Source organism: Mesonia sediminis (assembly GCF_042684705.1).
GTDB classification, from domain to species: Bacteria; Bacteroidota; Bacteroidia; order Flavobacteriales; family Flavobacteriaceae; genus Mesonia; species Mesonia sediminis.
The window spans coordinates 57,672-115,342 of the sequence record NZ_JBHULZ010000004.1; the positions used below are offsets into that span (position 1 = coordinate 57,672).

Annotated in this window: 53 protein-coding genes and 2 tRNA genes (2 of these 55 cut by a window edge); 18 read left to right on the forward strand and 37 right to left on the reverse strand. The window is 36.3% G+C overall.

The features are described 5' to 3' along the window. Both fabD and ACFSQ0_RS00655 read left to right on the forward strand, forming a co-directional pair. Positions 1 to 663 carry the 3' portion of an ACP S-malonyltransferase gene (fabD, locus tag ACFSQ0_RS00650; protein WP_379042680.1) on the forward strand. It extends 219 nt beyond the left edge of the window, so only the last 663 of its 882 coding nucleotides appear in the window; its start codon lies off the left edge, out of view; its stop codon occupies positions 661 to 663. Positions 664 to 713: 50 nt separating this feature from the next. Continuing rightward, positions 714 to 3,110, forward strand: a complete 2,397-nt coding sequence (locus ACFSQ0_RS00655) for a hypothetical protein (RefSeq protein ID WP_379042683.1) — start codon at positions 714 to 716, stop codon at positions 3,108 to 3,110. A 41-nt stretch (positions 3,111 to 3,151) separates the two neighbouring features. On the opposite strand, the gene ACFSQ0_RS00660 is transcribed toward ACFSQ0_RS00655, so the two are convergent. Next, a complete protein-coding gene (locus ACFSQ0_RS00660) occupies positions 3,152 to 4,282 on the reverse strand; it encodes a DegT/DnrJ/EryC1/StrS family aminotransferase (RefSeq protein WP_379042686.1) in 1,131 nt (376 codons plus the stop codon). Positions 4,283 to 4,377: 95 nt separating this feature from the next. Between ACFSQ0_RS00660 and ACFSQ0_RS00665 the strand changes: the two genes are divergently transcribed. Beyond that, on the forward strand, positions 4,378 to 5,625 hold the full coding sequence (locus ACFSQ0_RS00665) for a 3-deoxy-D-manno-octulosonic acid transferase (protein ID WP_379042689.1): 1,248 nt from the start codon (positions 4,378 to 4,380) through the stop codon (positions 5,623 to 5,625). A gap of 144 nt (positions 5,626 to 5,769) precedes the next feature. Next, on the forward strand, positions 5,770 to 6,093 hold the full coding sequence (locus ACFSQ0_RS00670; protein WP_379042692.1) for a hypothetical protein: 324 nt from the start codon (positions 5,770 to 5,772) through the stop codon (positions 6,091 to 6,093). 179 nt (positions 6,094 to 6,272) lie between these two features. Here the strand turns inward: ACFSQ0_RS00670 and ACFSQ0_RS00675 are convergent. From ACFSQ0_RS00675 to mutS, 3 genes are all read right to left on the reverse strand, one after another. Further along, positions 6,273 to 6,356: transfer RNA gene (locus tag ACFSQ0_RS00675), tRNA-Leu, on the reverse strand. A 36-nt stretch (positions 6,357 to 6,392) separates the two neighbouring features. Further along, positions 6,393 to 6,465: transfer RNA gene (locus ACFSQ0_RS00680), tRNA-Gly, on the reverse strand. Between the two features lie 177 nt (positions 6,466 to 6,642). Next, positions 6,643 to 9,222: a DNA mismatch repair protein MutS gene (gene mutS / locus ACFSQ0_RS00685; RefSeq protein WP_379042886.1), complete on the reverse strand. Its 2,580-nt coding sequence runs from the start codon at positions 9,220 to 9,222 to the stop codon at positions 6,643 to 6,645. A gap of 203 nt (positions 9,223 to 9,425) precedes the next feature. Here mutS and ACFSQ0_RS00690 point away from each other — a divergent pair, with 203 nt between their 5' ends. Next, positions 9,426 to 9,962, forward strand: coding sequence for a TrmH family RNA methyltransferase (locus tag ACFSQ0_RS00690; protein WP_379042695.1), 537 nt, complete (start codon positions 9,426 to 9,428; stop codon positions 9,960 to 9,962). A gap of 10 nt (positions 9,963 to 9,972) precedes the next feature. On the opposite strand, the gene folK is transcribed toward ACFSQ0_RS00690, so the two are convergent. After that, entirely contained in the window at positions 9,973 to 11,091 is a 1,119-nt protein-coding gene (gene folK, locus ACFSQ0_RS00695; RefSeq protein ID WP_379042698.1) for a 2-amino-4-hydroxy-6-hydroxymethyldihydropteridine diphosphokinase, read from the reverse strand. Between the two features lie 101 nt (positions 11,092 to 11,192). Between folK and ACFSQ0_RS00700 the strand changes: the two genes are divergently transcribed. The 4 genes from ACFSQ0_RS00700 to rpsU all read left to right on the forward strand — a co-directional run bounded on the left by ACFSQ0_RS00700 (position 11,193) and on the right by rpsU (position 15,857). Further along, positions 11,193 to 11,888 carry a queuosine precursor transporter gene (locus ACFSQ0_RS00700; RefSeq protein ID WP_379042701.1) on the forward strand — a complete coding sequence of 232 codons (696 nt, stop codon included), beginning with the start codon at positions 11,193 to 11,195 and terminating at the stop codon, positions 11,886 to 11,888. Next, positions 11,885 to 14,524, forward strand: coding sequence for an AsmA family protein (locus tag ACFSQ0_RS00705; protein WP_379042704.1), 2,640 nt, complete (start codon positions 11,885 to 11,887; stop codon positions 14,522 to 14,524). The genes ACFSQ0_RS00700 and ACFSQ0_RS00705 overlap by 4 nt, the downstream gene beginning before the upstream one ends. A 40-nt stretch (positions 14,525 to 14,564) precedes the next feature. Beyond that, on the forward strand, positions 14,565 to 15,428 hold the full coding sequence (locus ACFSQ0_RS00710; RefSeq protein ID WP_379042707.1) for a sigma-70 family RNA polymerase sigma factor: 864 nt from the start codon (positions 14,565 to 14,567) through the stop codon (positions 15,426 to 15,428). A gap of 234 nt (positions 15,429 to 15,662) precedes the next feature. Beyond that, positions 15,663 to 15,857 (forward strand): 30S ribosomal protein S21, encoded by a 195-nt coding sequence (gene rpsU / locus ACFSQ0_RS00715; protein WP_147861194.1) that lies wholly within the window; start codon positions 15,663 to 15,665, stop codon positions 15,855 to 15,857. 77 nt (positions 15,858 to 15,934) lie between these two features. Here rpsU and ACFSQ0_RS00720 read toward each other — a convergent pair whose 3' ends face one another. Further along, the gene (locus ACFSQ0_RS00720; protein WP_379042710.1) at positions 15,935 to 16,729 is read right to left on the reverse strand and encodes a DUF2797 domain-containing protein; all 795 of its coding nucleotides are present in this window, start codon (positions 16,727 to 16,729) and stop codon (positions 15,935 to 15,937) included. 74 nt (positions 16,730 to 16,803) lie between these two features. Here ACFSQ0_RS00720 and ACFSQ0_RS00725 point away from each other — a divergent pair, with 74 nt between their 5' ends. After that, entirely contained in the window at positions 16,804 to 18,324 is a 1,521-nt protein-coding gene (locus tag ACFSQ0_RS00725; RefSeq protein ID WP_379042713.1) for a GH3 auxin-responsive promoter family protein, read from the forward strand. Between the two features lie 180 nt (positions 18,325 to 18,504). Here ACFSQ0_RS00725 and hemL read toward each other — a convergent pair whose 3' ends face one another. The 3 genes from hemL to ACFSQ0_RS00740 are packed head-to-tail and all read right to left on the reverse strand — an operon-like array spanning position 18,505 to position 21,580. Next, entirely contained in the window at positions 18,505 to 19,788 is a 1,284-nt protein-coding gene (gene hemL / locus ACFSQ0_RS00730) for a glutamate-1-semialdehyde 2,1-aminomutase (RefSeq protein ID WP_379042716.1), read from the reverse strand. A 14-nt stretch (positions 19,789 to 19,802) separates the two neighbouring features. Then, positions 19,803 to 20,657 (reverse strand): glucosaminidase domain-containing protein, encoded by an 855-nt coding sequence (locus ACFSQ0_RS00735; protein WP_379042719.1) that lies wholly within the window; start codon positions 20,655 to 20,657, stop codon positions 19,803 to 19,805. Further along, entirely contained in the window at positions 20,654 to 21,580 is a 927-nt protein-coding gene (locus tag ACFSQ0_RS00740) for a 1-aminocyclopropane-1-carboxylate deaminase/D-cysteine desulfhydrase (RefSeq protein WP_379042722.1), read from the reverse strand. The genes ACFSQ0_RS00735 and ACFSQ0_RS00740 overlap by 4 nt, the downstream gene beginning before the upstream one ends. A gap of 219 nt (positions 21,581 to 21,799) precedes the next feature. Here ACFSQ0_RS00740 and ACFSQ0_RS00745 point away from each other — a divergent pair, with 219 nt between their 5' ends. The 3 genes from ACFSQ0_RS00745 to ACFSQ0_RS00755 are packed head-to-tail and all read left to right on the forward strand — an operon-like array spanning position 21,800 to position 24,504. After that, complete coding sequence (locus ACFSQ0_RS00745; RefSeq protein ID WP_187240747.1) at positions 21,800 to 21,958, forward strand: DUF5522 domain-containing protein; 159 nt, start codon at positions 21,800 to 21,802, stop codon at positions 21,956 to 21,958. Positions 21,959 to 21,979: 21 nt separating this feature from the next. Then, complete coding sequence (locus ACFSQ0_RS00750) at positions 21,980 to 23,965, forward strand: urocanate hydratase (RefSeq protein WP_379042727.1); 1,986 nt, start codon at positions 21,980 to 21,982, stop codon at positions 23,963 to 23,965. Between the two features lie 11 nt (positions 23,966 to 23,976). After that, positions 23,977 to 24,504, forward strand: coding sequence for a DUF4136 domain-containing protein (locus ACFSQ0_RS00755; RefSeq protein ID WP_379042730.1), 528 nt, complete (start codon positions 23,977 to 23,979; stop codon positions 24,502 to 24,504). Positions 24,505 to 24,686: 182 nt separating this feature from the next. Here ACFSQ0_RS00755 and ACFSQ0_RS00760 read toward each other — a convergent pair whose 3' ends face one another. From ACFSQ0_RS00760 to ACFSQ0_RS00795, 8 genes are all read right to left on the reverse strand, one after another. Continuing rightward, positions 24,687 to 25,907: a hypothetical protein gene (locus tag ACFSQ0_RS00760; RefSeq protein WP_379042733.1), complete on the reverse strand. Its 1,221-nt coding sequence runs from the start codon at positions 25,905 to 25,907 to the stop codon at positions 24,687 to 24,689. Between the two features lie 10 nt (positions 25,908 to 25,917). Continuing rightward, positions 25,918 to 26,700: an ABC transporter permease gene (locus ACFSQ0_RS00765; RefSeq protein ID WP_379042736.1), complete on the reverse strand. Its 783-nt coding sequence runs from the start codon at positions 26,698 to 26,700 to the stop codon at positions 25,918 to 25,920. After that, on the reverse strand, positions 26,693 to 27,400 hold the full coding sequence (locus ACFSQ0_RS00770) for an ABC transporter ATP-binding protein (protein WP_379042739.1): 708 nt from the start codon (positions 27,398 to 27,400) through the stop codon (positions 26,693 to 26,695). Before ACFSQ0_RS00770 ends, ACFSQ0_RS00765 begins: the two co-directional genes overlap by 8 nt. After that, positions 27,400 to 28,641, reverse strand: a complete 1,242-nt coding sequence (locus ACFSQ0_RS00775; protein WP_379042742.1) for a nitrous oxide reductase family maturation protein NosD — start codon at positions 28,639 to 28,641, stop codon at positions 27,400 to 27,402. The genes ACFSQ0_RS00770 and ACFSQ0_RS00775 overlap by 1 nt, the downstream gene beginning before the upstream one ends. 19 nt (positions 28,642 to 28,660) lie before the next feature. Next, positions 28,661 to 29,089, reverse strand: coding sequence for a nitrous oxide reductase accessory protein NosL (locus ACFSQ0_RS00780; RefSeq protein ID WP_379042745.1), 429 nt, complete (start codon positions 29,087 to 29,089; stop codon positions 28,661 to 28,663). Continuing rightward, positions 29,086 to 29,694, reverse strand: a complete 609-nt coding sequence (locus ACFSQ0_RS00785; RefSeq protein ID WP_379042748.1) for a hypothetical protein — start codon at positions 29,692 to 29,694, stop codon at positions 29,086 to 29,088. The genes ACFSQ0_RS00780 and ACFSQ0_RS00785 overlap by 4 nt, the downstream gene beginning before the upstream one ends. Positions 29,695 to 29,777: 83 nt before the next feature. Further along, complete coding sequence (nosZ, locus tag ACFSQ0_RS00790) at positions 29,778 to 31,700, reverse strand: Sec-dependent nitrous-oxide reductase (RefSeq protein WP_379042889.1); 1,923 nt, start codon at positions 31,698 to 31,700, stop codon at positions 29,778 to 29,780. Between the two features lie 62 nt (positions 31,701 to 31,762). Then, the gene (locus tag ACFSQ0_RS00795; RefSeq protein ID WP_379042751.1) at positions 31,763 to 32,269 is read right to left on the reverse strand and encodes a c-type cytochrome; all 507 of its coding nucleotides are present in this window, start codon (positions 32,267 to 32,269) and stop codon (positions 31,763 to 31,765) included. A gap of 120 nt (positions 32,270 to 32,389) precedes the next feature. Between ACFSQ0_RS00795 and ACFSQ0_RS00800 the strand changes: the two genes are divergently transcribed. Beyond that, complete coding sequence (locus ACFSQ0_RS00800; RefSeq protein WP_379042754.1) at positions 32,390 to 32,842, forward strand: RrF2 family transcriptional regulator; 453 nt, start codon at positions 32,390 to 32,392, stop codon at positions 32,840 to 32,842. Between the two features lie 45 nt (positions 32,843 to 32,887). Further along, positions 32,888 to 33,619, forward strand: a complete 732-nt coding sequence (gene ric / locus ACFSQ0_RS00805; protein ID WP_379042757.1) for an iron-sulfur cluster repair di-iron protein — start codon at positions 32,888 to 32,890, stop codon at positions 33,617 to 33,619. A 67-nt stretch (positions 33,620 to 33,686) separates the two neighbouring features. Here the strand turns inward: ric and ACFSQ0_RS00810 are convergent, their stop codons facing one another. The 5 genes from ACFSQ0_RS00810 to ACFSQ0_RS00830 form a co-directional block, all read right to left on the reverse strand. After that, complete coding sequence (locus tag ACFSQ0_RS00810; protein ID WP_379042760.1) at positions 33,687 to 34,133, reverse strand: ferritin-like domain-containing protein; 447 nt, start codon at positions 34,131 to 34,133, stop codon at positions 33,687 to 33,689. 170 nt (positions 34,134 to 34,303) lie between these two features. After that, positions 34,304 to 34,768, reverse strand: coding sequence for a hypothetical protein (locus tag ACFSQ0_RS00815; RefSeq protein WP_379042763.1), 465 nt, complete (start codon positions 34,766 to 34,768; stop codon positions 34,304 to 34,306). Positions 34,769 to 34,834: 66 nt separating this feature from the next. Beyond that, a complete protein-coding gene (locus ACFSQ0_RS00820) occupies positions 34,835 to 36,937 on the reverse strand; it encodes an alpha-ketoacid dehydrogenase subunit alpha/beta (RefSeq protein WP_379042766.1) in 2,103 nt (700 codons plus the stop codon). 50 nt (positions 36,938 to 36,987) lie between these two features. Beyond that, positions 36,988 to 37,353 (reverse strand): four helix bundle protein, encoded by a 366-nt coding sequence (locus tag ACFSQ0_RS00825; RefSeq protein ID WP_379042769.1) that lies wholly within the window; start codon positions 37,351 to 37,353, stop codon positions 36,988 to 36,990. A gap of 36 nt (positions 37,354 to 37,389) precedes the next feature. Then, on the reverse strand, positions 37,390 to 38,694 hold the full coding sequence (locus ACFSQ0_RS00830) for a dihydrolipoamide acetyltransferase family protein (protein ID WP_379042771.1): 1,305 nt from the start codon (positions 38,692 to 38,694) through the stop codon (positions 37,390 to 37,392). 271 nt (positions 38,695 to 38,965) lie between these two features. On the opposite strand from ACFSQ0_RS00830, the gene ACFSQ0_RS00835 reads away from it, so the two are divergent. Then, positions 38,966 to 41,167 (forward strand): S46 family peptidase, encoded by a 2,202-nt coding sequence (locus ACFSQ0_RS00835; protein WP_379042774.1) that lies wholly within the window; start codon positions 38,966 to 38,968, stop codon positions 41,165 to 41,167. 80 nt (positions 41,168 to 41,247) lie between these two features. On the opposite strand, the gene ACFSQ0_RS00840 is transcribed toward ACFSQ0_RS00835, so the two are convergent. Continuing rightward, positions 41,248 to 42,411 carry a dicarboxylate/amino acid:cation symporter gene (locus tag ACFSQ0_RS00840; protein ID WP_379042777.1) on the reverse strand — a complete coding sequence of 388 codons (1,164 nt, stop codon included), beginning with the start codon at positions 42,409 to 42,411 and terminating at the stop codon, positions 41,248 to 41,250. Positions 42,412 to 42,491: 80 nt separating this feature from the next. Between ACFSQ0_RS00840 and ACFSQ0_RS00845 the strand changes: the two genes are divergently transcribed. Next, complete coding sequence (locus tag ACFSQ0_RS00845; protein ID WP_379042780.1) at positions 42,492 to 43,058, forward strand: GNAT family N-acetyltransferase; 567 nt, start codon at positions 42,492 to 42,494, stop codon at positions 43,056 to 43,058. Here the strand turns inward: ACFSQ0_RS00845 and ACFSQ0_RS00850 are convergent. Genes ACFSQ0_RS00850 through ACFSQ0_RS00860 form a run of 3 tightly spaced genes read right to left on the reverse strand, consistent with a single transcriptional unit; the run spans position 43,055 to position 44,865 of the window. Next, a complete protein-coding gene (locus ACFSQ0_RS00850) occupies positions 43,055 to 43,654 on the reverse strand; it encodes an acyltransferase (RefSeq protein ID WP_379042784.1) in 600 nt (199 codons plus the stop codon). The two genes, ACFSQ0_RS00845 and ACFSQ0_RS00850, sit on opposite strands and share 4 nt — an antisense overlap. 40 nt (positions 43,655 to 43,694) lie before the next feature. Then, the gene (locus tag ACFSQ0_RS00855; protein ID WP_379042787.1) at positions 43,695 to 44,063 is read right to left on the reverse strand and encodes a four helix bundle protein; all 369 of its coding nucleotides are present in this window, start codon (positions 44,061 to 44,063) and stop codon (positions 43,695 to 43,697) included. A 52-nt stretch (positions 44,064 to 44,115) separates the two neighbouring features. Further along, on the reverse strand, positions 44,116 to 44,865 hold the full coding sequence (locus ACFSQ0_RS00860) for an enoyl-CoA hydratase/isomerase family protein (protein ID WP_379042790.1): 750 nt from the start codon (positions 44,863 to 44,865) through the stop codon (positions 44,116 to 44,118). 190 nt (positions 44,866 to 45,055) lie between these two features. On the opposite strand from ACFSQ0_RS00860, the gene ACFSQ0_RS00865 reads away from it, so the two are divergent. After that, positions 45,056 to 47,194 carry a S46 family peptidase gene (locus tag ACFSQ0_RS00865; RefSeq protein ID WP_379042793.1) on the forward strand — a complete coding sequence of 713 codons (2,139 nt, stop codon included), beginning with the start codon at positions 45,056 to 45,058 and terminating at the stop codon, positions 47,192 to 47,194. A 74-nt stretch (positions 47,195 to 47,268) separates the two neighbouring features. On the opposite strand, the gene paaZ is transcribed toward ACFSQ0_RS00865, so the two are convergent. From paaZ to paaA, 11 genes are all read right to left on the reverse strand, one after another. After that, positions 47,269 to 49,779 (reverse strand): phenylacetic acid degradation bifunctional protein PaaZ, encoded by a 2,511-nt coding sequence (gene paaZ, locus ACFSQ0_RS00870; protein WP_379042796.1) that lies wholly within the window; start codon positions 49,777 to 49,779, stop codon positions 47,269 to 47,271. A 122-nt stretch (positions 49,780 to 49,901) separates the two neighbouring features. After that, positions 49,902 to 51,107 (reverse strand): acetyl-CoA C-acyltransferase, encoded by a 1,206-nt coding sequence (locus ACFSQ0_RS00875; protein ID WP_379042799.1) that lies wholly within the window; start codon positions 51,105 to 51,107, stop codon positions 49,902 to 49,904. Positions 51,108 to 51,311: 204 nt separating this feature from the next. After that, complete coding sequence (gene ypfJ, locus ACFSQ0_RS00880; protein WP_379042802.1) at positions 51,312 to 52,178, reverse strand: KPN_02809 family neutral zinc metallopeptidase; 867 nt, start codon at positions 52,176 to 52,178, stop codon at positions 51,312 to 51,314. A gap of 191 nt (positions 52,179 to 52,369) precedes the next feature. Beyond that, positions 52,370 to 52,792 carry a hotdog fold thioesterase gene (locus tag ACFSQ0_RS00885; RefSeq protein WP_379042805.1) on the reverse strand — a complete coding sequence of 141 codons (423 nt, stop codon included), beginning with the start codon at positions 52,790 to 52,792 and terminating at the stop codon, positions 52,370 to 52,372. 8 nt (positions 52,793 to 52,800) lie between these two features. Next, entirely contained in the window at positions 52,801 to 53,229 is a 429-nt protein-coding gene (locus tag ACFSQ0_RS00890) for a hypothetical protein (protein ID WP_379042808.1), read from the reverse strand. Between the two features lie 12 nt (positions 53,230 to 53,241). Next, positions 53,242 to 54,414: a 3-hydroxyacyl-CoA dehydrogenase NAD-binding domain-containing protein gene (locus ACFSQ0_RS00895; RefSeq protein WP_379042810.1), complete on the reverse strand. Its 1,173-nt coding sequence runs from the start codon at positions 54,412 to 54,414 to the stop codon at positions 53,242 to 53,244. A gap of 34 nt (positions 54,415 to 54,448) precedes the next feature. Beyond that, a complete protein-coding gene (locus ACFSQ0_RS00900; protein WP_379042813.1) occupies positions 54,449 to 55,231 on the reverse strand; it encodes an enoyl-CoA hydratase-related protein in 783 nt (260 codons plus the stop codon). Between the two features lie 151 nt (positions 55,232 to 55,382). After that, on the reverse strand, positions 55,383 to 55,883 hold the full coding sequence (paaD, locus tag ACFSQ0_RS00905; RefSeq protein WP_379042816.1) for a 1,2-phenylacetyl-CoA epoxidase subunit PaaD: 501 nt from the start codon (positions 55,881 to 55,883) through the stop codon (positions 55,383 to 55,385). Positions 55,884 to 55,928: 45 nt separating this feature from the next. Then, positions 55,929 to 56,708 (reverse strand): 1,2-phenylacetyl-CoA epoxidase subunit PaaC, encoded by a 780-nt coding sequence (gene paaC, locus ACFSQ0_RS00910; protein WP_379042819.1) that lies wholly within the window; start codon positions 56,706 to 56,708, stop codon positions 55,929 to 55,931. Positions 56,709 to 56,769: 61 nt separating this feature from the next. After that, on the reverse strand, positions 56,770 to 57,072 hold the full coding sequence (paaB, locus tag ACFSQ0_RS00915) for a 1,2-phenylacetyl-CoA epoxidase subunit PaaB (protein WP_147861523.1): 303 nt from the start codon (positions 57,070 to 57,072) through the stop codon (positions 56,770 to 56,772). A 158-nt stretch (positions 57,073 to 57,230) separates the two neighbouring features. Next, positions 57,231 to 57,671 carry the final stretch of a 1,2-phenylacetyl-CoA epoxidase subunit PaaA gene (gene paaA, locus ACFSQ0_RS00920; protein WP_379042823.1) on the reverse strand. 516 nt of this gene lie beyond the right edge of the window, so the window shows 441 of its 957 coding nt (coding positions 517-957); the start codon falls outside the window, past its right edge — the gene reads right to left on this strand; the stop codon is at positions 57,231 to 57,233.

A 57,671-nucleotide genomic window follows, 5' to 3' on the forward strand; every position in this document is an offset into this window, starting at 1 on the left:
ATTTTAGGCGAAGCAGGCCAACCAGATATGGTAGCAGGTCATTCTTTAGGGGAATTTTCTGCACTTGTAGCGAACAGTACTTTGAGTTTTGAAGATGCTTTAAAGTTAGTAGCTAAGCGTGCGCAAGCAATGCAAAAAGCTTGCGAGCTACAAGACTCTACTATGGCTGCGGTGTTAGGTCTAGAAGATGAATTGGTTGAAGCCGTTTGCGCAAATATAGAAGGAACAGTAGTTGCTGCTAACTATAATTGTCCAGGACAGATAGTTATTTCTGGAGAAACAAAAGCAGTAGAAGAGGCTTGTGCTGCACTTAAAGAAAAAGGAGCTAAACGTGCACTTTTGTTACCCGTAGGAGGCGCTTTTCACTCTCCACTGATGGAGCCAGCACGCGAAGAACTAGCCCAAGCTATCGAAGAGACACAGTTTAATACACCTACTTGCCCGGTATACCAAAATGTAACCACCTTTGGAGTAACCAATCCAGATGAAATAAAGAAAAATTTGATTTTTCAGCTGACCGCACCGGTTAAATGGACGCAAAGTGTTCAACAAATGATTAATGATGGAGCGACACAATTCACCGAAGTAGGACCAGGTAAAGTCTTGCAGGGGCTTATTAAAAAAGTAGATCGAAAGATGCCAACCTTCGCCGCTGAACTATAAAATTTTATTTTAACAATTAAAAGAAGTAGCTTTGCATAAAATTAACATTTATGAAAGCTACTTTTTTCATTTTAGCCCTTTTTTGGGCCACAATAAGCTTTGCTCAATTTCAATCTCTTAAACAATTAAAAAGCGATTACCTGGCAAATGAAAAAAACGACTACGAAGTCTTGTTCGCACACTTTAATAAAACCAAGTTTCTTCCAGGTGAAGATTTATGGCTAACCGTTTACGCTAATAGCTCTCACACGGGAACCCCTAGACAGCTTACCAGTAACGCCCTTTTAAGCATATACAATGTAGACAATCAAAGTGTACTGAGCAATTATCAAATTTATATAGAAAATGGTACCGGCTCCAGTTTTGTAAAGCTAAACAAAGCTATTTTTAAACCAGGAAAATATGTAGCTGTAATTTCAACGCAATACCTTAAAAACTTCAATTCCAACTATTCTTACACCCAAGAGTTGGAAATACTTAGTAACGAAAAAATTGCTGTTGCCGAACCAACAAAGACTATTAAACCTAAAATTTTTATTCAGGATTTCCCTGAGGGAGGCCATTTGTTAAAAAACACAGCCAATGTTGTTGCTTTAAAAGCTAATTACGACAATGGTAGCCCTGTTAAAAATTATACAGCCGTCTTAGTAAATAAAAGCAAAGACACTTTGTTGCATTTTAAATCGAATCAATTGGGTACGAGTAAATTTAACTTTGTACCACAAGAAGGGCAGTATACAATACACATCAAAACAGAAAATGGGGCAAGCTATAAACATAATTTAAGCATTGTAAAAACAATTGGCATAAACCTAACTATTAATACTATGCCGCAAAATTACACGGCTATACAAGTAAACACTAACAAAACCTCGTATGATAAAATTAAAAATAAACCCTTTTATCTTTTGATTCATAAGGATGGAAAACTTTTTTCTCAAGAGTTCAGATTTGAAGATGGTAGAAATAATTTAGAAATCAGAATTCCAAAAAAGGCTCTACCATCAGGAGTAAATACGGCTACGGTTTTTAATCATCAGTTTGAACCGATTTTAGAACGTCTCTTTTACAATAGTTTTGGAGTAAATAGAATTCCGCTTCAAGCGAAAGTTAAAGAAGATTTATTAGATAGTTTAAAAGTAGAAATCACAAGTTCGAAACATATTGACACTTTAGCTCAAATGAGTATATCTGTATTACCAATCGCCAGCGAAGCTTATGAACCTGCCCACTCAATTATCTCTGCAAATGTTTTAAAACCGTATGTTCGTGGCCATTTAGACCAACCTAGTTATTATTTTAATCCTGATATTTCGAGCCGTAAAAGAGAGTATTTAATAGATTTATTGCTATGTACTCAAGGTTGGAGAAAAATAGATTGGAATCAATTGGGCGCTAAAAATTTAAAATATGCTGCAGAAAATGGATTTACTATTAAAGGAAAATTACTCAATCATAATGAACGCAGAAAAACCACTATATTTTTAAAAACACCAGGGTTTTCACAAGTTTTTGATGTAAATGCGAACGGTGAATTTATAGCTGAAAACATATATGTACAAGATAGCGCCAAAGTATCATTGGGTACTGTAAATGAAAGATCTGAGAAATTAAAAAAGCCAAAAATTACAGCAAGAATACTTCCTGTTAAGGTAAAAAATACGGCATTTAAAAATTACCAATGGAAAAGTAATGACGCCATTGACCAAGGTAGTCCTGATTTTTCTTTAAAGAATTTAAACAATTCTATTTTTAGTACAGAAGAACTCGATTCTATTGTTATTCAAGCTAAAAAAGCCAGAAGAGAGAAACCTCGTAGATTCAATGATGTAATTTACACCGAGGACATAAATCAAAATCACGTTTTGGTGACTAATTTTATACGTTCAAAGGGTTATTTGGTTAAACAAAATATTGGAAAATTGGTAATTCTCTCTAACATTAGAAAAAACATCTCTGGAAAAGGTGACCGACAAGTACTTTTAATAATTGACAATTTTCAAGTTAGGGATCCAGAAACAGCTGATCTTTACTTGAATCAGTTATTCATGGAAGATATAGAATACATTGCTTTTAACAAACAAGGTAGCAGTTTTGGAGTAACTGGTTTTAACGGAATTATAAAAATTAAAACAAAACTCGATTACCGAGAGAGAAAACGCTCTAACGATTTATTTTACGAATATGTAAGCAACAATGGATACCATCCTGCAAAAGAATTTTATCGCCCTCCCTTTAAAGATTTCCTAAACCCTCTTTTCAAAAAATATGGCGCTATTGAATGGGTAGATCAACTTATTCTAGATAAAAATAAGCAGAAAGCAAATTTTCTCATTGAAAACACCTGGAACCGAAAAGTCAATCTGTTTATAGAAGGGATATCTAGCGATGGTAAATTTATTTCAGAAATTATAGAACTCAACACCTTACCAACCAATAACGAATAAAAAAAGCAGCCCGTGGGCTGCTTTTTTTATTTACTATTACCTTATTTTATAAAATCATTTATTGTTTGTGTAATGTAGTTGATTTGATCATCTTCTAATTCTGTATGCATAGGAAGTGCAATTACCTCTTTCACCAATTGATTGGTCACCGCAAAATCTTTTTCGTGATAACGATCATCTAAATAAGCTTTTTGCTTATGTAAAGGTATTGGGTAATAAATCCCACAAGGTATATCTTGAGCTTGCAAATGCTTGATTAAAGCATCCCGCTGACCGTTCATCACACGTAAGGTATATTGATGAAAGACATGGGTGTCATCGCTTTCAATAATTTTTGGAGTAATTAAGTTTTTATTTTGACTTAACGCAGCAGAGTATTTCTTAGCTGCTGCACGGCGAGCAGCATTGTACTCATCTAAATGTGGTAGTTTAGCACGTAAAACAGCTGCTTGCAAACTATCTAATCTAGAATTAACCCCAACCACATCATGATGATAACGCTCATACATACCATGGTTTACAATCCCTCTTAGCCGATGCGCTAATTGATCATCATTAGTAAATAAAGCTCCACCATCACCGTAACAACCTAAATTTTTTGAAGGAAAAAAAGAGGTTGTTCCAACGTGACCAATGCCACCTGTTTTTGAAACCTGTCCGTCTTTAGCGTAATGGTTTGCGCCAATGGCTTGTGCATTATCTTCAATCACAAATAAGTTGTACTTTTCTGCAATTTCCAATATGGCATTCATATCGGCCGATTGCCCGAATAAATGCACAGGAACAATAGCTTTTGTTTTTGGTGTAATGGCAGCTTCAATGGCCTTAGGATTTATGTTAAAACTCTCAGCGTCTACATCTACCAACACGGGAGTTAAATTCAATAAGGCTATCACCTCTACTGTTGCGGCAAAAGTAAAATCTGTTGTTATCACCTCGTCTCCAGGCTTTAAACCCAGCCCCATCATTGCAATTTGTAAAGCATCTGTACCATTAGCACAAGGTATCACGTGTTTAACCCCTAGATAGGCTTCTAATTCGCTTTGAAAGTGATGCACCTCTGGCCCATTAATAAAAGCTGTATTTTCTAAAATTTGTTCAAAAGAGCTATTAACTTGATTTTTTATTCCTAGAAATTGACCTTTCAAGTCAACCATTTGTATTTTTTTCATAAGCTTGTTTTAACGATTACAAAAATAAGAAATAATACGCGCCTAGTCCTCAAACCTTAACACAGAATCTACTATTTTAGCAAAAAGTTTATATTTTGAAATTTCTATACGATTTATTGATTTACTTTCTGCAAGGCCTTTTACCTATTTTGGCGTGGTTCAGCCCAAAAATGAAACTATTTGTTTCAGGAAGAAAAAATCTTTTGACCAGGCTTGAAAAAAAGATTCCGCCAAAAAAGAATAAACGCGTTTGGTTGCATGCGGCCTCGCTAGGTGAATATGAACAAGCTTTACCAGTTATGCTCGCACTTAAAGTGAAAAACCCTAATCTTGAAATTATAGTTAGCTTCTTTTCTCCCTCAGGTTATGAAATCAGAAAAAATAATGAGCTAGCCCTATGCACCACCTATTTGCCGCTAGACACCCAAAAAAACGCTAGAGCTTTTCTAAAAATTGTAAATCCAGATCTTATTCTTTTTGTTAAGTATGAAATTTGGCCTAATTATTTAAAGGTAATTGCTAAAAACGATCTACCTTTTTATTTAATTTCGGCAGTTTTTCGAAAAAACCAATTTCTCTTTACAAAATTTGGGCAATTCATCCGTCAAGCCCTAAATTCATTCAATCATATTTTTGTACAAGACCAAAATTCTCTTCGTGTTTTAAATGCCAACGGTTTTCTTAATGCTAGTTGGGCAGGAGACACTCGGTATGATCGTGTTATTCAGCAATTGCAACAAGACAACCGCCTACCCATTATCAAACACTTTAAAAATAACCATAAACTTTTTGTAGCCGGTAGCACTTGGCCGGCCGACGAAAAAGTTATTCTTTCCTCTTTAGATGATTTACCTAAAGCGCTCAAAATTATTATTGCACCGCATCAAATAAATGAAAATCATATCCGTAAAATAGAGTCTACGCTAAATATTTCTTACCGGCGTTACTCTCAAATTGATTTAAAAAGCGATTTTGATTTTAAGCTTTTAATTATTGATAATATTGGCATTTTAAGCCGCATCTACGCTTACGCGGATTTGGCCTACGTTGGGGGGGCTTTAGGAGAAACCGGATTACATAATATTTTAGAACCAGCCGTTTTTGGAGCCCCCGTTTGTATTGGCCCCAATTATCATAAATACCCAGAAGCCAATTTATTTAAAGCCGCTGGTGCGCTACAAATTATAGAAAACACAAACGACTTCAAAAAAACAGTTAATCGCTTGACACAAGATGAAACTTACCACAAAGAGCTAAGTGAAAAAACTCAAAATATTGTAAACCAACAAGCTGGAGCCACTAAAAGAATGCTAAATAAAATTGCAAAGCATCTAGAAAATTGATTTATTAAAATGCAAAAATTTTCTTATTTTATTTTGCATATCTCAGGAGTTTAGTATTTTAGCCCCTTGAAACAAAGAATAAAACTAAATTAAACAGTAACACAAAAACCTAAAATTATGAAAAAAACAGTATTTACATTAGCAATGTTATTTGCCCTTTCTACTTCTTTTGTTTCTTGTAGAGAAGAAGCTAACAAAGCTGAAGACAAGATGGAACAAGCTGAAGAGAACATGGAAGATGCAGCAGATGATATGGAAGACGCTGCTGAGGACGCTGCAAACGACATGGAAGATGCAGCAGAAGATACCGAGAACTCGATAGAAAATGCCGTAAATGAAACCGGTGATGCTATCGAGAACGCTGCCAATGAAACTGGCGATGCTATCGAAAACGCTGCCAACGAAACTGGTGAAGCTGTAAATAAAGCAGCTAAAGAAGTAAAAGAAACTGTAGACGGAGATAAATAAACTGTCTAAAACTTCTAAAAAAAGCTCTTGATACAAGAGCTTTTTTTATACCTTATTATCAACAAAATTCACATAAATTATTTAGAATACTAGGTTTCAACATTAACCATACCTACAAAATTTTGTTATTAGTATAAAACAAAAAAACCCCCAAAATCGAAGGATTTTGAGGGTTAAAGTACTCGGGACGGGACTTGAACCCGTACGAACAAATGTTCATTGGATTTTAAGTCCAACGTGTCTACCAATTCCACCACCCGAGCATACTATTTTTTTACCGATAGGTATTATACATACAGAGCGAAAAACGGGATTCGAACCCGCGACCTCCACCTTGGCAAGGTGGCGCTCTACCAACTGAGCTATTTTCGCGTTTTATCGTTGACAATAAAACCAAACTAAACTTTGGGCAATTACCTAAACATTTCTAAGAAATGATTTTCTTACTAAGGCCTTATCGTGGTGTGTTTTCAAAAGAACGTGCAATCGTGATTGCGGATGCAAATTTAAATGTTTTTTTAGTTTAAACAAGTAAAATACAAAGTTTTTTTACTTTTTTTCTTGTCGCACCAAACTGCGTTTAATTTCATTTAATTTCATCAAAGCTTCAACTGGCGTTAATGTATTGATATCTAAAGCAGTAATCATTTCCTTTATCTCTTCGAGTAAAGGATCATCTAATTTAAAAAAACTAAGTTGAGGTTCTTGCTCTGTAGCATTCCTTATATTATCTCTTTGAGTTTCTTCTCCTCTAGAAGCTTCCAGCTTACCTAATATTTTACCTGCTCTATATAGAACCTGCTGAGGCATACCGGCCATTTTGGCTACATGAATTCCAAAACTATGCTCGCTACCCCCAGGCACTAGTTTCCGTAAAAATAAAACCTTATCTTTTAATTCCTTTACCGAAACATTAAAGTTCTTAATTCTAGCAAAATTTTGAGTCATTTCGTTTAATTCGTGATAATGCGTTGCAAATAAGGTTTTGGGTTGGGCAGGATGTTCGTGCAAATACTCGCTAATCGCCCAGGCTATAGAAATACCATCATAGGTACTGGTACCCCTACCTATCTCATCTAGCAAAATCAAACTGCGTGGCGATAAATTATTTAATATACTGGCGGTTTCATTCATTTCAACCATAAAGGTAGATTCTCCTAAACTGATGTTATCGCTAGCACCTACTCTTGTAAATATTTTATCAACCAAACCTATTTCTGCCGATTTTGCGGGCACAAAACTCCCCATTTGGGCCAGTAAAACAATTAAAGCCGTCTGTCTTAAAATCGCCGATTTACCACTCATATTTGGCCCCGTTATCATCATGATTTGTTGCGACTCAGAATCCAGGTACAAATCATTTGCAATATATACTTGATCGCTCCTTAGTTGTTTTTCAATAACGGGATGCCTACCCGATTCAATGTTCAACTGTAAACTATCATTAATCTTTGGTCGTACATAGGCGTTTTCTTGAGCCAATTGAGCAAATCCTTGCAAACAATCTAATTGACCAATAACCAATGCGTTTTGTTGTATTGTTTTAATGTAGTCGCTTAACCAGTTTACCAATTGCCCAAACAATTGCTGCTCTATTTGATAAATCTTTTCTTCAGCTCCTAGTATTTTGGCTTCGTATTCTTTTAGTTCTTCGGTAATATAACGCTCTGCATTAACCAAAGTTTGTTTTCGTACCCAATGTGCGGGCACTTTATCTTTATGGGTATTTCTAACTTCAAGGTAATAACCAAATACATTATTACTTGCTATTTTTAGGCTACTTATTCCCGTTTCTTGTATATGCTTTTGAAGCATTTGATCGAGATGATCTTTTCCCGTATAAGCTAAATTCCTTAAGTCATCAAGTTCTTCAGAAAAACCAGCTGCAATAGCTCCTCCTTTTTGAATAGAAACCGGGGCCTCTTCCTTTAAACAAGATTCAATTTTATTCTGTAACAAGTTACATGGCTGTAAATTTTCTGACATCTTAGCCAGTGCCTCTATTTTAGAATTTTGCAGCAGGGCTTTTATCGGTTCAATTGCAGCAATCGAGTTTTTTAGTTGTACCACTTCACGTGGATTTATTTTCTGTGTAGCTATCTTAGAAACCAATCGTTCTAAATCACCAATTTTATGCAGCTGTTGCTGAAGAGTTTCGCGAGAAGCCAAAGATTTATAAAAAAATTCAACAGCATCGTGACGAGCCATAATTCTTTCTTTGTTTTTCAAGGGCAAGGCTAACCATCGTTTTAGCATTCGCCCTCCCATAGCGCTTAAAGTTTTATCAATAACGCCCAGTAAAGTAACCGCTTGTGGTGTATTCGCCTCATAAAGCTCTAAATTCCTAATGGTAAATTTGTCCATCCAAACAAATTCTTCTGTGGCAATACGCTGTATGGCCGTGATATGTTTTAATTGCCTGTGCTGCGTCTCACTTAAATAATACAATATAGCTCCGCATGCTACAATGCCTTCTTCTAGATGTTCAATACCAAAACCTTTTAAGCTGGCTACATCAAAATGAGATTTCAATGTTTCTTTGGCATAATCACTTTGAAAAACCCAATCTTCTAAATAAAAATTATTAAGATCTCCTCCCAGCAGCTTTTCAACCTGGAATCTATGTTTTTTTGAGATAAGCACTTCACTGGGTGAAAAATTTTGCAACAACTTCTCAATGTACTCCTCATTACCCTGAGCGGTTAAAAATTCACCAGTAGAAACATCTAGAAACGCAATACCAAAATGGGTTTTGCCAACCTGAATCGCCGCTAAAAAATTATTGGTTTTCCGCTGTAAAACCTCATCATTTAGTGCTACTCCTGGCGTCACTAACTCGGTAACTCCTCGCTTTACAATTTTCTTGGTTTGTTTAGGATCTTCGAGCTGATCGCAAATAGCAACTCGTTCGCCTGCTTTAACTAATTTTGGCAAGTAGGTGTTTAAAGAATGGTGAGGAAATCCGGCCAATTCTGTTCGCTCTCCCCCATTATTCCTATTAGTAAGCACAATATCGAGTATACGAGCAGCTTTAACCGCGTCTTCACCAAAAGTTTCGTAAAAATCACCCACACGAAATAAAAGCATTGCATCGGGGTACTTAGCTTTAATCGCGTTGTATTGTTTCATCAACGGGGTTACTTTATCTTTCTTTTTTGCTGCCACGTTAATTGGTTTTTAGGTTGGTGGTAAAAATACAAGTTTTGCTTCACAAAGCCCTTTTAGCAGCATAATTTTATAAATTTGCAGCTTAAAAATCCGCCTTTAAGGCAAAATATAATTATTGCCATAAGTCGTTGTTATTTTTTTACCAAATTATTTAGCGCTCCATTATGAAAAATAGAAAATTAAAAAATATAGAATTAGCTCGTAAGTCTCCAAAAGAATTTAAGACAGCGACTAAAACACCAATAAGTATAGTTTTAGATAACATAAGAAGCCTAAATAATATAGGGTCTGTTTTTAGAACATCCGATGCTTTTTTAATTGAAAAGGTTTACCTGTGCGGCATTACGGCGCAACCGCCACATAAAGATATACGTAAAACAGCATTAGGAGCTACCGAAACAGTTGCTTGGGAGTATGTAGAAGACACGCTAAGTTTAGTTGAGCGACTAAAAACAGAAAACAAAAAAATATTGGCAGTTGAACAAGCCGAAAATTCTACAGCCTTACAAAATTATGTTCCCACAAAAAATGAGCATCTGGTTTTAATTTTTGGTAACGAGGTAAAAGGAGTACAACAAAGTGTTGTGTCGGCTAGTGATTATGTGATTGAAATTCCGCAAATAGGCAGTAAGCACTCGCTTAATATATCGGTTAGTACGGGTATTGTGGTTTGGGATTTATTCAGTAAGATAACCCATTAAGCTCATTAGCTTATGCCGATGCTATTTGTTCTAGCAACGCCAAATAATCGGCTCTATTCTGTACAAAATCATACTTAGAAATATCTATAATTTTCACATTTAGATGATGCGGATTTTTTATAAACCCTAAATATCCTTGATTAATTTTCTCTAGATAATCCTGGGGAATATTTTGTTCATAAGTTCTGCCCCGTTTTTTAATATTTTGCATTAAACGCTCGGTATTTTGGTAAAGATAAACATACAAATCTGGCTTGGCTAAATCTTTGTACATTATATTAAACAGCTTTTTATACAGAGCATACTCTTCTTCTTGGAGGGTAACTTTGGCGAATATTAGCGATTTATATACATCATAGTCGGCCACCATAAAATCAGAAAACAAATCATATTGCCCAATATCATCTAATAATTGTTGATACCGATCGGCTAAAAATGACATTTCTAGAGGGAATGCATAGCGCGCTTGATCTTTATAAAATTTGGGTAAAAAAGGGTTATCTTTAAAGCGTTCTGGAATTAATTTTGCCCCATAATCTTGTGCAATCATGGTAGCTAAACTTGTTTTTCCTGCTCCTATATTTCCTTCTATGGCTAAATAATTGCGTTTGTTAGCTGGTAATTGAGGCTGGTCTAAAACGGTATCTATTTTTTTAATGGGTAAACTCTCCAACTCGGCATACATTTGCTTTACGGATTTTTTCAGTTCAGGGTGAACAAAATCAGGCGCAATTTCGTTTAAGGGATACAGTACAAAATTGCGTTTATGCAATTGCAAATGCGGCACATTTAGATGTTTACTATGAATCACTTCATCTTCAAAAAATAAAATATCTAAATCGATAGTTCTATTTGAAAAAAAATCGCCTTCACGAACTCTACCCAGTTTTTTTTCGATTCCCAACAAGGCATCAAGTATCTCTTCTGGAGAAAGCCGTGCTTGCACCTGGATCACCAAATTTAAGAAGTCATCACCCAAAAACCCTTGTGCTTGCGTAGCATAAAGTGATGAACAGGCAGCAATGGTACCCACCTCTAGATGAATCTGATTTAGGGCAAGTTGAAGAAAATGCAATTTATCAGGGGCGTTACTACCCAGAGCGATGTAGGATGAGGCTATATTTTTCAAAAAATTAACAGGCTAAGTTCTACAATTTCACAGCAAATTAAGTAAAACAAATTTACATATAGCTACATTTGTGACGAAGAGTATTAACAATTATTATTTTATTGAAACCGAGTTTTAATCCATTAGCTTATAAAATATACCTAAGGTTGGGTGCTTTGTTTATCGCAGCATTAGTAGCAAGCAATTTAATATTTAAAAAGTTTTTTTACTGGAATTTTTTTGACTGGCATACCTTTGAAATATCAGTAGGAGTTTTGCCCTATCCGGTTACTTTTTTAATAACCGATTTAATTAGCGAAATTTACGGGAAAAAGAAAGCCAACCAAGTAGTTATTTCAGGGATGTTTGCTTCGGTATTTTCGCTTTTAATCATCTATACGGCTAGCGTCGTTCCGGCTACCCAGTGGTCGCCCATAGATGATGATTTATTTCAAAAGGTATTTGGAGCCACAACATTGGCCGTTTTTGCCTCTATGAGCGCCTATTTAATTGCCCAATTGATAGATATACAGCTATACCATTTCTGGAAAAGAAAGACGAAGGGCAAGCATCTTTGGTTAAGAAACAATTTTTCAACTTTTTTTTCTCAGTTTATTGATACTTTTACTGTTGTATTTTTACTCTGTGTGTTTAAAGAAATATCTTGGGAACTTTTTGGCGGCCTCCTTGTCAGTGGATTTTTGTTCAAAGTTCTTATAGCTGCTATTGACACCCCATTTTTATACTTTGGTGTATACCTTTTTAGAAAAAAATTTAAATTAAAACCCCAACAAGAATTAAATATAGATTATATATGAAAAAGGCATTAAAAATTTTTGCGATCACCATAGGTGTTTTACTTATTTTAATTCTGCTTGCCCCTATACTCTTTAAGGGCCCTATTGAAAAGGTAATAAAAAAATCAGTAAATAACAATTTAACTGCACAAGTTAATTGGGAAAAACTAGACCTTAGTTTATACAGAGATTTTCCTAATGCACACGTACAATTGAAAAATTTAAGTATTATTAACCAAGAACCATTTGAGGGTGATACTTTGGTTGCGGCAAAAAAAATAGGCTTAAGTATGGGTATTATGCAATTATTTGCTACAGGAGAAAACCCTATTAGCATCACCCAATTTAACGCAGACCAAGCCTTAATTAATATTAAGGTAGACAGCTTAGGACGTGCTAATTATGATATTGCTCAACCAAGCCAAACAAATTCAACGACAGACACAAATAATAATCAGGCGTTGAGTTTAGACATACAAAATTACAGTATCAACCAGTCAATCATCTCATACTTAGACGAATCTAGTAATATTTTGTTTCGCTTAGAAGAGTTTAACCATAAAGGGTCGGGAGATTTTAAAAATGAGATTACCAATTTAAATACCCAAACCAATACTTTAATTTCTTTAAAAATTGACGATGAGGAATATTTAAACAAAAACAAACTCGCGCTCGATGCCGTATTTAAATTAGATTTAGCTAACCAGCGTTATAGTTTTTTAGAAAATGAAGCTTTAATTAATCAACTGCCACTTTCATTTGACGGTTATTTTAAAGTGAACGAAAAAGATAGCGAAATAGATCTCAGCTTTAAAACGCCTACCTCAGATTTTAAAAACTTTTTAGCAGTAATTCCTGAAAGTTATGCGAAAAACCTTGATCAAGTAAAAACTACTGGAGACTTCTCTATTAACGGAAAAATTAAAGGAATAATAAACGATGAACTTATTCCTAAAATTGATATTCGCGTTTCCAGCGATAATGCATCGTTTAAATATCCTGATTTGCCAAAAGGGGTTGAAAATATAAGCATAACCGCCAATTTAAAGAATGAAACCGGTAAATTAGACGACACCTACTTGGATCTTGAAAAATTGAATTTTAGAATAGATCAAGATCAATTTGCCGCATCGGGGACATTCAGAAATATCACCAGTAATATGCTAGTGAACACACAGTTGGCAGGAAAAATAAATTTAGCCAATATCGAGAAGGCCTACCCAATAGAACTAGAACAAAAGCTTAATGGACTAATAGAAACCGATTTAAGCCTAGCTTTTGCTATGAACGACATAGAAAAAGAGCAATATGAACGTATAAAAAGCAAAGGAAAGCTACTACTGCAAAATTTTGAGTACTCTTCTCCGGAGCTTCCCAATAAAATTGCCATAAAAAAAGCAGGAATAAATTTTAATCCAGGAATTGTAAATTTAAATGAATTGGCATTAACTACCGGTAAAACCGATTTAAACGCCAAAGGTAAAATTGGAAATTTATTAGGTTTCCTATTTACCAATCAGCAATTAAAAGGAGATTTTACAATAGCCTCTAACAATTTTGTGCTCGAAGATTTTAAGCTTTCTGAAAATAAATCCGTAAAGGAAGAAGAAAAACAAGCCTCCCCAACCCGTGTTAACAAATCGCAAGATGCCATAAAAATACCTTCTTTTTTAGATGCTAACCTTAATTTCACAGCCGACAATGTAGTTTATGACAATTTAAAGTTAAAAAATGTAAACGGGTCTTTAAGCATAAAAAACGAGAAGGCACAACTTAAACAAGTTAAGGCCTCTATTTTTGGCGGACAGATTAACCTTGGCGGGAGTGTTTCTACCCAAGCCTATACACCGGCGTTTGATATGGATATTCAATTAGAGAGAATAGGTATAGCCGAGTCTTTTGCTGGTTTAGAATTGTTTAAACAATTCGCTCCTATTGTTCAGGCCTTGGAAGGAACTTTAACTACTCAATTAAAATTAAATGGTGCACTTACAAGTGATTTTACGCCTATTTTAAGCAGCCTTGACGGAAGTGCTTTAGCGCAAATTTTACAAGCGCAAGTTCAAGAAAGCAAGTTGCCCTTACTATCAAAATTAAACGCTAGACTAGATTTTTTAGATTTCACAAAACTAAACTTAAACAATTTAACCACACAATTTGAGTTTAACAATGGTCAAGTATTGGTAAAACCCTTTGAATTAAAACTTAAAGATATACTTATAAAAGCACAGGGAACTCACAGTTTGAGCAATGAAATGAATTATCAATTACAAATTGATTTGCCTGCGAAATACCTAGGTAAGGAAATCGCTGGTGGACTTGCCTCTTTAACCGAACATAATTTGAACGAAACCAAAGTGAAACTTCCAGTTCAAATAGGAGGTAGTTTTACCTCTCCAAAAGTTCAAGTAGAAACTAAAACTGCAGTTAAGAACTTAAGTCAGCAAATTATAGATGCTAAGAAAGATGATGTAATCAACGAAGCGAAAGATAAAATCACAGATCTTATAAAAGGAAATCAAAAAGAAAAAGACAGTACAGACACTGCGCAAGAGTCTCCTGAAAAGACAAAAGAAGAGCAAATAAAAGAAAAAGCTGGCGATTTAATAAAAGACATATTTAAAGGCAAGAAAAAGAAAAATAATCAAGAGAATTAAAATTCTTTTATTAAATTACGCTGTTCTAGGCCAATAAATTATGAGACAGTTAAAAATAACCAAGCAGCTTACCAATAGAGAATCTGTTTCTCTAGATAAGTATTTGCAAGACATTAGTAAAGTAGACTTAATTACGGCCGAAGAAGAAGTAGAACTAGCACAACGCATTAAACAAGGTGACCAAGCTGCCCTTGAAAAATTAACAACAGCCAACCTAAGATTTGTAGTGTCGGTAGCGAAGCAATATCAAAATCAAGGTCTTACGCTACCAGATTTAATTAATGAAGGTAATTTAGGTCTCGTAAAGGCCGCTAAGCGATTTGATGAGACCCGTGGTTTCAAGTTTATATCATACGCAGTTTGGTGGATTAGACAATCTATTTTACAGGCACTCGCCGAGCAGTCGCGTATTGTGCGCTTACCTCTAAACAAAATAGGAACCTTAAATAAGATTAATAAAGCTTATGCCCAGTTAGAACAAAACAACCAACGGCCTCCTACACCCGAAGAGATAGCAAAGGAACTGGATTTAAATATCGTAATGGTAAAACAGGCCTTAGAAAATTCTGGCAAACACCTTTCTATGGATGCACCGCTAAAAGATGGTGAAACCTCTAGCTTGTATGATGTGGTGAATCACGAAGAATCGCCTTTCCCTGATCAAAACTTAATGCAAGATTCTTTAAGTATAGAAATAGCCCGAGTATTAGAAACCTTACCGCCAAGAGAAGCCGACATTTTAAAACTTTTTTTCGGGTTAAATGGTCAGCGCCCAATGTCTCTAGAAGAAATCGGTGAAATTTTTGATTTAACTCGAGAAAGAGTTAGACAAATTAGAGAAAAAGCAATACGAAAATTAAAAGATAGCTCTAAGAACAAAATGCTTAAAAAGTATTTGGGTTGAAATCATACCAAATCATAATTGACTAAATGATTTAAACAAGTTAATTCCTCAGACAAAATCCAATCACCTACTAATTAGTAGTACCCTAATCCCCACAAATAGCGAAAATTGCATCAAAATTTATTCATTAATTTTACCTGTTTCTATTTGTTTATCACTTTTTATTTTTATCTTTGCAGCCTGGTAACTGAAAAAGTACCGCCATATTGAATAAAAAAATTTAAACTATCTTATATGCTAATTGTAAAAGTAAAAGACGGAGAAAAAATTGAGCGTGCGTTAAAGCGTTTAAAAAGAAAATATCGTGACACCAAAACCCTTCAAATATTAAGGGATAATAAGTATTATACTAAGCCTTCTATTGCTAAGCGAAAGCAACTACAAAAAGCGGCTTACATCCAGCATTTGAGAGATCAAGAAGATATATAAACAGATATTTATCCGTTTTTTAAGTATAACTAAGCGTTCTTTATAGAAAAGAACGCTTTTTCTGTTGCTTACCCTTTTTAAACTTCCAAACTCACATAAAGGCCTTCATTGCTTCGCACGTTAAAAACAGTATAATCTTCAAATATTAAATACTGGCCTTTAATTCCCACCAGTTTACCAGTGAAATGCTGTTTCTTTTCTAAGTTTAAACTTTTTAATTTCTTTGGATACGCCAATACCGGAAATTTAATATTTGTTTCAGTATTAGCATCTAAAAAATAAGGAAGTACTTCTTGAGGTAAATACTGCTTTAATTGATCTCTAGTTACTTCTAAATTAACATCTTCTATTTCATTTTTGAGCATGGTTCGCCAATTCGTCTTGTCGGCCACGTGTTCTTTTAAAGCTACCTCAGCAATTCCCGCCAAATATCGGTTAGGCACCTCTAGAATTTCTAAAGCTTCGTGCGCACCTTGGTCGATCCACCTTGTAGGTACTTGAGTTTTTCGGGTTACCCCTACTTTCACATTTGAAGAATTAGCTAAATAAACGATATGTGGCTGTAGCTGCACCTTTTTTTCGTATTCCAAATCTCGATCTTCTTCATCTAAATGAGCTTTACTGAGTTCTGGCTTCATTATCCAATCGCCTGCTTGGGGTATAGCATAGAAACAATCATAACAAAAACCTTGTCTGAAAATTTTTTTGTCTTTATTACAATTTAAGCACTCATATTTAAGAAACTGCAGATGAATCTCTTTGTCTAAAAATTCATTCATATGAATTAAATCAACTCCTAAATTCATATAATAATGAACCTGATCTCTTAAATGAGTAGGCATTTTTTGTAGTACCCCTTCAAATCTTAGCATAGTATTTTAATTTAGTATGTTCATTGTTTCGTATAAAATCCTATTTTTACAACACGATACAAAAGACACGTTGCATGGCCTTTCCCATTGTAAATTCTATAGCTTCATGGTTTTTAAAAAAAAGAATTCACCAGATGGAGCTTTTTTTAAAATATCCTAATGAAGTACAACACGAGCTTTTAAGCCATCTTGTACAAAAGTCTAAAAATACAGTTTTAGGGGAACAATATGGGTTTAATGAAATAAAAAACTATGAAACATTTAAAGAGCGTGTTCCTATTATTACTTATGAAGAATTCGAGCCTTTAATTGAGCGAAGTAGACGAGGTGAGAACAATCTATTTTGGCCTACTCCTATAAAATGGTTTGCAAAATCTAGTGGTACTACTAACGCAAAAAGCAAGTTTATTCCTGTGAGCTCAGAATCTTTAGAAGATTGTCATTATGCAGGAAGTAAAGATCTATTGTGTCTATATCTTAACAACAATCCGAACTCTAAACTATTTACAGGAAAAAGTCTACGCTTGGGCGGAAGTAAAGAATTGTACAAAGAAAACGGCACTTCATTTGGTGATTTATCGGCGATTTTAATAGACAATATGCCTTTTTGGGCGTCATACAGCTCAACACCTAACAATGAAATTTCTTTAATGAGTGATTTTGAAGCCAAAATGTTTGCTACAGTCAAAAGCACAATAAAAGAAAATGTAACAAGTTTAGCAGGCGTTCCCTCTTGGATGCTGGTTTTACTTAATCGTGTTTTGTCTTATAAAGATGAAACCAATTTAATTAATATTTGGCCCGATCTAGAAGTTTATTTTCACGGCGGTGTAAGTTTTGAACCCTACATGCAACAATACCAAAGCATAATACCAAGAGACCAATTCAGGTATTATGAAATTTACAATGCTTCTGAAGGTTTCTTTGCGGTACAAGATCAAAATCAATCAAAAGAGTTACTATTGATGCTAGATTATGGCATTTTTTATGAGTTTATACCTATGGAAACTTATGGTACAGCTAACGAGAAAATAATTCCGCTTGACGGGGTTGAACTAAATCAAAATTATGCCGTAATAATTACTACCAATGCTGGCTTATGGCGCTATAAAGTGGGTGATACGGTTAGATTCACTTCCCTTTCTCCCTATCGTATAAAAGTAACCGGACGCACCAAACATCATATTAATGTTTTTGGCGAAGAGTTAATTATAGAAAATGCAGAGACAGCATTAAAGCGCGTTTGTCAAGAACTACATTGCGAGATTGTAGATTATACCGCTGGCCCAGTATTTATGCAAGGTAAAGACCAAGGTGCGCATGAATGGATTGTTGAATTTAATAAATTACCTGACAACCTAACTACTTTTAAAACCAAGTTAGATTTAGAGTTACAACGCCTAAACAGCGATTATGAAGCTAAGCGGAAAAATAATGTTACCCTGAATCCACTTGTTTTACACGCGGCTAAACCAAAGCTTTTTTACGCTTGGAGTAAGCAGCACAATAAATTAGGGGGCCAGCATAAAATACCAAGATTATCAAACAAACGTGATTATATCGAGGAGCTTTTACGTATAAACGAAAGTTTATAAAGATAAATTATTACGTATTTGACACAGCTTAAGCAGAATTTAATAATTAAATCTTCTATATAAAAAAAGCTTTTTAAAATGAAAAACCAGCTGTAATTTTTGCTACAGCTGATTTTCTTTCAAAAAAATTTACGTTATTTATTCCTCTACATCAAGGTAATCAATTGCTTAAATATAGCTTTACCAGTTAGCTGTGACGCTATCCGCGGCAGCGATAGTTTTATCTAAATCTGCGTAAGTCAAGGCATCTGTAATAAACCAGGTCTCAAAAGCACTTGGAGCAATATAAACCCCTTCTTTAAGCATGCCATGGAAAAACCGTTTAAAGTAATCATTGTTTCCTAGCGCAGCCGAATCAAAATCTACTACAGGCTCATTAGAAAAGTGAACTGAAAGCATAGAACCATATTGATTAATTGTGAAATCAATATTGTTTTTCTCTAGCACTTTTACTAAACCATCTCGCAAATATTCTGTTTTTTCATCAAGACGTTTAAATACTTCTGGGTCGTTTTTTAAGCTCTGCAGCATAGCTAAACCAGCCGACATCGCTAGCGGGTTACCACTTAAAGTACCGGCTTGGTATACACTACCTAAAGGCGCTAGATGATTCATTATTTCTTGTCTTGCTGCAAATGCACCAACAGGTAAACCACCGCCAATTACCTTACCAAAGGTAACAATATCTGCAGAGATGTTTTTTCTTTCCTGCACCCCCCCAGCCGATAATCTAAAGCCGGTCATCACCTCATCAAAAATTAATAAGATATTGTTATGGTCACACAAACTGCGTAAGCCTTCTAAAAAACCCTCTTGAGGTGGAATACACCCCATATTACCAGCAACTGGTTCTAAAATAATACAGGCAATCTCATTTTTATTAGCGTTTATTAAAGCTTCAACACTACCTAAGTCATTATAAGTGGCTAAAAGCGTATCTTTTGCTGTGCCTTGGGTTACTCCAGGACTATTAGGACTACCGAATGTTACCGCACCACTACCGGCTTGGATCAAAAAAGAATCGCTATGCCCGTGATAACAACCCGCAAATTTTATAATCTTATCTTTCTTAGTAAATCCTCGTGCAAGACGTACAGCGCTCATACACGCCTCTGTACCGCTATTTACCATTCTTATTTGATCTATACCGGGTACCATTTCTACAGCCAATTTGGCAATCTCAGTTTCGATCTCAGTTGGCGTACCAAAACTAGTTCCTTTTTTGGTACGCTCAATTACTGCGTTTACCACTGGAGGATACGCATGACCTAAGATCATAGGGCCCCAAGAATTTATATAATCTATGAGTTCATTTCCATCTTCGTCATATAAATAAGCTCCCTTGGCTTCCTTGATAAAAATAGGATCTCCTCCAACAGCATTAAAAGCACGAACGGGAGAGTTTACTCCACCAGGTATGTACTTTTTAGCCTCGGTAAATAATGCACTACTACGTTTATACATGAAATTTTATTGTTTTACAGTGATTTTACATATAATTTTTGACCAATACTCAAATGATTGTCTTTTAATTTATTTAAAGCTTTAAGTTCGTCTACGCTTAAATCATATCGCTTGGCGATAGTATACAAGGTGTCCCCTTTTTGTACAGTGTAACGTATACTGGTATGATCTGCTCGAACGGCTTTTCTACGATTGCCTTTGCGGCTACCACTACCCAAAACATGGTCATCGTATTGGTGAAGTTGGTAACGCTCTATAATACTGATAAGCTTTTGCGGATATCTAGGATCTGTAGCGTATCCTGCTTTTTTTAGGCCATGTGCCCAACCTTTGTAATCATCTTTATCTAGTTCAAATAAAAACGCATAGCGCTTTCTTTCTTTTAAAAACAAACTATGGTCTCTAAAACTATATTTAGGATCTTTATATTTTCTAAAACACTCTTGTAAAGCATCATCATCGTGGTAAGCTTTTTCTCCTTGCCATCCGTTGCATTTTATGCCAAAATGATTATTACTTTTTAGCGTGAGTTCTCCTTTGCCTGCAGAAGACTCTAAAATACCCTGTGCCAAAGTAATACTAGCAGGAATACCATAAAGTGCCATTTCATCTTTAGCTATTTGTGCGTAATCATAAACATAACGCTCATTATTATCTTTAAAAACTGGTTTTTGGCTTGTAGGTTTTTTGTAGTTAGGCAGCTTTTTGGTTGTCTGATTTCGGCTTACACTTTGATCTATTTCTTTTTTAGAAACTACTTTTTGAGTCGAATTTTTACGTGAGTTGTTTACACTTTTTTTTTGCGTGCCGCAAGAACCTAGAATTAAGGCCACAGCAATAAGCAGCTTAATGTGAATTGATTTTGTCATTGTAATAAGCTTAATCCTTTTTGTTTTAATTTTACGTTCATTCCATAAATACCTTGCAAACCTCCGGTATGCAGCGCTAAAATACGGGTATTTTTAGAAAAATAATTGTTTTTGATTAAATCTAAAAGTCCATACATCATTTTACCAGTATACACAGGGTCTAAAGCAAGTTGATAATCTTGCTTAAAAGTATTAATAAATGTTATAAGTTCTTCATTTACCTTAGCATAACCACCAAAATGATAATTTAGTATAAGTTGCCAATTATCTTTTTTAGCAAACCGCTGTATTTCTGCTCTTAAAAAATCTCCACGCAGAGCAGGGAAACCTAATACTTGTTGACTTTCAAACGAGGAGTTAATTACTCCGCTTATGGTTCCGCCGGTACCCACGGCAACGGCCACATAATCAAAATGTAAATCTGTGGGTGTTAAAATTTCTTCGCATCCCTGAATAGCTAATTCATTGGTACCGCCTTCAGGAATTAAATAAAATGAACCAAATTTTTGTTGTAACTTCTCTAAATAATCATTTTCATTTTTATTACGGTAATCCTGCCGCGAAACAAAATATAGTTGCATTCCTAAGTTTACTGCCTGCCTTAAGGTGCTATTAGTTTCAAGGGTTTTAGGCAAATTTTCATTACCCAGTTCTTCTCCGCGTATTACACCTATACTTTTAAAACCAAGTTCGTTCGCAGCCGCAGCAGTGGCCAAAATATGATTTGAAAATGCCCCCCCAAAAGTGAGCAACTGCTTGAACCCTTCTTTTTGTGCCCTTATTAAATTATATTTTAATTTCCTAAACTTATTTCCAGAAACCAATGGATGCAAAAGGTCTTCACGTTTTACAAAGAGTTCAACTTTTCGTTGTTCATCTTTAAAAATAAATTGATTTTTTGATTTTTCTTGGCAGTGTAACATTTTACAAAAATATAAAATTCGGTTAGCCTTTATACAAGTCATGAGATGAAAAAACAGCGGTTATTCTTTTTATTAAATCGTTTACAAATCCGCTTTAAGCTTCAAAAGAAGCCAATAAGCATTTTACTTAATTTTACGGATCTAGTTAATGAAACAAATTAGATTTAGGCTTTGCATTCTATTTCAGTTTCAATTTAAAAAAATGTATTTTTGAGCATTATGAATATTAAGAAACGAATACCTTTAACCGAAGGGGACTACTACTTAACGCCCCAAGGGTATAAATGCTTTACAGAGCAATACCACCTCAAACGCGGGTATTGTTGCAAGAGCGGCTGTAGGCATTGCCCTTACGGATTTAATAAAAACAGAGATTAAAAAAGCAAACTCCAAATAACCATGACTTTTCAAGAAGAAATACTACAAGGAATCCCAGACGATTTACCTCCTGTAAAAACATACGACCCGAGTATTAACCATGCCCCTAAAAGGAAAGAAATTTTAAGCGAAACCGAAAAAGTTCTGGCGTTGCAAAATGCTTTACGCTATTTTGATAAGAAACATCACGCTACGCTCCTACCTGAGTTCAAACAAGAATTGGAAGATTACGGCCGAATCTACATGTATAGGTTTAGACCCAGTTATAAAATATACGCTCGTGATATAAATGAGTATCCTGGTGAGTCTACACAGGCTAAGGCCATAATGCTCATGATTCAAAATAATTTAGATCACGCGGTTGCCCAACACCCGCACGAATTAATCACTTATGGCGGTAACGGTGGGGTTTTTTCAAATTGGGCACAGTACCGATTAACGATGCAATATTTAGCCACAATGAATGATGAGCAAACGCTAGTGATGTACAGTGGGCACCCCATGGGTTTATTCCCTTCGCACAAAGAAGCTCCTCGAGTAGTGGTAACTAACGGTATGATGATACCGAACTATTCTAAACCAGATGATTGGGAGAAATTTAATGCTTTGGGCGTGACCCAATACGGGCAAATGACTGCCGGAAGCTATATGTACATAGGACCGCAAGGTATCGTTCACGGAACCACTATAACCGTTTTAAACGGATTTAGAAAGATTAAAAAATCGCCAAAAGGAGGTTTATTTGTAACTTCAGGATTAGGTGGTATGAGTGGAGCACAACCTAAGGCAGGAGATATTGCAGGCTGCGTTAGCGTTTGCGCAGAAGTAAACCCAAAAGCCACCAAAACAAGACACGAGCAAGGTTGGGTTAAAGAGGTAATAAGCGATTTAGATGAACTAGTAAAGCGTGTTAAAGATGCTTTAAAAAATAAAGAAGCGGTTTCGATAGCTTACGCTGGAAATATTGTCGAGGTATGGGAAAAATTTGATGAAGAAAATGTTCATATTGATTTGGGCAGTGACCAAACCTCTTTGCATAATCCGTGGGCCGGCGGTTATTACCCCGTAGGGCTAAGCTATGAGGAGTCAAATACAATGATGGCTAATGACCCAGACCAATTCAAAAAAGAAGTACAACGCAGTTTAATACGGCACGCAAAAGCAATAAACAAACATACCGCCAAAGGAACTTACTTTTTTGATTATGGCAATGCTTTTTTACTAGAAGCCAGCAGAGCAGGAGCAGATATTATGGCGGATAACGGAATTGACTTTAAATATCCTAGTTATGTACAAGATATTATGGGACCTATGTGCTTCGATTACGGTTTTGGTCCTTTTAGATGGGTTTGTGCTTCGGGCCAAACAAAAGATCTCGTAAAAACAGATGCTATTGCCACTCAAGTGTTAGAAAGCTTAAAGCAGGGCGCACCGGAAGAGATTCAGCAACAAATGCAAGACAACATTACTTGGATTAAAGGTGCTCAAGAGAATAAATTAGTTGTAGGTTCACAAGCACGAATTTTATATGCCGATGCAGAAGGCCGTATGAAAATCGCCGAGGCCTTTAATGAAGCGATAGAAAGAGGTGAGATTGGTCCGGTCATCTTAGGTAGAGATCATCACGACGTTTCTGGAACAGATTCGCCTTATCGAGAAACCTCAAATATCTATGACGGAAGTAAATTTACGGCAGACATGGCCATTCATAACGTAATAGGTGATAGCTTTAGAGGAGCCACTTGGGTGAGTATACACAACGGTGGAGGCGTAGGCTGGGGCGAAGTAATAAATGGAGGCTTCGGTATGGTTCTTGATGGTTCTAAAGAAGCTGCAAATCGCTTAAAATCAATGTTGTTCTGGGATGTTAACAATGGTATTGCCAGAAGATCTTGGGCCAGAAATGAGGGGGCTATTTTTGCCATCAAAAGAGCGATGGAAAACGAGCCAAACCTCAAGGTTACATTACCCCAGATGGTTGATGAAGATTTGCTGAATAATCTTTAAATACGTTTTTTATGAGAGCCTTTCTAAAAATATCAAGCCTACTGTTATTTCTATTTTTCTTAGGGGCTTGCTCTAGTGTGCAAGTTACTACAGATTATGACCAAAAAGTGAATTTTGACCACTACCAAAGTTTTGCGTTTTATAAACCTGGTATTGACCAAGCTAAAATTTCTGATTTAGATAAAAGGCGAATTCTAAAGGCCATAGAAAAGGAACTTACAGCCAAAGGTTTACAAAAAAAGAAAAGTGCAGATTTATTGATTAGTATTTTTACGAAAACTAAAGAAAATGTAAATATCTATCAAAATAACTTTGGATATGGCTGGGGCTTCTCCCCCTTTTATGGGAGCCATTGGCATAATACCGTTTCACGAGAAACCGAAGGTACATTATTTATAGATTTGGTTGATCGAGAATCAATGGAGCTGGTTTGGCAAGGAATAGGTGAGGGCCCGCTTTCAAAAGATCGCGAAACCAAGATTGAACGTATTCAAGAAATTGTACACGAGATTTTAAAAAAGTATCCGCCTGAGAAGTAAAATCAGTTTAAGTCATTAACAAACATAAAAGCTATTCTTATTTTAGAATAGCTTTTATGTTTATTTAATAACTGACACCCTTTAATCAATGGTTTTACATTTGTACTGCCTGTATTGCCAATTTGAAATACCTTGATATTTGTTAATAGCAGACTAGAAAAAATCCTTTCAAAATTAATGTGTTAAGATGTAGCTTTTCTGTTTCTTTTAAATGTGCTAATGAAAATCCCTCCTACCGAAATCGCAATTAAGCAACTGGCTGCAAATAACCACTGATAGAGATTAGGCAGTGCGGGCGCATTAAAAATTTTCATCAAAGCCTGCCAAAAAATTAAAATTTCTGTTAGTACGAACCCAAGCAAATAGATCTTATAGTTTCTAGAAGTTAGGCTCAATAAATTGCTTTGGTGTAATAGATAAAAAATTGCCGGAGTTACAACTCCTAAAAACACCCAATGTAAAAAACCAATTGCTAAATTTTTAAAATTAACTATATAATTTGATATAAAAGGAAAAGCAGCTAGCAATTGCATTAGTAGTTTTACAAAATAGAACAACAGTACTGTTTTTAATAAACTCGCATTTAGTTTTGAATTAACGACAGGCAGCATAAAGGCTTGTTTTCTAAAGTAAGTTACCAAATACCATAAAGCCAAAAATTGAAAAACACCTCCTATTATAGCCAAGATATGCATCCAAAAGCCTGGTTTAAGAAACAAAATTGATATCAAAAAACTTAAGCACACTCCCCAATGAAAAAAAATTATAAAGCTTTTAAAATTAGCTTGTCGCATGTAAACTTTCTTTTGTTCTAAAACGAATAAAAATCCGCCTATGAGCGCTAGAATCATCCACGCATTATATTGAAAATGCAGGTAAAAATAAATCGCTACTCGGTACCAAGGTGAATCTGCTCCCAGTATGCTCATAATAGGACCAATGGCCCAAGGTCCGATGCTCGAAATAACCATATATAGTAGGGCTAGGTGCGTACATTTATAAGCCGGACTTGCTCGCTTTTCTTTTGGAATATATTTTAGAAAAGACCAATAAAAGCCATAACTGCAAAATAAAAATAGGGTCGAAAAAAATATGGATACCGCAGCGTAGCCCTGAATGGGAAAACTAAGCATCATACCGACTATGCTTATCAAGGTACAACTATAAATACACAAAAAAACCCGATTTGGCACCCAGTCTTTTAAATAGTTCTTATAAATCAAGAGTACCAAGGCTAGATAAATCCAACCGAGAATAGCTGTATGGGAATGCGCGTGAACAATATGTTTAAAAACGACAGGTAAATCGACAAAGAACAACATGCGTAAAGCTAAACCTCCAACAATAGCTGCTAAAAATAGGCCCAGTGCTATGTAAAGTTGGATGCTTTGTTTTACTTGCATTAATATTATTTTAAAAGTCTTTCTTTTTAGCTTTTCTTGCAATATTAAGTACGGGTAAAATCACCCAAATCATAAGGGTTGATAGCGCAGCAAATAAACCCAAATTAGTACCAAAAAACTTTTGAAACACCGCTCCTGTGTACCCTAGAAGTGCAGCGATATCTAACTTTAGTAAAATTAAAATTCTAGAAAGGTCTATAGGATTAAAAGTAGTGGCTATGAGTGTGAATTTATCTAAGGGGTATGTTTCAAACATAATTAAAGACATTAAAAACAATCCATCATAAATTACAGCGAGAAAAAGCCAAAGCAATATGGCATAACTGAATCCTTTAATTTTATTCTCGTTATATAATGCAATATTAAATGCTAAGGCGGTGAATATGAAAGTTAACATTGCTCCAGTAATTAACAGCAAACTAAAGTTCCAAATAGCACCCGATTGAAACAAACCATAAAGTACAAAAGGAATGCCCAACCCAAGAACCAAGCTCATTACCAGCGATAAAGCTACGCCTAAGTATTGACCTAAGAATATAGAGGAACGTTTAACAGGTTGCGCCAATAGTAACTCTGTAAATTCTTTAGAATTATAATAATACATAACCCCAAAAATTGTCCCTATTAAGGGCACCAAAATTATGATTACGTTCATTAAAGTTATTACCGCTTTGGATAAATCCTGATTAAGGAACAAAAGTACAAACGACAAAAGCAAATAGAACAACAGGTAGACATAGCTCCATCGGCTTCTTATTAAATCGAAGAAACTGTATTTTAAAATTTTAAGCATGGTTTTTCATTAAAAGGTGAGCAATTGCGTGTTCAAAATCGGTTTGTTGGGTTTTTTCTCTTAGTTGATGAATATTGCCTTTAAAATAAATTTTCCCTTCGAGAATAAAAACAATCTCGTCTGAGATTTCTTCAACAAAACTCATAATATGCGAAGTAACCAAAATAGTTTTACCCTTTTCTTTTTCTCGCTGTATCAGTTCTTTTAAATGAAGTAATGCAATTGGATCTAAGCCTGTGGTTGGTTCATCTAAAATAATTAAAGGGCTATCAAACATAAAAGTTAAAACGATGTTTACCTTTTGCTTGGTACCTCCTGATAGGTTGCTTAATTTCTTATCTAAAAAAGGCTCTAAATGAAATAATTTGATCAAATGATCTGCTTGGGCATTACCTCCACGTAAATCCTTTATCATTCCTAATAATTCTTTAACCCCTAAATTACCTGGGAAATTAGCGATTTGTGGTAGGTAATCAATATTTTTTCTATAAAGACCATTGGCATGAGTTCTTTTACCTTGAATAAAAATCTCACCTTGATCTGGAACCACCATACCTAAAATTGATTTTATTAAAGTTGTCTTACCTGAGCCATTTGGACCTAATACGGCAAAGATACCTTGATTGGGGATTTCTAAATCTATCCCTTTAAGCACTTTGTTTTTCCCGAATTTTTTATGAATATTCTTAATTTCTATCATTACTTTTTTCTCATTAAAGGGGCTTTATCTACTAAGTTATCGGGTGTAAACACCGGGGACACTTTTTCTGAAAAGTCAATAATATCAACAAATAAACTCCTCATCAAAATAATAGTTTCAGGTGTTCTATTTACGATATAACTAAATAGTTTTACTGGTCTATACGGCACATCTCCAAAACCGTCTTCATCTAAATCATAGCCCGTATAGGAGCTCCAGTAATTATTTAAAAACAAATTATTATTTAACTTACTATTGTAACTAACATCAAAAGAGTTATACAAAAAATTATTTTCTAAAAATTTATTCTCATAGCAAGCACCACGCACCTTTACTGCCCATCCGTTATTCTTGAAAGTATTCTTAAGGTAATTTACACGATTGGAGCCCTCAATATTTATTCCTGTTGTATTTTCTTCAAAAATATTCTCAACAATTTCGGCGTCATTAATTTCTTTAAGCAACAAACCGTAAGAAGCCGTTCCCCAGTTGTACCTAAAGTGGTTCGCCCTCATCTCAATCCGCTTAGAAAACATAACTGCAACACCAGCACCATTATTTTCAAAAATATTTTGTGCGTAAGCATCGTCATTGCTAAACATAAAATGAAGACCATAGCGCAAATTGTCCTTACTTATATTATCTTCTATAATACAATGGTCTGCAAATTCAAGATAGATTCCATCACGCACTTTTTGAATTAAATTTTCTTTAATGGTAATACGTTTTGAATACCATAACTGGATGCCATTACCCGAATTATGTTCTGATACAGCATCGCCTAATATTTTATTATTACGTACAATACCATCACTGGCTTTTTCTAAATAAATACCAAAAAATATTTTTTCGAGTATTAAGTCTTCAAGAATGAAATTTTTTGCTTTGCTTACGCGGATAGCAGCATAGTCTTCTGTATAACTGGAACCTACATTAATTAATTTAATTCCAGATATTCGAACACCATCGGCAAATACATTTAGGATATCGGCCTTGTTAAGACCATCAATCACTGGGTAATCATAACCTTTTAGGTAAAGAGGCTTGTCTATTACAATTTTATTCTCGCGATAAGTACCCTTTTTAATATGAATAGTATCACCGCTTCGCGCTTCTGTCACAGCTTTCTTAATGCTAGAATAAGGGCAAGTTTCGCATACCTCAATTTGAGCATAAAGCGTATTTGCCCCAATCAAGAAAACTACTATTAATAAAATAGATTTAAAATAACCTTGTAGCATAGCTTCAGATTCAATTGATTTAATTTTGCTGCTGGTCTAGAATTTCATTCCAGGTATAGATTGCACCTCCTTTTTCTAGCTGCACCTTTTGGGCTTGTTCTCGATTAGGAAAAGCAGTAATAAATTCGCCCATAGGACTAGGAATATTTTCAGAAATTAGGTAAATCGCCGTCTGGGCAGAGATAAGCTCTGAGGGTACTAGATAATGATTGGTAAAGAATTGTTCTGGTGTTTCTTTAACCATTTCTTGTTTAAAATCTATTAAACATTCTAAAGCATCAAATTTATATACCTTACCCTTATCTGTAACTATTTCTGCTCCGTGAATTTGATCGACAATCGTCATTTTACAAAAATCACAACTATCTTCTCCATAAGCGATTGGTTGCTTTTCTTTACTACAACTCACCAAAGTTATAAAACTGAATATGGCGACTAATTTTTTCATTTCTTTGAAGATTTTAGCCCTATTAAATAGGCTATAAAAGTTAATAGCATCCCTACGGTTAATAAAATTCCGCCTAGAGCTGGATAAGAAACCGCTGTAAAGTTAAGTATATCACGTCGGCCTAGCAAGGGTGGTTTATAGCTAAACGGGTTTCCATCTGCATCTACCACTTTAATAATTGCTTTGGGATCAAGGTTTGTACCGTAATCTACCAACCAAGCATTGAAGTCGTACATACCTAAGATACCTAAAACTGTCATCATCACTAGCCAACCTAAAAACCATTTATGAGACACTTTAGAAAACAAACCTAAAAAGCCAATTAATACTCCTAGAATAGCCATTCCTCCTACTACCAAAGGGAAAGTTCTAAACTCCCACATATCTGCTGGAGTAGGTAACTTTTGCATACCAATATAGTGATTTAGACCATCAATATTTTGCAAATCATACTCGGTAAAGCCCTGAAGACCATCGAGATGAATGTACATTCCTAAACCGTCTGGATATTGGGGAGCTTCCAACTCTACTGTCCATAACGGATAAATAAATAAGCTAAACAATAAAGCCGAGCCTATTATCATTATAATACTTGCACTTTTCATACTCAATTTTGTTAAATTAAAAAGGCAGAGACCATCGAGACTTGATAATCCCTGCCTTCAAAAAATCAATTAAACAACAATTATTATTCTACATCCTCACCTAAAGACCACTCTAACTCAATGTCAGAATCTTTTGGTGAAACACGTATATATCCTTGCATTTCTTGATGAAGAGCAGAACAGAAATCTGTACAATAGAATGGCCATACTCCTACTTGTTTAGGTTCCCAAACCGAAGTTTTAGTTTGACCTGGCATAATTAACAACTCAGAGTTGTTTTGCCCTATAATTGCAAATCCGTGTGGTACATCAAAATCTTGCTCTAAGTTAGTGATGTGGAAGTAAACTTTATCGCCTACTTTAATTCCTTCAATATTATCTGGCGAGAAGTGACTACGTATTGTTGTCATATATACGTGTACTACATTACCTTCACGAACTACCTTAGTTTCGGCTTCGCTTTTTGCTGCAAATGGGTGTGTGTTCTCACTCAACTTATAAAATTTCTTTGAATTAGGCGCTACTTTATCTGCTTTAATAGCAGCAGCGTAGTGTGGCTCACCGTGAGTTGGGAAATCTAGCAGCAATTCCATTTTCTCTCCAGAAATATCATATAATTGCGCAGAGTGCTCTAATTCTGGTCCAGTTGGTAAATAACGATCTTTAGTAATTTTGTTCATCGCAAACATATACTTGCCATCTGGCTCTCTTGAGTTACCTCCTGCAATTGTTAAGTGCCCTACAGAGTAATAAGTAGGTTTTCTATCAATAACTTCCCAAGTACCTAATTTCCATTTCACAACCTCAGAAGAGATAAAGAAAGTAGTGTAGGCATTTCCTTTGTCATCAAATTCGGTATGAAGAGGTCCTAATCCTGCTTGCTCTACTTGTCCTGCCAATACATCTTCAAAACTTAAAATAGGAATACCGTAAGCTTCACCTTCAAACTTTTCATTTTTTATTGCCTCTTGCATTTTTTCAAAGGAGTGAACAGTTAAGTTAGCCGATAATTTACCATTACCTACAATGTACTTACCATCTGGTGATACATCACAACCGTGAGGTGATTTAGGTGTTGGCAGCAAGTAAACCGCACCAGGAACTTCTGTAGGATCAATTACCCGTACCTCTTTTTTCATAGTTGAAGTAGCGGTATGAGAATTATGATCATACACGTTATGCGCATAATTCGAAGGCATCATTTTTCCTCCACCATTGTTAATGTACTCTTCAATTTTTTTCCAGTTTACAGCTGCGATAAAATCCTTATCATTTTGCGAAGCGTTTACCTCTAATAAAGTGCTTGCTTCTTCTGTATTATAAGTTGTAAAGAAGAACCAACCGTGAGAATCGCCTCGACCTGGGTGAGAAAGATCGTAATTAAATCCTGGCATTAACAATTGGAATTTTATATCCATATGCCCAGTTTCTTTTTCAACTCCAATAAAAGACAAGGCTCCTTTAAATTTACCTTTATACTCTTTTATGCTGATATCTTGTTGCGGAACAGGAACAGAGAATCTAGTCCCGGCTACTACATACTCAGTGTTTTCAGTTACAAAAGAAGAACTGTGATTCCCTGCACTATTCGGCACCTCAATAATTTCCACTGTTTCAAAAGTTTCTAAATCGATTCTCGCGATTCTAGGTGTGTTGTTTTCATTTATAAAAATCCAACGTCCGTCAGTTACCCCTTCAGTTTGTGAAATATCTGGGTGGTGCGAATCTCCCCAAGGGATAAAACCATGCGAGGTATTTAACATTGGCTTTGTTTCTTCTGAGTAGCCATAACCTGAAGTTGGAAATTGACTAAAAACAGGAATTTCTTTAAATAATCTTCCCGAAGGCAAACCATAAACGGTTAAATTTCCGCTATATCCTCCAGATATAAATGCATAATACTCGTCCTGTTCTCCAGGTGCTACGTAAACTTTTTCTGCTGCGCTGCTATTTAAAGCACCTCCAGCACTACTTTTCTTGTTGACATTGTCACCACAACTCATCATCGCTGCGGCAGCTAAGAGCCCAATACCTAAGTTTAGAATTTTCATGTTTATTTATTTTTGGTTTATAGTGTTCTAAAATACTCCAAGACTTGTCTCGCTTCTTCCTCGGTTAAGCCTTGATTAGCCATTGGTGATCCATTAAATTCTATCAATAAATCTTTAGCCAAAGGATCTTCTCTCACCATTCGTTCTGGCGCCAAAATCATATTCATCACCCATTCTGGAGATCTACGCTCTAAAATTCCCTTAGGTGCGGGCCCTATAAAACGCTTATCAACTTTATGGCAAGCTGTACACATTTTCTCATATACTTCTTTCCCTTTGGCTGCCATAGCTTGATCTATATCTGCAGGTAAATCAACACTGGTGATAGGACCTACCCCTTTGTTATCTAAATCTACACGTTTAGAAGCTGGAACCTTATCGGCTTTTTTCTCCTTTTTTACTGGTTCAGCTTGATTTAAAGTAATTTTCTCCTTTTTCTCTTCTTTCTTGTTGTCTCCTCCACAGCTTACTAGTATTCCTGCAAAAGCTAACATAAGAACGCTTAATTTTAAATAGTTTTTCATTGTTACTGATTTTTCGGTTATTAAATCGAAACAAAGATAAGGGAGTATAGATTTTTAAAATATGACTAATATCATTAAAAAAGACTTTTTTGTCCTGATCATGTACTCTATCTTTGCAGTATGATTAATAAAAGTGGTATTTTTTCTAAATCTTGTTCGCACGCTTTAAAAGCTGCAACTTATGTAGGTCAAAAAGGACTGGAAAATAAAGCAGTTAAACTTAAAGATATAGCTGAAGAAATTAATAGTCCTCTAGCCTTTACAGCCAAAATTTTACAGAAATTGGTTAAAGCAAACATTATTGAAAGTAACAGAGGGGCCAAAGGTGGTTTTTTTGTTACCCCAGTGAATCTTAAAAAAGTAGTTTTAAAAGATATTGTTTTTGCTATTGACGGAGAAGGTTCTTATAACGGTTGTGCTTTAGGATTTGAAAAATGTAGTGCATCAAAACCCTGCGCTCTGCATTTTCAAATTTTACCTATCCGAGAAAAATTAAAGGAAACCTTAGTAAGCACAACCTTGGAAGATTTAGCTAGAGCAGTTGATGAAAACACTACTTTTTTAAAAGAATAAAAAATTTATATCTAAATCGGACATTCTTGTCTTAATTAATGCGTTATGGAGAATATATTGAATAAACAAATTGGAGAGCTAGTAGCTCAAGACTACCGAACTGCAGCTATTTTTAATGCATACGGAATTGATTTTTGCTGTCGCGGAAATCGAAAAGTGAATGATGTTTGTGATCTAAAAAAAATAAACAAGCAACAATTGGAGAATCAATTACAGCATGTTTTCACCGAAAAAACAACAGGCGAACCAGATTTTAGAGCTTGGCCTCTGGATTTATTAGCCGATTATATCGAGAAAACACATCATCGCTATGTAAGTGAAAAAAGTCCTGTCTTGCAACAATTCTTAACCAAGTTATGCAAAGTACATGGCGAAAGACATCCGGAGTTATTTACCATTCACGATGCTTTTAATGCCTTAGCCAAAGAATTGGCTTCGCATATGAAAAAAGAAGAATTAATACTCTTCCCGTTTATCAGAAAAATGATCAACCATAAACTTACTCATCAACCGCTAGAAAGGCCGCATTTTGGCAGTGTTGAAAATCCTATTAACATGATGGAACATGAGCATACCGAAGCCGGCGAATTACTGCAGGTTATAGAAAAAAACACAAATAGCTACGCCCCCCCAGCCGATGCTTGTAATACTTACCGCGTGACCTTTGCGATGCTAAAAGAATTTGAAGAGGATTTACACAAACATATACACCTCGAAAATAATATCTTGTTTCCTAAAGCAATCGCTTTAGAAAAAGAGCAAGATGTTGCTGTTTAATTTTACTTTTTTTCAACAGAAACGCTCGGGTGTACACCCGAGCGTTTCTAGTTTATTTTAATACCTATTATGAAATAACTTCCCAGTTCGAAGCACTTTGTTTCGCTTGCGCAATTTGTTGTCTTTGATTTCTTAGAATATCTTTTGTAGTACCCGGTAAAGTAGACTCCGCTAAAATTTCATCATAATCTTCAAGAGCAGCTTCTTCCCCTCGTTGTACTTCTTTCATAACGGTTTCATTCTCATTTCCTGAAAAAGCAGTTTTAACATCCATCCACGTTCGGTGTAAAGAGCCCTTTGCACTTCCTCCTTTATCTGGCTCTTGATCAAAAGCTCTAATTTCTTGCTTAATCTCGTGACCAAAATTATAGCGTTGTTGCGCTTGCTCTTGTAAAAACGACTTCATCTTCGCATCTTTAACGTTATCTGCCGCTTCTTTATAACCTTTTTCGGCATCATAGGTTTTTTCTAGTAGTTGGTTTAATTTGTCTGCGACTTCTTTTCTAAATTCCATAGTTTTAAGTTTTTTAATTTCCTCTAATTTACGACACCAAAGCCATTTAAAGCGCTGTATTAACACAGGCTTATTATGCCATTAACTAAGATTAACGTTAGCCTTATAGCCCTTAAAATAATTTTAAGATTTCATCAACTTAAACCAAATATCTTACTACATTTTATTTTTCAATCTTTTTCTAAAAGCCTAGTTTTTACAATACTATCCTGTAATGCTTTTAGATTTTTAGTATTTATAATAAGTAAATGCTTGCTTCCCTTAAATTTTATACCCAAACCTAACCCTGGCTTATTACAAAAAAATATGTTCCCCTGGTAATCCGATTTCCAGCCAATACCATACCACCAAGGTATTTTCCTAACACAAAATTCATTTACATCAACTCCTGTCAAATCAATCTTTTTACGAATTATTCCTAGGCCAAAAACGATTAAAATAGCATTTTGCTCAACACGGATGAGCATTCTATAAAACAAGGCAAGCATTAAACTGATGAGTCCTAACGCAATAAGGAGTCCCAAAGGGTTTTCTCCTCTTGCACTAATACTAATTGCTCCCAAAAGACTTAGTAGCCATAAAATAATGAGTAATAAATTTAAAAATTTAGGGTATTGTTTTTCCTCGTAAACCATCGCAAAAAATAAAAAGCCAGCTTGAAACCTTTCAGGCTGACTTTTACATTAAAATCACCAATTTGGTTAATAATTTAATAAAGATTGAATTTTAGATTTCACTTTCTCTGTAGAAGGAATCATAGTTTCTTCTAACGTTGAGTTTAAAGGTATCGCAGGCATATTTTCTGAGCCTATCGTCATTACTGGAGCATCTAAAGATTTGAAACATTTTTCTTGTATTTTTCCCGATAAAGCTCTTGCAAAAGTATTGTCGGACGGCTCTTCGGTTACAACTAAACATTTGCCGCATTTCTTTACGGATTTCATTATCGTCTCCTCATCAAGTGGATGTAAAGTTCGTAAATCTACCACTTCAATTTGATCTTGTAGACCTAATTCCGCGGAAGCGTTCACGGCCCAATGCACGCCCATCCCATAAGTAATAATACTCAAGGTCTCTTTGTCTTCTTGCTTCCAGATTTCTTGTAAAATCCAAGCTTTTCCAAATGGCAACACATAGTCTTCACTCGGCTCTATAGAGGTTGCCCCCTTGGTTCCCGGCACTTTGCTCCAGTACAATCCTTTGTGTTCAAAAATTACTACCGGATTTGGGTCGTAATAAGCGGCTTTCATCAATCCTTTTAAATCGGCTCCGTTACTAGGATAAGCTATTTTTACACCTCTAATATTACTTACCACACTTTCTACCGAAGAAGAGTGATAAGGACCACCGCTACCGTATGCGCCAATAGGCACTCGCAACACCATAGATACTGGCCACTTGCCATTAGACAAAAAGCAGCTTCGACTTACTTCTGTAAACAGTTGGTTTAATCCTGGCCAGATATAATCGGCAAATTGTACCTCAACAATTGGTTTCAAGCCAACCGCAGACATACCTACGGTAGACCCTATTATAAAAGCCTCTTGTATTGGGGTGTTGAACACGCGGTTATCTCCAAACTTTTGCGCTAAGGTGGCAGCTTCTCTAAACACACCTCCTAATCTGCCGCCAACATCTTGCCCGTATAGCAAGCATTCTTTATGCTTCTTCATCAGCTCTTCAATAGCAAAAAGAGCACAATCAACCATCACCACCTTATCTGCGCCTTCTGGTGAACGCTCTCCTTTTTCTTCGGTAATCGGTGTTGGTGCAAAATCATGCGTAAATAAATCTTCTGGCTTAGGATCTTCTGCTTGTAGTGCTTCTTGGTAATGTTCTTTTACTTTTACGCGTGCCAGAGCTTCTATGGCTTCGATTTCATCTTCCGTAAAGTTATTTTCCGCGAGGTATTCTTTCATTTTAGGATACGGGTCGCGTGTTTTTGCCTCCTCTAAATCATCACGATAAAACTCCATACGCACCCCCGAAGTATGGTGATTTAGCAAAGGTACTTTGGCATGAATCAATATGGGTCTTCTTTCTTTACGGATGGTTTTTAGTGCATTTTGAACCGTGGTATAGCTTTCTTCAAAATTGGTACCGTCAATCGAGAAGGCTTCTAAACCTTTGAAACCTTGTGCATACTCAGCGGCGTTTTGGGCTCTTGTTTCAGCCTCATTGGCCGAGATATCCCAACCATTATCTTGAACCAAATACAAAATAGGTAGTTTTTTAAGAACAGCCATTTGTAAGGCCTCGGCAACCTCTCCTTCTGTAACAGAAGCATCCCCTAAAGAGCACACCACGACCGGTTTTTCTCCGTTTACCAAAGCTTCCTCTTGTCCCATTTGCTTATAGAAAGCATACTTTTCATCTTCGGTAAACAAATCGCCACCTTCACGATAATGCATCCCTAGAGCTACACCAGTTGCGGGAATGGCTTGCATTCCTGTAGCTGAACTTTGATGCGGGATCTTAGGTTTATCGGCATCTTTTAAACTGGGATGCGAATAATAAGTGCGGCCGCCAGAAAACGGATCATCCTTTTTTGCTAGTACTTGAAGCATTAGATCTTTAGGCTGCATACCTATAGATAGCAAAATAGAGTCGTCTCTATAATAGGGAAACACGTAATCTTGCGGTAGCAGTTGCATACCTACAGCAATTTGAATCACTTCATGTCCACGAGAAGTGGCATGCACATATTTAGATACGGTTTTAAAATTCTCTTCGTATAACTCTGTTAAGGCTTTCGCGGTACACAGGTTAGAGAAGGCTTTTTTTAGTATATCTTTTTTAATCATTTTTTATTTTTTTAGAATCACGAAACAAGACGCTTTGAACCACGACTATTTCAGTTAATAGAATCAAGACTGTCAATAAAATTCGAGATTTTACTTTGTAATTTTTGTACTTTACTCTCTAAATTCAAATAACTTTCTTCTGAAAGAAAATTTTGACGATAACAAACTGCCAATTGGGTTTCCCATTCATAGGCAGAACCTAAGCTATCTTCTAAATATTTTACAAAATGTTTATCAGTTCGTTTACTGGAACCTTCCGAGATATTAGAAGCAATAGATACAGAACAACGATTCATTTGCGTTCTCAATCCATATCTCTCATAATCTGGTAAAGTGGCCGTAAAGAGATAGTTCTCATCTATTAACTCCACCGCTTCTTTCCAGATTTGTAATTTTTTAAAATTATGTCTTCGCATCAAATTTTATTTAGTCCTGTTACAAAATGTCCTGCATCAAATCGTCCGCTTTTCATTAAAATCTTCAAAATAATCGGCCACCCGACGCAAAAAACTTCCGCCAAGGAAACCATCTACTACACGATGATCAAAAGAAAGCGACAAGTACATCATACTTCTAATCTCTATTTTATCTTCTTCATCATATTCTATCACCTCTGCTCTTTTTTTGATAATTCCCGTTGCCAGAATAGCCACTTCAGGCTGATTGATAATTGGGGTTCCCATTAAACTACCAAAAGTACCTACATTAGAGATTGTAAAAGTGCTACCGCTGGTTTCCTCGTGCTTTAATTTGTTATTTCTAGCTTTCTCGGCTAATGCATTTACTTCGGCAGCAATAGTAGGTAAATCTTTTTTATCGGCATTTTTAACTACAGGAACAATGAGGTTCCCACTAGGTAAAGCTGTTGCCATTCCTATATTGATTTCCTCTTTTTTAATGATGTTTTTACCGTCTACACTAACATTTATCATGGGGAAATCTTTCACCGCTTTCGCCACAGCCTCAACAAATAATGGAGTAAAGGTAAGTCTTTGACCATATTTTTCTTGAAAAGCATTTTTGTTGGCGTTGCGCCAATTTACCATCTGGGTTAAATCGGCTTCAACATAGGCCGTAACGTGAGGCGAAGTATGTTTAGAATACACCATATGATCGGCAATCATTTGTCGCATGCGGTCCATTGCTATTATTTCGCCTTTTCCTTTATCCAGTTTCAAATCAGGTACCTTAAAACCGTCAACCTCGGGCACAGGCTGGGCAAACTGCGCAGGTCTTCCCTCTTCTATATATTTAAAAACGTCACTTTTGCGTAACCTGCCCTCATTACCTGTTGCCGGAATACGGGCCAACTCTTCATAGCTAATGTGATAATCTATAGCTATATTTTGAATCAGCGGTGAGATGTAAGTGTTCTGATTTTTATTTAGCGTATAACTTTGCGAAGTTGAAGTTGAGCTTGCCGACGGTTTTTTCTTAGACGCTTTTGGTTTTGCCGGTTTGGGCGATTCTTTTTTCGCTTCCGCGGAAGCTTTTTTCGCCGGTACCGCTTGGTCTTTTGACACCTCAATTTTTGCAATTACCTCACCAACTTTTACTACCTCATCAACTTGTGCTAAAATTTTTGTGATTACACCCGATGCAGGTGCTGGAACTTCAGAGTCTACTTTATCTGTGGCTACTTCTAAGATTATTTGATCTTGCTCAATAGCATCTCCTTCTTTAACCAACCAATTGATAATGGTACCCTCAGAAATACTTTCGCCCATTTTGGGCAGTTTAAATTCTATACTTGACATAAATGGTCTGTGTATGTTTATTTACATGGCTAACAAAAATAACATTTTAGCCTAGCAATACCAGCTAGAAAAGTAGTTTAATCATGATTTTATACCAATTTAATTGATTCAAACCTCATAATTGGTCGAAACTAAACGAACAAAAGAGCATTACCCCCTATAAAAATGGCACTTTAAGCATTTTTAGCGTGAGAATAACTAAAGTATTTTTAGTATTTTGCAACCCAATAAATCGTGTATATATTATACCATAAATTATAATACCATTACCATGAAGAAACTTATTAGATTATTTATCTTTTTACTCGCTTTCCCCGTGTTTTCTCAACAAGGCGGAATGTGGATTCCGTCTTTATTAGAAGGAATGAATGAAAGCGAGATGCAGAACTTAGGAATGAAAATGAGCGCTGAAGACATTTACAGTGTTAACAATAGTAGTTTAAAAGATGCTGTACCTCACTTTAACGGCGGTTGTACCTCTGAGGTTATTTCGCCTAAAGGCTTATTGCTTACCAACCACCACTGCGGTTATGGGCAAATTCAGTCCCATTCAAGTGTTGAAAACGACTATTTAGCCGATGGATTTTGGGCAAAGAATTTTAAAGAAGAGCTGCCTAATCCGGGAATGACCGTTACCTTTATCGTTGAAATTTCTGATGTTACCGACCAAGTACTAGCGGGCACTCAAGAAGCTTCTAACGAGGAAGAGAGACAGCAAATAATTGAAAAGAACAAACAAGACGTTGTAAATAATTCACCCAAAGAGACTTGGCAAACTAACCGTGTAAGCACTTTTTATGACGGTAATCAATTTATGCTTTTTAGGGTAGAAACCTTTAAAGACATCCGTTTAGTGGGTGCTCCTCCTTCTTCAATAGGTAAATTTGGATCAGATACAGACAACTGGATGTGGCCTAGACATACTGGCGATTTTGCTCTTTTTAGGATTTACGCCAATAAAGACAATAAGCCTGCAGAATACAGTAAGGACAACGTCCCCTACACGCCGAAACATTTTTTACCGGTTAGCTTAGACGGTGTTGAAGAAAACGATTTCACTATGGTTTTTGGCTATCCTGGTACCACCGACGAGTACTTACCGGCTGTAGCAGTAGAACAATTGATTGAGACCATCAATCCGGCTCGAATTGGAATTCGCGAGGTGGCGCTTAAAGAGCAGGATGCATTTATGCGAAAAGACCAAGAAATAAAAATTAAATATGCCTCTAAATATGCCCGTATCGCCAATTATTATAAAAAGTGGATTGGTGAGAGCCAAGGCTTAACTAAAACCGATGCGGTTGGTATTAAAAGGAATCTTGAAGACCAATTTACTCAGACTCTAGCGCAAAAAGGGCTAAAAGATGAATACGGCCATATATTAAATGACTTTGAAGAAGCTTACGCCGATTTTAAAGATTATGATTTGGCTTACAATCTATTTTCTGAAGCTTTTTTAAGAAACGTAGAACTTTTGCGTACAGGCTTTCAACTTTATCAGCTTGAGCAGGTTTATAATTTTAGAGGAGAACAATCTTTTAACGATAGAAAAAATAACTTTTTAAAAGATACTCAGTCGGCATACAAAGATTATAGTCAAAAGGTAGATGAAAAAGTTTTTGAAAAGGTGATTGCCTTTTATGCCGAAGAAATGCCTAAAGAATTTTTACCCGATGTTTACGAAAATATTAACTTAAATAAATTAACTCAGCAAATTTATTCTCAATCGGCTTTAACCGAATATGATAAACTGGCTGCGCTTTTAGAGGGAGACGCGAAAGAAGTTTTAAAAAAACTACAAGAAGACCCTGGTTATGATTTTGTGAAAAATAATGCCATTGCATTTTATAGTGAAGTATTACCGTCTTACCGTAAAATGCGTTTAGAAATTGACGCTTTACAGGCTGAGTATATGAAAGCAATTGTTGAAACCAGCCCCAAAGAAGCTAGAATTTTCCCTAATGCAAATGGTACGCTTCGTGTAACTTACGGTCAAGTGAAAGGTTACAGTCCTAAAGATGCAGTTTATTATGAACCTGTTACGCATTTAGAAGGAGTAATGGAGAAATATGTAAAAGATGATTATGAATTTGATGTGCCCCAAAAACTTATCGACTTATACGAAGCTAAAGATTATGGACAGTATGCAGAAAACGGTAAATTACCCGTAAATTTCATAGGCACCAACCACACTACTGGAGGAAATTCAGGTAGCCCCGTGATCGATGCCTACGGAAATTTGATAGGTTTGAATTTTGACCGTGTTTGGGAAGGTACAATGAGTGATATTTACTATGACCCGGCTATTTCTAGAAATATAATGGTTGATGCGCGTTATATTTTATTTATAATTGACAAGTATGCCAATGCTCAGCATCTTATAGATGAGATGCAATTGGTACACCCTAAGAAAAAACAAACGCCAAAACGTAAAAAAGCTAAAAAGAAAAGAAAGTCAAAAAGACGTTCTTAATTTCGGTTTAGACAAAATTGATCTAACAAAAATAACCCCCGAAATTTTCGGGGGTTATTTTTTATAAGCGTAAATCAAATTTAAGATTTCTTCAGTATTTTATCAACTACCATAGCTATAGCGCCGTCTCCCGTAATGTTTGCTGCGGTACCAAAGCTATCCATAGCTATATATAGCGCAATCATTAGAGCTTGGGCTTCTGCATCAAAGCCAAGCATGGTTTGCAAAATTCCTATTGCTGCCATAATAGCTCCTCCAGGAACACCTGGTGCCGCCACCATTGCAATTCCCAGCATCATTATAAAGCCGGCAAACATTCCGAAATTAAAATCTAAGCCTTGCATAAGCATTAATGCAATGGCGCAAGCAACAATTTTCATGGTACTCCCCGCCAAATGAATAGTTGCCCCTAAGGGAATTACGAAATTGGCAATCTTAGCCGACACTCCGTTTTTCTCTACTTGCTTTAAGGTTACAGGAATAGTTGCTGCAGAAGATTGTGTTCCTAAAGCGGTGAAGTAAGCCGGCATCATATTTAGCAGTGCTCTAATTGGATTCTTTTTGGTGAATAAACCAGCAATTACATATTGAACCAGCATAAGCAGAATGTGTAATATAAATATCACCCCTATTATTTTTACAAAAACGCCTAAAACTGAAGCAACCTGCCCCTTGTAAGCTATCGCTGAAAAAATACTTAAAATAAATAATGGCAGTAGAGGAACAATCACTTTCTCAATAAGCATCATAATAATTTTCTGAAAGTCTACAGTAATCCGCTTTAAGCTTGAATTTCCCAGTGGTGCCAATCCTAAACCAATTAGAAAAGCTAGGGCCAAAGCTGTCATGACATCAAGAAATGGCGGAATTCCTATGCTAAAATAAGGAATGAGCTGTACCGCGTTTTCTTCAACCGTATTTAAATTCTGTGGTTCAATAATGGAGGGAAAAATATTTGAAGCTACAAAAAAGGTAGAAAAACCTGAAAACAAAGTAGAACCGTAGGCCAAAGCGGCTGTTGTTAAAAGTAATTTACCGGCTCCATTACCTAGATCTGCAATAGCTGGCATGATTAAACCTAATATAATTAAAGGAATCGAAAAGCCTAGGAACTCACTAAACAACTGTTTAAAGGTTTCAAGACCTCGATTGACCCATTCAGGTAAAAACAAACCCATTAATAAACCTAAAATAATAGCTACTATAACTTTAAAAAGTAGACTACTAAGAATTCTTTTTATCATGATTAACAATTTATAAACAATTTGAAGTGCTCAAATATATTACCTTGGCAGCGTATAATACACCCTCTACACTTATAATTATGTCTCTCATAATAAAAAAAGCTACACCAAATTATTATTTAGCTACTTCTGTTTTGATTTTACATGCCATGGATGAGCTTATTTATTATTATTTAGGGAAAGAAGACAAAGGAGAGGCTAAGAAATTTTTAATTCAAGAATTTCAAAAAGAAGATAGCCTGTACAGCTATCGCAACACATTTCTGGCTTTTTTAGGTGATAAGCTAGTAGGCGCTTTAATCGCATATGACGGTAAAAAGCACAAAGCATGGCAAAAAAAATTAGTCAACACCCTCGCTCTAGAGTACAATTTCAACAACACGCTAACTCCTGAAACTCAAGCTGGGCATTTTTATTTAGATTCCATTAGTGTAGACCCCGATTACCGCGGTCAAAAAATTGGAAGTGAACTTATTAAATATGCCGAATCTTATGCTCGAGATTATTCTTTTAAACATCTTGGACTTTTGGTTGATTTAGAAAACCCAAAGGCAAAAAGATTGTATGAGCGTCTTGGTTTTAAATTAGACCATACCGTTCATCTTGGCGAACATGAATATTACTACTTAAAAAAGGCCTTGCACTAATCTCGTTTTTTCATTTCTTGAAGGGTTTCATAAAAATTTTCTTGAACCGGCCTGTTTTTAGGAACTTCTCTTAAAGGCTCAACGATTTCTAAACTTTCATGACAATCTGCAGGCAGTCTTTGGTACAATTTTGTGCCGGCCGTTTTCCAGGCAATCATTTCATCAGAAACTGTTTTGAGTATTTTAGCAGGGTTTCCTACTACTAAGCTACGTTTTGGTATTTTGCTTTCAGCTTTGATAAATGCCATTGCGCCAACAATACATTCATCTCCTATTTCGGCATCATCCATGATAACCGAATTCATTCCGATAAGGCAATTCTCACCCAAATTAGCTCCGTGAATAATGGCTCCGTGGCCTACATGAGCCCCTTTCTTTAATCGAATGCTTTTACCAGGAAACATATGCACTGTACAATTTTCTTGTACATTAACGCCGTCTTCTAAAATAATTTCGCCCCAGTCGCCCCGAATGGCGGCACCCGGACCTATATAGCAATCTTTACCAATAATCACATTACCTGTTACCGCAGCTTGCGGGTGCACAAAACTGCTTTCGTGAATTACAGGAATATGGTTTTTGAATTTGTAAATCATAGTTTAGTATGTAAGTTAGTAGAGGTGAGTGGTGAGTTGATCACTTGTTTTTTAGATGCTTAATCAAGGATGAAATCATCTTAGAAATTTCTGTAATCTGCTTTTTATTTTCATCAACTTCTCTAAAAGTGATATAACTTCTTATTTTAGCTTTTGTTGATATGGCTACACATTCGTGAGAACTATCCCACACCATTTTTAAATATCGAATAAAATTCGGGTCTGTACTTGCAGAACCTTCAGCTATATTCAAAGCTATTGAGTCTGCCGCTCTAATAAATTGAGAAGATAATTTATAAATTTCATGATCTGGAAAATTTTCAACTTGATTATTAACAGACTCGCCAAACTCCATCGCTTTTTGATAAACTTTTAAATCTTCAAAATTGAAATGATATTGCCTCCTCATACTACTTAACTTTTTTCTCACGTCTCACCTCTCATCTCTAAAATTTCAGGTTTTATTTATACTTCTCTAATTTCTGTTTTGTAAAATCTGATAATACTAAACGACCGCTAATTTTTGCCCGTTCATTTAATAATTGATCCCAATCTTCTGTACCTCTCCAGAACATTTGTTTCATTTCTTTCACAGCTTCTGGATTATAATTACAAAGGTTTTTAGCAAACGCCATAACCGCCTCATCTAATTCTTCGGTAGAATCAAACACCTGGGTAAATAATCCTTTTTGCTTGGCCCACTCAGGAGAGTAAAAAGAATTAGCATCAATAGCTATTTGAGACATGCCACTTAGACCCAGTTTACGTTCTACTGCCGGACCTACCACAAATGGCCCTATACCTATATTCAACTCGCTTAATTTTATGGCGGCGTATTTAGTTGCCATGCAATAATCCATAGCTGCTGCCAGTCCAACACCACCGCCTACAGTTTTTCCTTGTACACGACCAATGATAAATTTAGGGCATTTACGCATAGCATTAATTACATTTGCAAAACCCATAAAGAATTTCTCCCCCTCGTTTTCATCGGCGATGCTAATTAATTCTGTAAAACTCGCTCCAGCACAAAAGGTACGGTCGCCGCCAGATTTAATTACAATAACTAAAACTTCGTCATTTTCCCCAGCTTGGGTTATACTACTTGCTAATTGAGATAAGATATCTCCAGGTAAACTATTGTGTGCCGGATGAAAAAACTCAATAGTGGCAACTTGGTCTTGTATATTAGTCTTTACGTATGCTTCCATTTTAAAAATTTTATATTGTTCCAAAAATAAGCATTTCAAAATTCTTGACTAAATACAAATCAGAAAATGAAAAAAAAGTTCAAGAATTAAACTTTTTAATGTACCAATAGTCATACTAGGCATAAACCAGTATCTTTACCAAATTTTAAAATACGTTTACTAATTTTTAATTTTAATATACATTGATTTCATGAAAAAACTGATTTTATGTTTACTGCTTACCACTTTCATTCTACCTATGCGGGCTAATGAAGGGATGTGGTTTTTAATGCATATTGAGCGTTTAAACTACGTTGATATGCAAAAAATGGGACTACAATTAACTCCAGAAGAGATTTATAGTATCAACAACAATAGCTTAAAAGATGCCATTGTACAGTTTGGAGGCGGTTGTACTGCCGAAATTATTTCTGATCAAGGTTTAGTGCTTACCAATCACCACTGTGGTTACGGTAATATTGCCGAACTGTCAACAGAAGAAAATGATTACCTCAACAACGGGTTTTGGGCTAAAACCTTTAAAGAGGAGTTAAAGCCTGCCAACCTTTCGGTTCGTTTCTTTGTACGAATGGATGATGTGACCGAGCGTATGCTGGCTCAGGTTAATGAAAACATGAGCGAAGATGAGCGCGAAGCTGCCCTTAATAAAGAAATGGCTAAAATACAGCAAGAAAATAACGAGGGTGGTAAATACACCGTATCGGTTAAATCTTTTTATAGTGGTAATGAATATTACTATTTTGTTTACCAAGATTACAATGATGTAAGATTAGTAGGTACTCCTCCTAAAAGCATTGGTAAATTTGGAGGCGATACCGATAACTGGGAGTGGCCAAGACATACCGGTGATTTTGCTTTATTTCGCGTATACGCCGACCAAGACGGAAATCCTGCTGAGTACTCTGAAAACAATGTACCCTTAAAACCTAAATATCACTTACCTACTAGCCTAAAAGGATTTGAGGAAAATGACTTTGCTATGATTTTGGGTTACCCAGGAAGAACAAATCGTTGGAAACCAGCTGCAGGAATTGAGCAAAATGTAGAGTATGCTTATCCTGCATGGGTAGAAGCTTCAAAAACATCTATGGATGTTATGAAGAAATACATGGATAAAAAACAACAGGTAAATTTAGATTATGCTTCTGCCTATGCCGGTATTGCAAATTATTGGAAAAACAGGCAAGGAATGATCGATGCTTTAAAAAAGCACAAAACCGCCAAAAGTAAACGTAAAGCCGAGAAAAAGTTCCAGAAATGGGCCAATAAGCAAGCTACAAATAAGTATAAGGATGTGATGCCTACTATTAACGCTTACTATGAGCGTACTAATAAAGCTAGCGAACACGATAATTATTTGATGCTATTGTTAAGAACAAGAATAGCTACTTTACCTTATCGACTAGGTAGAACTATGGAATACTTTAGCTCACAAAACGAAGCGAAGCAAGCCGAATTAAAACCGAGATTAGAAGCCGAAATCGAAAATTTATATGATGGTCTTTACTTACCATTAGAAAAAGATGTTTTAGCAACTCAATTGCATCTTTACAGCCAGAAAGCAAGTGATATTGCACCAATGGTAAAAGATTTAGACGCTAAGCATAGCAGTTTAGCCGATTGGAAAGCTTATGTAGATGCTATTGCTAAAGAAAGTATTTTTAGATCTCAAGAAGCTTTTACAGCTTTTATGAATAACCCCGATGCCGATATGTTAGCACAAGATGAATTGTATCAATTATCAACTGCCCTATTGAACCGCTACCGCGCAAAAAGCGATGAAGAGAAGGCTTGGGAAGATAAGTATCAGAAGGCTTATCGCTTAATGATTCAGGGTATGCGTAAGCAAAATCCAGATAAAAAATACTATCCAGATGCCAATAGCACTTTGCGTTTAACTTACGGAAAGGTAATCGCTTTACCTAAAGACAAAACCAACGATGCTAAGAAAAACTACTACACCACCTTACAAGGTACCGTGGCTAAGTATCAGCCTGGTGACGAAGAATTTGATATGCCCAAAAAACTTATCGAGTTGTATGAGAAAAAAGACTTTGGACAGTATGCTGATAAAGATGGATACCTTCCCGTTAATTTCCTAACCGATAATGATATTACTGGTGGAAACTCTGGTTCTCCCGTACTAAATGGTAATGGTGAATTAATTGGTCTTGCATTTGACGGTAATATCGAAGCTATGGCCGGTGATGTAATCTTTGATGATAAATTACAACGTACCATAAGTGTAGATATTCGCTATGTACTATTTTTAATAGACAAATATGCAGGAGCAACTCATTTGATAGATGAATTAACTTTAGTTAAGTAATTTAATCTTTTAATCACAAAAATTAAAAAGCCGCTATGTAAAAATAGCGGCTTTTTTCATGCTTAATTTTTAGTTTACCATAAACCAAATTGCTCAAAATGGTGATTAATATGCTTACGCTCTAATAATTCCCATTCAAACTTTGATAACTCCCCAAAAACAGCATTTTTGGTGGTTGCATTTGGGTTTTCTCTAAAGAATTGCAAATAAGCCTTCCTAGCCTCAAGCAACTGCTTTTTAGCTGTATCTAAATTTTCATGCCTCAAGTCGGCTAATTTATCTTTTGGCAACAACGGGAAATCATAGTTTTTAGGCATTGGCTGATAATTCCATAGCGTTTCTTGCACTTTTTCAATATGCTCTAATGGTGTTACAATTTCAAAATCTTGTATTTGGCCCGCAGCGATACGGTAACTCATTTCTAAATGCTCCAGCATATGTTGGGGAGTCATCATACCCCAAGCAGCGGGAGTATCTTCTTTTAATTTTGCCAATGCAGAAACAATACTGTTCTCGTTTACCTCAACAAAACGGTTTTGCTTTTTCTGAACCATCGTTAAAATGGTAGCAATTGCGACCAATTTATCTTCCTCCTCAACTGCATTCACGTCAAATACTTCTACATACCATTTTACAATTCCGCTAGGCAGTTCTTTCCCTTTTTGATCTCGATCTACTTTTTCTTTACACGTCAAGCGGACTTGAATCGTATCATTATGGTACATAGGTCTTAAAAAGCGAATTTCCTCTAAGCCATAATTTGCCGCCACAGGACCTTTATTTGGATAAACAAATAAGCCAGCTGCCGCCGATATAATAAAATAACCGTGTGCCGTTCTCTGTTCAAAAATACTGCCGTCTAAAGAAGTTATATCGGTATGGGCATAAAAATGATCCCAAGTAAGATTACCAAAATTAACGATATCGGTATCCGTAAGGGTTCTATTATGCGTCTTTAAAGACATCCCTGGCTTGATATCTTCCCAATGGTATGCAAACGGATGCTTCTCAGCCTCCTTGTACTTTGCCTTTGGTTGATAAATTCCTGTAATCTCTGTTAAAGTAGTTGGTGAACCTTGAATAGCACAACGCTGCATATAATGCTTAATACCGCGCTTACCACCCATTTCTTCACCACCTCCAGCTCTACCAGGTCCACCATGAACTAGCATAGGCAAGGGCGAACCGTGCCCCGTGCTTTGTTTTGCACTTTCACGGTTAATAACCAAGATTCTTCCGTGATGGGTTGCCGCTTTTACCGTGTAGTCACGCGCTACTTGGTCATCATTAGTTGCGATAGAACTTACCAATGAACCTTTACCCATTTTTGAAAGCTTAATGGCTTCGTCTAAATTCTTGTACGGCATAATAGTGCTAACCGGGCCAAAGGCTTCTGTATCGTGCACGGCTAAGTTCTGCAATGGTTTATCTTCTCTTAAAAGAATAGGCGACATAAAAGCTCCTTTTTTAGCGTCGGCACCAATAGTTTCAATATGCTCTAAATCTCCATAAACCAATGAAGCTGTCTGACTTAAATCTTGAACGCGTTCGCGCACCTCTTGCACTTGATCTTTACTCACTAAAGCTCCCATACGAACTTCTTTAAGTCTTGGGTCTCCTATGGTTACTTTACTCAGCGCTTTACCCAAGGCAATTTGAACATCTTCAACCAGTTTCTCTGGCACAATAACGCGGCGTATAGCCGTACATTTTTGTCCGCACTTCACCGTCATTTCATTACGCACCTCCTTAATAAACAAATCAAATTCAGGTGTTCCTGGCACTGCATCCTCTCCTAAAATAGAAGCATTTAAAGAATCTGCTTCCATATTAAAAGGAACTGACTCTTGCAACAAACGCTTATGAGATTTTAGCATTCTACCGGTATCGGCAGAACCTGTAAAAGTAACCACATCTTGCGATTCTACTGTATCTAAAATAGATCGGGCAGAACCCGAAATAAGCTGCAGCGAACCTTCTGGTAAAATACCCGACTGAATAATTTCGCGCACCACAGCCTCGGTTAAAAACGCAGTATTGGTTGCCGGTTTTACCACAGCAGGCATACCGGCCATCCAGTTTACGGCACATTTTTCTAACATTCCCCAAACAGGAAAATTAAATGCATTAATATGAACCGCTACTCCCTCTTTAGGCACTAAAATATGATGCGCCATGAAACGGCCACCTCTTGATAAATCTATAGGATCTCCTTCGACATCGAATGCTTGATTCGGAAAAACTTTTCGCAAAGAAGCATTGGCAAATAAATTACCAAATCCACCTTCTATATCTATCCAACTATCTATTTTAGTTGCTCCGGTTTTATAACTGATTTCGTAAAATTGTTTTTTCTTTTTTGTAAGATGTAGGGCTAGCTTCTTTAGCATATTGCCTCGCTCTTGAAAAGTCATTCTACGCAAAGTGTCACCTTGTTTCCTCCCGTATTGTAGAACCTTTTCAAAATCAAAACCGCTGGTATCACTAAGCGCAATGGTTTCGCCCGAAACGGCATCAACCATAGGCACTCCTTCACCAGAACCGGCCACCCATTTCCCTTCTATATAACTTTCTAATTTTTGCATGTCAATCTTTTTTCTCTCCTTTACGGATTGCAATCCGTAAAGACATTAAACATATTGTACTATTATTAAGCCTTATTTTTTTGTTACTTATTAATTTTTAGGACTTTAATTCGCCTTTAACGCTAACTTACATTTTCGATAACCGCTGCATATCCCTGTCCTACCCCTACACACATAGTTATTAAGGCATATTTTTTACCGGTTAATTGAAGTTCTAACGCTGCCGAATAGGCCAATCTAGCTCCTGTGACCCCAAGTGGATGTCCCAAAGCTATAGCACCTCCATTTGGATTAATTCTTGGGTCGTTATCTTTTAATCCCCAAGCTCGTATACAAGCTAGTGCTTGAGCGGCGAAAGCCTCATTCAATTCAATCACATCCATATCATCCATGGTGAGGCCTGCTTTCTCAAGCGCTTTATTTGAAGCCTGAACCGGACCAATACCCATGATTCTAGGTTCTACTCCAACAACTGCCGAACTCAAAATTTTGGCCATTGGCTTTAAACCATATTGCTCTACGGCTTTGCTCGATGCAATGATTGTTGCTGCAGCACCGTCATTAAGACCAGAGGAGTTACCTGCGGTAACGCTTCCTTCTTTTCTAAAGGCAGGTCTAAGCTTAGCCAAAATTTCTTTTGTGGTGGTAGGTTTTACAAACTCATCTTGATTAAATAAAATAGGGTCTTTTTTACGACGCGGAATTTCTACCGTAACAAGCTCTTTACTCAAACGTCCGTTTTTTTGAGCTTCGGTTGCTTTCATTTGACTCCAATAGGCAAACGCATCTTGATCTTCACGTGCAATTTTGTACTTATCAACTAAGTTTTCGGCGGTAAGCCCCATCCCATCTGTACCGTACATCTCATGTAATTTCGGATTAACAAACCGCCAACCAAAACTGGTGTCATACATTTTTGCATCATTTCCAAAGGCACTAGAAGGTTTGGCTATAGCATAAGGGCCACGAGTCATATGCTCTAAGCCTCCGGCTATAAAAATATCTCCATCACCGGTATGAATGGCTCGATGGGCGTGAATAATTGCTGACAAACCACTACTACATAAACGATTTACTGTTTCACCTGGAACGCTATAAGGTAATTCTGCCAATAAGGCGCACATTCTAGCTACGTTTCTATTATCTTCTCCAGCTTGATTAGCACAACCTAAAATAACATCGGCGTACGCTTCTTTAGGGATGTTTGGATTGCGACGAACCACCTCTTTGATGACTAAAGCACCTAAATCGTCTGTACGTACTGGCGAAAGTGCTCCTTTATAATTTCCTATAGGGGTTCTTATTCCATCTATTATATAACTGCTCATAGGTATATTTTTATTTAAAGTTTTAAAAATAAATAAAACTTAGGAATAGACACACTAAACCGAGTAGTTTATATAATTGGGTTAAAATCTTAGAGCTACCCATTATTTTAGTTACCCTTAAAATTAAGAACAACTCAGCATTAACTATTTAAAAAACAAACCAAAATTGAATTAAGATATAAAAAAATTTACTTGTTATATGATTTAATTGGAAATATTAAGCGCTTCAAAAGTGTTATGTTGCTTCATATCGCCCGATTGAAAACCTTTTAGAAACCAATATATTCTTTGTTTAGAGGTGCCGTGCGTAAAAGTATCTGGGTTTACCGAACCACGCACTCTTTTTTGGATAGCGTCATCGCCCACGGCTTGTGCAGCACTTAAAGCCTCTTCTATGTCGCCTTTTTCTAAATATTGTTGATTATAGTGCGCCCATAAACCTGCATAAAAATCGGCTTGTAACTCGAGGGCTACAGACAGTTTATTGGCTTCTACAGTATTCATATTTTGTTGTGCTTGACGCACTTTTTGCGAGGTTCCTAAAAGGGTTTGAACGTGATGACCAATTTCATGAGCCGTGACATAAGCCATAGCAAAATCACCTCTTTTTGCTCCGAAACGAGTATATAATTCATTAAAAAAAGTAAGGTCCATATACACATTTTTGTCGGCTGGACAATAAAACGGGCCGGTTGCAGCGGTTGCATTACCACATTTTGTTTGTACCGCATCGCTAAACAAAATCATTTTTGGCTTTTGATATTCTCCTATGTTATTTTGGCGAAAAATCTGTGTCCACACATCTTCTGTATCGGCAAGAATGGTTGCCATGAAATCGCCTAATTCCTTTTCTTGGTCGGTTAATTCTCTTTCAACAACCTGTTGTGATGCGTTATTGGTGTTGAGTTGATTTAATACGGGTGCGACAGTTTGACCAGTTTCTCCGCCAAAAACCTGAAGTAATACGACGATAATTGCAATTAAACCACCTCCCGCGGCAATTTTACCTTTGCCACTCATACCTCTACGATCTTCTAAATTATTACTTTTGCGTCTTCCTTTCCATTTCATAACTGAAAATTTATTTTTGTTTTCAATAAATATAGTGAATATTTACAGTTAATCTTCTTTGCGCGAGGGATAGCAGCGGCATCTTTTTTTGCTTACTACTGGTTAAATGAATTACAAAAAGGTTTTTGCAAAAAAAATATAGCGTATAGCCCGACCCCTTTCTTTTAAGGGGTCGCGCCCAAAAGCTTATTTTATATTTCCCAGTCTACATTTGTTCTATAAGTGACTCCTTTAAAAAGGGCCACCAATTGATTGTCTTTTTTTATTTCAACAATATAGAAGCCGAGCTTATTTTTTTGACTCTTTACATCTGACTCTGCAATGAGAATATCGCCCTCTTCTAGCGCCTCGATGTGGTTGATAGAACTCTCTATTGATACCGCTTTTTTACCATACGTATTACAAGCAAATCCGAAAGCGGTGTCTGCTAAAGCGTAAGTTATACCGCCGTGGGCTTTTTTCATGCTGTTAAGCATGTCTTTACGAATTTGCATTTTTAATTGGCAATAGCCTTCTTTTACGTCAAGAATTTGAATGCCTAACCACTTACTGTAGGCATCGTTCTCTAGCATTTTATAAGGTATTTGCTTCGCCTTATCATCGGATTTACCCATAAAATATTTTAGCCCATTTTGTTGTTGATGATAGATACTTTAATTTTATAACCCAACCAAGCCATAGGTATATAAGCTAGCAGTAAATCTAGAAAAATAAACCAAGTTGGTGCTGGAATCATAAAACTAGCAACAATACCTCCTATTAGGAAAAAGCCTCCCACAATCAGGGCTAATAAGGCTTCTTTTTTTACTCCCAATAAGGCAGCAAAAAAGCCACCTACTAAAGTACCCAAGGCATGAGCTAGAAATGCAAATAAATAATGTTTAGCAGTCAAGGAATCTGCCGCGGCTTTTAAGCCTTCTACGGTTGTGGTATCTACACCAGCCGGATATTCGATTAGTGATGGTGCTAAATAAATTATTGCAGAATTGGTAATACCACCGATAAGGGCACCTATGATAACCGCCAAAATGTTCCTAATGATTCTTTTCATACCTCTAATTCTTTAGGTTAATATAAAATTTTCATTTTGTTTTGCCATTTTTCTTAGCAGAGGACTACAACGATATCGGTCTTCGTGATATTCATCATACAGTGCGTCTAATTGTTTAACACACCAAGCTATTCCTTTTTCGTTTGCCCAAGATAGTAGTCCCTTGGGGTAGTTCACGCCTTTTGTCATGGCAAGGTCTATATCTTTTCCCGTTGCAATATTTAAAAACAATGCATCTGCCGCTTCATTTATTAGCATTACTAATATACGATTAAAAATGTAGTGTGCCGTATCATCACTAAGGTTGATGTTTTGATTTTCTTTCTCGAGGGCTTTCCCGTCTTGATAAGTATAAAAGCCTTTTCCTGTTTTTCTTCCCAGGTAACCGGCTTCGGCTAGTCTTTTTTGTGTAAACGAAGGCTTATATCTCGGATCAAAATAAAATTCTTTAAAAACGGTTTCGGTAACGGTGTAATTCACATCGTGCCCTATAAAATCCATCAGTTCAAAGGGTCCCATTCTAAACTTACCCAAATCTTTCATTACGTGATCAATTTCGAGTAAATCGGCTTTACCTTCTTCGTAAATCCGAAGTGCCTCACCATAAAATGGCCTTGCCACGCGATTAACTATAAAACCCGGGGTATCTTTGGCCAGCACACCAATCTTGCCCCAATCTTTAATAGTCTTAACCACTTTTTCTTTTACTGAATTCGAGGTTTGTACAGCTGGAATAATTTCTACCAAGAGCATAAGAGGGGCTGGATTAAAAAAATGTATTCCTATTACACGTTCAGAAATTTTTAAAGCCGAAGCGATAGACGCAATAGAAAGCGAAGAAGTATTGGTAGCAATAATTGCGTTGTCTGACTGGTACGTTTCTAACTCTTGAAAGACCTTTTGTTTGATGTCTAAATTTTCAATAATGGCTTCAATAGTTAAGTCAGCTTCAGCTAAATCCTTTAAGTGAGTAACATAGGTTATATTCTGTTGGATGCGCCTTTTTTCGGTATCATCGATTCTATTTTTTTCAATTAATCGATTCAGTACTTTTTCAAGTTTGGTTTTACTCGCTTCTAAAGCTTCTGATTTTGTATCGTAAAGTAACACCTTGTTTCCGGCAGTAGCTGCCACTTGAGCTATTCCGCTACCCATGGTTCCTGCTCCTATTACAGCTGTTTTCATCTTATTTCTTTTTAGACGGATTTAAAAAATTCGGTTATTTCCCCTTGAATTCTGGTTTTCTTTTTTGCACAAAGGCACTTACCCCTTCGGTATAGTCTTGAGAAGAAGCCGCTTCTATCTGAAACTGCGATTCTAAGGCCAGTTGCTCATCTAAGTTGTTCACCAATGCGTGATTCAAAGCTTCTTTAGTCAATGCTAAAGCCTTTGTTGGCATGTCTCCCAATTTTACTGCAAGTTTATTTACTTCATCCTCAAAATCTTTGGTAGGGTAATATTTATAAATCATCCCAAGACGTTCGGCCTCTTGAGCATCTACTTTATCGCCGAGCATAGCTAATGCAGAAGCCTTTTGAAAGCCAATTAAACGCGGCAAGAAAAATGTACCAGCTGAATCTGGTATCAAGCCTATTTTACTAAAAGCCTGAATAAAAGCAGCTTGTTCTGAGGCCACCACAATATCACAAGCTAAAGCAATATTGGCTCCAGCTCCAGCGGCAACACCATTTACAGCAGCTAAAATTGGTTTAGGCGTCTCGCGAATAAGTTGAATAATAGGATTGTAATGCTCTTCTAAAATAGCTTTAAAACCAGGGTTTAAACTAGGATCTGTCACCTCTTTTAAATCTTGACCAGCACAAAAAGCTTTTCCTGAACCGGTTAACACAATAGCGCGAATATCTGGATTTGTAGCAAAGTTTTTTAATTCACTCTGCACAGCAAATGCCATTTCTCGATTAAAACTATTAAAAACTTCTGGCCTATTTAGCCTAATGGTAGCTACTCTGTCTTTTATATCTACTTGAATGGTTTGACTCATTAATGGTATTATTTTATATTTTTCTTTAATTTTATTTTATTTCTATTGGGATTAGGTACCGTGAAAATTTATTTTAAATTGTCGCCCAATTTTTGATAATCTGGTAAACAAGGTAAAAATAAATTAGCTTAACATTTATTCAAAGCCAGTTTTATATCAAGCATTTGAAATAATCAAATGGCTCTCGGCAATCATCACATTTAAAAAGTGCTTTACAAGCTGTTGAACCAAATTGGCTTACCAAATGGGTGTTCTTAGATTGACATTGGGGACATTTTACTAATTTTTCTTCTCCTAAGAGCGCACGCTTATCTGCCGAAGCATCTAAAGGCGCAGCGATACCATATTCTTCTAAAGCTTTACGCCCCTCTGGGGTAATCCAATCTGTACTCCAAGCCGGTGATAAGACCAGCTCTACATCGCAAACATAGCCTGCATCCTCAATCGCCTTTTTAATATCATCGCCAATAACATCCATAGCAGGGCAACCGCTGTAAGTTGGGGTAAGTTTCACTGCAACGGCCTTATCTTTTAACCGGGCTTCACGAACCATTCCTAAATCTAAAATACTTAAAACTGGTATTTCTGGGTCTGGAACCTGCCGCAAAATAGGCTCTAAAATTGGATCTATGTAAACTGATTCTTGTTGCAAAACTACACCAATTGATTAGCTAAAAATTATTCATTAAAATATTAGTTACCATTTCATACCTGGGTAAGTTCGTTGCATATATTGCATGTCGCTCAATAAGTAACCCATATGCTCTGAGTGCACCCCCTTTTTACCCCCACGCTGATAGAACTCAAAAACTGGCACTTCTAGAGTCGACTCTATTAGAACTTTCTCTACAGCTTGCTTGTACTCCTCTTGCAGCTTTGCAATATCGACTCCATATCCCAATTCAACCGCTTTTTCTTCGGCTTCATTTGGCTCAAAAAGCTCTTGAGTAAAAGGCCATAAATCATTAATAGCCTTCTGAATTTTTTCTTTACTTACCGATGTACCATCGCCTAATCGCAACACCCAGTCAGATGAAAATCGCTTATGATAGCTTACTTCTTTAATACTTTTCTTAGCAATAGCGCTTAGTGTTGCATCGTTACTGTTTTGCAGTTCGTTTAAAAACAAAAAATGATAATGATCAAATAAAAATTGTTTGGCTATCACATACGCAAAATTAGTATTGGGCTGCTCTACTAAGAGCACATTTTTGTACTCGCGCTCGGTTCTTAAAAAAGCTAAATCATCTTCTGTGCACGATTTCTCAGCTAGCTGTGCAGCATATTGAAAATAACTTCTTACCTGCCCAAACAAATCTAAAGCGATATTGGTACAAGCTATGTCTACCTCTAAGGTAGGACCGTGCCCAGTTAACTCTCCCATTCTTTGCCCTAAGATTAATGAATTATCTGCAATGGTAAGTATGTAATCTATTTTATCTCCGTTTTCACGGAAGTCATGTTTTTTTAAACTCATGATTTTCAATTATCTAAAAATTGATTTTTATTTAGCTTTCGCGGATTTCACCCGTAAAAGTCTACATATGTTTTACCTCATCTGGTAAATCATAAAAAGTTGGATGCCTGTAAACTTTATCGGAGGCTGGTTCAAACAACTCTCCGTTGTCTTTAGGGTTTGAAGCTGTAATGTTCTTAGACTCCACTACCCAAATGCTTACACCTTCATTTCTTCGTGTATACACGTCTCTCGCATTTTCAAGTGCCATCTCTGCATCGGCTGCGTGCAAGCTACCAAAGTGGCGGTGTTCTAATCCGTTTTTACTGCGTACAAAAACCTCCCAAAGAGGCCAGTTTTTTTTATTGTTTTTACTTTCTGACATATTTATTTTTTATGTAATCAAAGTTATTATTAAGCGAAAAAAACTTGCGTTTCTTTAATTTGAAAACTAGTTTAACCCCGAGGGTTTTACATTGTTCTACTAAGGTGTCTTTTTTTACCAACCTGTAAAAATCCGCTTTAAGCTTAGCTCATTAAATTTTATCCAGCTTGCTTCACTTTTCTTTCTGCTTTTTTCTCGGCATAAGCCATTGCAGCATCTCGCACCCATTCACCTTCTTCCCAAGCGTCAACACGGGTTTGTAAGCGTTCTTTGTTGCAGGGTCCGTGGCCCTTTACTACTTGCCAAAATTCATCCCAGTTTATAGGACCAAAATCATAATGACCACGCTCCTCGTTCCATTTTAAATCTGGATCAGGAATAGACAAACCTAAGATATTGGCTTGTGGCACAGTTTGGTCAATAAACTGCTGGCGCAATTCATCGTTTGTTTTACGTTTCAATTTCCACTTCATAGACTGCTCGGTATGGGTAGACATATCGTCTGTTGGGCCAAACATCATTAAACTAGGCCACCACCAACGGTTCAATGCATCTTGAGCCATTTCTTTTTGCTCTGGTGTACCATTAGCCAATGTAAG

Coding starts and splice junctions, on each gene's coding strand:
- ACFSQ0_RS00865 (WP_379042793.1), top strand. CDS start 45,056: ATGAAAAAACTGATTTTATGTTTACTGCTTACCACTTTCATTCTACCT.
- ACFSQ0_RS00845 (WP_379042780.1), top strand. CDS start 42,492: ATGTCTCTCATAATAAAAAAAGCTACACCAAATTATTATTTAGCTACT.
- ACFSQ0_RS00855 (WP_379042787.1), bottom strand. CDS start 44,063: ATGAGGAGGCAATATCATTTCAATTTTGAAGATTTAAAAGTTTATCAA.
- ACFSQ0_RS00760 (WP_379042733.1), bottom strand. CDS start 25,907: ATGCAAGTAAAACAAAGCATCCAACTTTACATAGCACTGGGCCTATTT.
- ACFSQ0_RS00890 (WP_379042808.1), bottom strand. CDS start 53,229: ATGAAAAGAATCATTAGGAACATTTTGGCGGTTATCATAGGTGCCCTT.
- ACFSQ0_RS00755 (WP_379042730.1), top strand. CDS start 23,977: ATGAGAGCCTTTCTAAAAATATCAAGCCTACTGTTATTTCTATTTTTC.
- ACFSQ0_RS00725 (WP_379042713.1), top strand. CDS start 16,804: ATGGCCTTTCCCATTGTAAATTCTATAGCTTCATGGTTTTTAAAAAAA.
- rpsU (WP_147861194.1), top strand. CDS start 15,663: ATGCTAATTGTAAAAGTAAAAGACGGAGAAAAAATTGAGCGTGCGTTA.
- ACFSQ0_RS00795 (WP_379042751.1), bottom strand. CDS start 32,269: ATGAAAAACTATTTAAAATTAAGCGTTCTTATGTTAGCTTTTGCAGGA.
- ACFSQ0_RS00885 (WP_379042805.1), bottom strand. CDS start 52,792: ATGGGTAAATCCGATGATAAGGCGAAGCAAATACCTTATAAAATGCTA.
- hemL (WP_379042716.1), bottom strand. CDS start 19,788: ATGTATAAACGTAGTAGTGCATTATTTACCGAGGCTAAAAAGTACATA.
- ACFSQ0_RS00710 (WP_379042707.1), top strand. CDS start 14,565: ATGAGACAGTTAAAAATAACCAAGCAGCTTACCAATAGAGAATCTGTT.
- paaZ (WP_379042796.1), bottom strand. CDS start 49,779: ATGCAAAAATTAGAAAGTTATATAGAAGGGAAATGGGTGGCCGGTTCT.
- ric (WP_379042757.1), top strand. CDS start 32,888: ATGGAGAATATATTGAATAAACAAATTGGAGAGCTAGTAGCTCAAGAC.
- ACFSQ0_RS00775 (WP_379042742.1), bottom strand. CDS start 28,641: ATGCTACAAGGTTATTTTAAATCTATTTTATTAATAGTAGTTTTCTTG.
- ACFSQ0_RS00895 (WP_379042810.1), bottom strand. CDS start 54,414: ATGAAAACAGCTGTAATAGGAGCAGGAACCATGGGTAGCGGAATAGCT.
- ACFSQ0_RS00705 (WP_379042704.1), top strand. CDS start 11,885: ATGAAAAAGGCATTAAAAATTTTTGCGATCACCATAGGTGTTTTACTT.
- ACFSQ0_RS00835 (WP_379042774.1), top strand. CDS start 38,966: ATGAAGAAACTTATTAGATTATTTATCTTTTTACTCGCTTTCCCCGTG.
- ACFSQ0_RS00810 (WP_379042760.1), bottom strand. CDS start 34,133: ATGGAATTTAGAAAAGAAGTCGCAGACAAATTAAACCAACTACTAGAA.
- ACFSQ0_RS00770 (WP_379042739.1), bottom strand. CDS start 27,400: ATGATAGAAATTAAGAATATTCATAAAAAATTCGGGAAAAACAAAGTG.
- ACFSQ0_RS00745 (WP_187240747.1), top strand. CDS start 21,800: ATGAATATTAAGAAACGAATACCTTTAACCGAAGGGGACTACTACTTA.
- ACFSQ0_RS00690 (WP_379042695.1), top strand. CDS start 9,426: ATGAAAAATAGAAAATTAAAAAATATAGAATTAGCTCGTAAGTCTCCA.
- ACFSQ0_RS00860 (WP_379042790.1), bottom strand. CDS start 44,865: ATGGAAGCATACGTAAAGACTAATATACAAGACCAAGTTGCCACTATT.
- ACFSQ0_RS00850 (WP_379042784.1), bottom strand. CDS start 43,654: ATGATTTACAAATTCAAAAACCATATTCCTGTAATTCACGAAAGCAGT.
- paaC (WP_379042819.1), bottom strand. CDS start 56,708: ATGAGTTTAAAAAAACATGACTTCCGTGAAAACGGAGATAAAATAGAT.
- ACFSQ0_RS00780 (WP_379042745.1), bottom strand. CDS start 29,089: ATGAAAAAATTAGTCGCCATATTCAGTTTTATAACTTTGGTGAGTTGT.
- ACFSQ0_RS00815 (WP_379042763.1), bottom strand. CDS start 34,768: ATGGTTTACGAGGAAAAACAATACCCTAAATTTTTAAATTTATTACTC.
- mutS (WP_379042886.1), bottom strand. CDS start 9,222: ATGAAACAATACAACGCGATTAAAGCTAAGTACCCCGATGCAATGCTT.
- paaB (WP_147861523.1), bottom strand. CDS start 57,072: ATGTCAGAAAGTAAAAACAATAAAAAAAACTGGCCTCTTTGGGAGGTT.
- ACFSQ0_RS00765 (WP_379042736.1), bottom strand. CDS start 26,700: ATGCTTAAAATTTTAAAATACAGTTTCTTCGATTTAATAAGAAGCCGA.
- ACFSQ0_RS00655 (WP_379042683.1), top strand. CDS start 714: ATGAAAGCTACTTTTTTCATTTTAGCCCTTTTTTGGGCCACAATAAGC.
- ACFSQ0_RS00820 (WP_379042766.1), bottom strand. CDS start 36,937: ATGATTAAAAAAGATATACTAAAAAAAGCCTTCTCTAACCTGTGTACC.
- ACFSQ0_RS00830 (WP_379042771.1), bottom strand. CDS start 38,694: ATGTCAAGTATAGAATTTAAACTGCCCAAAATGGGCGAAAGTATTTCT.
- ACFSQ0_RS00875 (WP_379042799.1), bottom strand. CDS start 51,107: ATGAGCAGTTATATAATAGATGGAATAAGAACCCCTATAGGAAATTAT.
- ACFSQ0_RS00750 (WP_379042727.1), top strand. CDS start 21,980: ATGACTTTTCAAGAAGAAATACTACAAGGAATCCCAGACGATTTACCT.
- ACFSQ0_RS00735 (WP_379042719.1), bottom strand. CDS start 20,657: ATGACAAAATCAATTCACATTAAGCTGCTTATTGCTGTGGCCTTAATT.
- nosZ (WP_379042889.1), bottom strand. CDS start 31,700: ATGATGAGTTGTGGTGACAATGTCAACAAGAAAAGTAGTGCTGGAGGT.
- ACFSQ0_RS00785 (WP_379042748.1), bottom strand. CDS start 29,694: ATGAAAAGTGCAAGTATTATAATGATAATAGGCTCGGCTTTATTGTTT.
- ACFSQ0_RS00670 (WP_379042692.1), top strand. CDS start 5,770: ATGTTATTTGCCCTTTCTACTTCTTTTGTTTCTTGTAGAGAAGAAGCT.
- ACFSQ0_RS00840 (WP_379042777.1), bottom strand. CDS start 42,411: ATGATAAAAAGAATTCTTAGTAGTCTACTTTTTAAAGTTATAGTAGCT.
- ACFSQ0_RS00720 (WP_379042710.1), bottom strand. CDS start 16,729: ATGCTAAGATTTGAAGGGGTACTACAAAAAATGCCTACTCATTTAAGA.
- ACFSQ0_RS00740 (WP_379042722.1), bottom strand. CDS start 21,580: ATGTTACACTGCCAAGAAAAATCAAAAAATCAATTTATTTTTAAAGAT.
- ACFSQ0_RS00900 (WP_379042813.1), bottom strand. CDS start 55,231: ATGAGTCAAACCATTCAAGTAGATATAAAAGACAGAGTAGCTACCATT.
- ACFSQ0_RS00800 (WP_379042754.1), top strand. CDS start 32,390: ATGATTAATAAAAGTGGTATTTTTTCTAAATCTTGTTCGCACGCTTTA.
- ACFSQ0_RS00825 (WP_379042769.1), bottom strand. CDS start 37,353: ATGCGAAGACATAATTTTAAAAAATTACAAATCTGGAAAGAAGCGGTG.
- ACFSQ0_RS00660 (WP_379042686.1), bottom strand. CDS start 4,282: ATGAAAAAAATACAAATGGTTGACTTGAAAGGTCAATTTCTAGGAATA.
- ypfJ (WP_379042802.1), bottom strand. CDS start 52,178: ATGAAATGGAAAGGAAGACGCAAAAGTAATAATTTAGAAGATCGTAGA.